The organism is Pseudomonas sp. Irchel s3a12 (genome assembly GCF_900187485.1).
GTDB lineage: Bacteria > Pseudomonadota > Gammaproteobacteria > Pseudomonadales > Pseudomonadaceae > Aquipseudomonas > Aquipseudomonas neuropathica.
In genome coordinates this window covers 57,672-115,342 of sequence record NZ_FYDN01000008.1, presented here as the reverse complement: position 1 = coordinate 115,342, position 57,671 = coordinate 57,672, and the positions used below count along the sequence as shown (strand labels likewise).

Below are 57,671 nucleotides of genomic sequence, written 5' to 3'. Positions count from 1 at the left end.
GCAGAGACGCCGGAGATGCAGGGCAAGACTATCGTCGTGATTCTGCCCGACTCCGGCGAGCGTTATCTGTCGAGCATGCTGTTCAGCGATCTGTTCACTGAGCAGGAGACTCAGCAGTAATCCAGTTGATTCAGATCAGCCGGGGTTCAGGATCGTTATGCTAATAAATGCTTTGTTGCGCAATTCTTAACACTGAATCTTGTGTAAGGCGGGTTTTGCCCGGCGCCGGTAGTGTTTATCATGGCCGGCTGCCATGCCGGGTAAAGGGCATTGCGCAGCGTTGTCTTTATTCAAGGAGTCGTTGATGACCTTTTCGTTAGCCGCCAAGGTATTGGTGCTGCTGCTGTTCGTGGGCAGCATCCTCTATGTGCATTTGCGCGGCAAGGCGCGTTTGCCGGTTCTGCGCCAGTTCGTCAACCACTCGGCGCTGTTTGCTCCGTACAACGCCCTGATGTACCTGTTCTCCGGTGTGCCGTCCAAGCCGTACCTGGATCGCAGCAAATTTCCGGAGCTGGACGTGCTGCGCGACAATTGGGAAACCATTCGCGACGAGGCCATGCACCTGTTCGACGAGGGTTATATTCGCGCGGCAGAAAAGAACAACGACGCCGGTTTCGGCTCGTTCTTCAAGAAGGGCTGGAAGCGTTTCTACCTCAAGTGGTACGACAAACCGCTGCCATCGGCCGAAACCCTGTGCCCGAAAACCGTGGCGCTGGTCAGTGCGATTCCCAACGTCAAAGGCGCGATGTTTGCGCTGTTGCCGGGTGGCAGCCACTTGAACCCGCACCGCGATCCGTTCGCCGGCTCGCTGCGTTATCACCTCGGCTTGTCGACGCCGAACTCCGACGATTGCCGGATCTTTGTTGATGGTCAGGTTTATGCCTGGCGTGACGGTGAAGACGTAATGTTCGACGAGACCTACGTGCATTGGGTCAAGAATGAAACCGACCAGACCCGCGTCATCCTGTTCTGCGACGTCGAGCGTCCGCTGAGCAACCGCCTCATGACCCGCATCAACCGCTCCATCAGCGCCTGGCTCGGCCGTGCCACTGCACCGCAGAACCTTGATGATGAACGCGTCGGCGGGATCAACCAGGCCTACGCCTGGAGCAAGAACTTCAGCGACAAGTTCAGTGGCGTGGTCAAACAGTGGAAACGCCGTCATCCGAAAGCCTACCGCGTGATGCGTCCGGTGCTGGCGGTGGTGGTATTGACGTTGTTGGGGTATTGGCTGTTTGGTTGAGGCTGGATATTGTAGAAAAACCGCTCCTTGTGAGCGGTTTTTTTATGAAGAGAAGGTGAATGAGGCGCCAGCGAGGACGCCTCCTGGCTCTTCCGCGGCTGGATTCACCAATGCTTCTCTGATTCGGTGCAACTCCCGTTCAGATAACTTTGCGGAAGAGCGTTTTCTATCAGCTTTTATCGATCTGGCGCCTGGCGCCTTTTTTTCAACGGCAGCCTTCATGGTGCCTCCGGCATTGATCATTAAATGAGCAGTTGTCCGATACTCGTCTTACCAAATTAGCTTCACAAGCCTGCCCTCCGAATCGAATTCGAAACCCAGTTGCCGGTACAGGGATATCACTCCAGGGAGAGGTTCCTGAATTTCAATTTGGGTACTGCCGATGATTCGCGCGAAGTGAGTCACGGTGGTCAAAGCAAATGTTGCTACTCGGCTTTTGAGAGGGTAATCGTCATCGGGCTTTCCTTCCAGGCGCACAATTTTCACTCGCAACCGGCTCTGATTAGGGTTTGCAAAGCAAAGTCCGCATAACTCCTGATCAAACCAGATTGCTAAATCGAAGCTAAGTGGTTCTTTGGCCTTCCACCTGACAACATCTTGCCAAGAGAAATGAGGATCAAACCATTCTTCATAGGCACTCAGCGCTTGAGCATCGATTGCTTCGAAACGAACTCTGGAGTGATCAACATCCACTATCCCTTGCAGCAACAAGTCTCTGTGCAGTTTTGCGAAAGTAACCCCAGCCTGTTTCCTAGCCTGTGATTTGTAAAACTGGTAGCGCAAATACGTCCGTTCCCTTGGCATGTGATCCTGTGCATTCCTTGTCCTCGATGGTTGGGTGTCGCAATTGCAATCCAGCCTATTCACCTCGCGGCCAACTGTCCCTGCCGGCCCTTTGCCCAAATCATTGCAATCCATGTCCCACGCTGGTTATAGTCGGCGCACGTGAGTCGTATGCCTCACCCTCCAACCCTTCAAAAAAGATCTGCGCAAATGCCTGCATCCCTCATCAACGCGGTAGTCGATTCAGCGGTCAACGCTGGCGTCGTGCCGTGCGGGAATCAGCAGCCCAAGCAGATCAGTCATTACCCCCCACCTGTCAGTAGCACGCCGGTGTGCGCAGTCGTATCACCGCCGGGCGTTGGCGTTTCGGGCTGATCGGCAGTTTCTGCTGACCCCTGCGCCCGCCAGAAAAACCTACTGAATTTCAGCTTCGGCTGAGTTGGCTTCTTGCCTGACTACAGGTGGTAATCATGTTTGTCCTGTCGAAAAAATCCGCGCTCGCGGCCGCGTCCACGAGCCTGTTCGTTCTGCTGTGGAGCAGCGGCGCGATCTTCTCCAAATGGGGCCTGGCCCACGCTTCGCCGTTTGCCTTTCTGCTGATTCGCTTTGTGATTGCCTTGTGCGGGCTCGTGCTGCTGGCGCCGTTGCTCAAGTTGAAGTTGCCCAAGGGCGGCCGGCCGATGTTGTTTGCGATTGCCACGGGTGTGGTGTTGTTGGGGGCCTATCAGATTTTCTATCTACTGGCGCTCAACACCAAAGTCACCCCGGGGGTGATGGCGACCATCATGGGTGTGCAGCCGATTCTCACCGTGGTGTTGATGGAGCGGCAGCGCTCGGCGAGCCGGATGTTTGGTCTGGCCTTGGGGTTGGCGGGGCTGATCATGGTGGTTTACCAAGGCATCGGTCTGGCCGGGATGTCCTGGGCGGGGATGCTGTTTGGTCTGCTGGCGCTGACGAGCATGACGCTGGGCTCGATCATGCAGAAACGCATCACCGACAATCCTCTCGGTACGCTGCCGGTGCAGTACTTGGCCGGTCTGTTGTTATGCGGGATTTTCGTGCCGTTCCAGCCGTTCCACTTTGAGCACAGCACAGGTTTTATCGTGCCGGTGTTGTGGATGGGGCTGGTGGTGTCGGTGCTGGCGACGCTGTTGCTGTATCGGTTGATCGCGCGGGGCAATCTGGTCAATGTCACCAGTCTGTTCTACCTGGTGCCGGCGGTGACGGCAGTGATGGACTATCTGATTTTCGGCAATCGCCTGGCGGCGTTGAGTGTGCTGGGGATGCTGTTGATCATTGTCGGTCTGGCGTTTGTGTTCCGTAAAACCAGCTAACAGATCGTCAGGTGGCGGCTTTTAGGCCGCCGATCGCAAGCAGGCTCACTCCTACAGAGGAACGCATTCCAATTGTAGGAGTGAGCCTGCTCGCGATGGCCTTTTCGGCACCGCACAAATTTATCGGGCCGGCGCCTCAGCCGGTTTCACCACCGCCGGCTTCAACACCAGCCACAACGCCAACGCAATCAACACCCCGCCGTAGATATGCGCCATCGACAACGGCTCATCCAGCAGCAACGCCCCCCACAGCACGCCGAATGGCGGAATCATGAAGGTCACGGTCATCGACTTCACCGGCCCGATCGAACTGAGCAGGCGGAAGTAGATGATGTAGGCAAACGCCGTGCAGCCAAGACCCAGGCCCAACAGCGACAGCCAGACATTCCAGCCGCCCCAACTGGCCGGCGGTGCGGTGATCACGCTATATCCAAACAACGGCAACAGAAACAACGTCGCACCGAGCATGCTGCCCAGCGCCGACAGGCGACTGTCCAGACCACCAGCCTGATCCAGCCAGCGCCGTGCGAGGAAACCGGCAAAACCATAACAAGTGGTCGCCAGCAAACAGGCGAGGGCGCCCATCAACAATTGCAGATCGAACGCCACGGGACCGGCGCGGGTCAGCACGCCAACGCCGAACAAGCCGAGGAACACCCCGCCTAGTTTGGCTGCGGTGAGTTTTTCACTGAAGAACAACCCGCCAATCAGCACGCCCATGAGCGGCGTGGTGGCGTTGAAGATCGCCGAATAACCGGCCGGTAACACCTGGGCCGCGACCGAATACAGCGTCGCCGGAATCCCCGAGTTGATCACGCCCAGCAGCATCACGGTTTTCAGTTTGCCTTTGAAGTCCCAGCGCACGCGCATCAGCCCAAGGATCACCAGCAGGCCGACGGCCGCAATCGACACGCGAAAGAATCCGGTCGGGATCGTGCCGACCACCGGTGCAATAATGCGCATGAACAGAAAACTCGCGCCCCAGATGGCCGCCAGCGACAACATACGGAAAATATCGACAGGGCTCACGGCGGGTCTCCTTCCTTGATCGGGACGAGAGTGTTGCCGAGCGCCCTGCCGAAGGCAACCGCTAATCGGGCATGCAACTGTTCGTTCAGATCACAAAGCGTGTGACCAGGCCGTTCAAGTCGACGGCCAGACGCGACAGCTCCTGGCTTGCGGCCGAGGTCTGGGTGGCGCCAGCGGCGGTCTGGGTCGAGAGGTCGCGGATGGTCACCAGATTCTGATCGACTTCGCGAGCGACCAAGGCCTGTTGCTCGGCTGCACTGGCGATCACCAGATTGCGCTGGTTGATCTGCGAGATCGACGCGGTGATTTTCTCCAGCGCCTGACCTGCGCTGTTGGCCCGGCGCAGCGTCTGACCCGCCTGCTCGGCGCTGCTTTGCAATGCGCCCACGGTAGCGCCTGTGCCTTGCTGGATGCTGCTGATCATCAGCTCGATTTCCTCAGTGGAGTTCTGCGTGCGTTGTGCCAGCGAACGCACTTCATCGGCGACCACCGCAAAGCCGCGCCCGGCTTCACCGGCGCGGGCCGCTTCGATCGCCGCATTGAGCGCCAGCAGGTTGGTCTGTCCGGCAATCCCGCGAATCACTTCCAGCACTTTGCTGATGTCCTGTGCCTGCGTGGCCAGGCCTTCGGCTTGTTCGGAAGCACCGAGTACCGCATCGACCAGTTCCTGAATCGAACTGATGGTTTCGCTGACCTGCACATGGCCGTGCTTGCTGTCCTCGTTCGACGCGGCGGACGCCTCGGCGCTGGACACCGCGTTGGCCGCGACTTCGTCCACCGCGGTGCTCATCTCCGTGACTGCGGTGGCGGCTTGTTCGATCTGATCGTTCTGCTGTTGCAGGCCGCGAGTGCTTTGCTCCATCACCGAACTCATTTCCTCGGCCGCGGAAGCCAGTTGCTGTGCCGATTCGCTGATGCCGCGAATAGTCGAGCGCAGATTGCCCTGCATCTCGGCCAAGGCGTCGAGCAGATCTGCAGCCTCATCTTTACCAGTGCTGACGATCTGTCCGCTGAGATTACCGGCAGCAATGCGCCTTGCGACATTCAGCGCCTGATTGATCGGGGTGGTAATACTACGCGTCAACTGCCAGGCCAATAGCAGCGTGGCAATCAGGGCAACCACGATGATGGTCGCGACGATCCACAATGCCCGTAGATATATCGTTGCGGCGGCAGCGGCGGCGGTATTGGCGCCTTGCTGATTGAACGAGATCATCTGCTCCAGGGCCTTGTCGAGCAGCGTTCCCTGTGGCGCCAGTTCATTGTTAAGCTGCGTGTAGGCCTGTTCACTTTGCCCGGCGTCGATCTGGCCGATGATCTGTTCGAGGATGTTCATGTACTTGGCCGTGTTGGCATTCAAGCCGTCGAGCATCACTCGTTCTTCTTCGCTGGAGAGCAGGGTTTTGTGATCGGCGAGGCGTTTGAGCAATTCTTCGCGCTGCGCTTTGATGATGCCTTTGCTTCTGTCGCGCACGGCAGGTTGGGTGCTGGTGATCAGGCGCAACGATTCGAGGCGAATGCTGGCGATGTTCGCCGCCGCGACATGGATGTTCTCGATGCTTGGCATCCATGATTCTTCAATCACTGCTGCACTCTCGCGCAGGGTTTTCATCTGGCCCAGCCCGAACAGGCCGACCACCACCAGCAGACCGGCCAAAACGGCAAAGCTCAAACTGGCGCGCAAACCTATGCGCAGATTCCGGATAGACATCAGTGTGCTCCTTGATCTTTGAGGGGGGGAGGTCGTCCTCGTCAGCGAGGATCTTGTTATGAAGGGGGTAATGGCGGGCTGTATATCAAAGCGCCACTATTTTGGTAAGACCAATCTGGAAGCGTCGCTGTCGGTAAACGCCTGCGCAGCAAAGCAACGAGCTAGACGCGTCTGGTCAGTATTGGAGCCGAAACCCAGCGAATTCGCGGGCTGGCGCGGGGCGACATGAAGAACCGCTCAGGCGATTAACTGACCGAACGGTCGATTAAAAAAACTTTGCTGAAAACTGTGCCGTTGTACAACCCCGACGCAGAATTGGCCGAAATTGCACTTCACGCGCACACGCTTGCGTGGCTAAGCTCAGCACAGATTTCCCATGCACGCAGAGGTCTTATCTATGCCGCAGCAATGGCCCGCCACCGATATCGCCCGCATGATCCTCGATGGCTTTGACGATTACCGCGAGCATTTCCGGCGAATCACCGACGGCGCCCGGGAGCGTTTCGAGCAGGCGCGCTGGCAGGAGACGCAAACGGCGTCGGCGGCACGGATCAATCTCTACGAAGAAAAGGTCGGCGAAACCATCGCTCGCCTGCGCGAATACTTCGATGATGAAACGCTGATGAACGTCAGCTGCTGGCCGCTGGTGAAAAGTGCCTACATCAGCGTCATCGACCTGCGCTTCGATGATGAGTTGTCCGAGACCTGGTACAACTCGATTTTCTGCGGGCTGTTCAGCCACGACCTGATCAGCGACGGCTGCATGTTCATTCACACCACCCGCCCGAGCCTGCGCCGAGCCCGCGCCGCGCAAACCCGCACCTACAAACCGCAGGGGCAGTTGTCGGGGATGCTCGCGAGTATTTTTGCCGATTACCGTTTCAGCGAGGATTACGCCGATCTGCCGGGTGACCTACGCCGCCTCGAAGCGCAACTGCGCGAGAACCTGCCGGACTGGGTGTGCAAGGACCCGGAACTCAGCGTCGAGCTGTTTTCCTCGGTGCTGTACCGTAACAAGGGCGCGTATCTGGTCGGACGCATCTACACCCGCGACGAACAGTGGCCGCTGGTGATTCCGCTGCTGCACCGGGAAGGGCGCGGGATTCAGATCGACGCGTTGATCACCGACGAAGCTGATGTATCGATCATCTTCTCGTTCACCCGTTCGTATTTCATGGTCGATGTACCGGTGCCGGCGGAGTTCATCGGCTTCCTGCGACGCATTCTGCCGGGCAAGCACATTGCCGAGTTGTACACCTCAATCGGCTTCTACAAGCACGGCAAGTCCGAGTTTTACCGCGCGCTGATCAATCACCTGGCCAACACCGATGATCAGTTCATCATGGCGCCGGGCGTGCGCGGCATGGTCATGAGCGTGTTTACGCTGCCGGGCTTCAACACCGTGTTCAAGATCATCAAGGACCGTTTTTCGCCGTCGAAAAACGTCGACCGCGCCACGGTGATCGAGAAGTACCGACTGGTGAAAAGCGTCGACCGGGTAGGGCGCATGGCCGATACCCAGGAGTTCGCCGATTTCCGTTTTCCGTTGAGCAAGTTTGATCCGGCGTGCCTGGAGGAGCTGCTGGAGGTGGCGCCGTCGACGGTGTCGGTCGAGGGCGACACGGTGTTGATCCGTCACTGCTGGACCGAGCGGCGGATGACCCCGCTCAACCTCTATCTGGAAAACGCCAACGATGCGCAGGTGCGTGAGGCGCTGGAGGATTACGGCCTGGCGATCAAGCAACTGGCGGCGGCGAACATCTTTCCCGGTGACATGTTGCTGAAGAACTTCGGCGTCACTCGCCACGGGCGCGTGGTGTTCTACGACTACGACGAAATCTGCTTCCTGACCGAAGCCAACTTCCGCCACATCCCGCAACCGCGCACACCGGAGGATGAAATGGCGTCGGAGCCGTGGTATTCGATCGGGCCGCTGGATGTCTTTCCTGAGGAGTTTCCGCCGTTTCTGTTCGCCGATTCGGGGCAGCGCAAGTTGTTCGATCAGTTGCATGGCGAGCTGTATAACGCGGATTACTGGAAGAGCCTGCAAGAGGCGATTCGGGCGGGGAAGGTCATTGATGTTTTCCCGTATCGGCGCAAAGGCCTCGACAACGAGTAGCTCTTTTAAAAAAACACCCTCACCCCAGCCCTCCCCCGGAGCGAGAGGGGGCCTGCCGAGGTGCCTCAAGTCGAACGCCTACGTGAAAGGCCTTGGCGATTATGGAATCGGTAAATTTCTTTCAGGTCGATGGACCTCTGGAATATCCCCCAATCGGTCCCCTCTCCCTTTGGGAGAGGGCTAGGGTGAGGGCCGCAATCCCCCAGACACGCCACAAATCCGCCAAATCTGCGACAATCCGCCCCCTGCATAAATAGACGACCGAATTGCCTACCCGATGACCGACGAATCGCCCTCCATCGACAAACTGCTGAAGAACCTCGATCACGCCATGCTCGCCGACCGTCACCGGCTGCGGCGGCAGTTGCTTGAGCTGCGCAAGAAACCCGACGAGGCCAAACTGGCCCAGTGGGTGACGCGCATGCAGGCGTCCTGTGATCAGGTGCTGGCCCGCCGCGCTAGCCTGCCGGTGATTCGTTACGACGACAGTTTGCCGATTGCGGCCAAGCGCGACGAGATCAAGAAGGCGCTGGAAAAGCATCAAGTGCTGATCATCGCCGGCGAAACCGGCTCGGGTAAAACCACCCAGTTGCCAAAAATCTGTCTGGAAATCGGTCGCGGTCAGCACGGTCTGATCGGCCACACCCAACCGCGTCGAATCGCTGCGCGCAGCGTCGCCAGCCGGGTCGCCGAAGAACTCGCTACGCCGCTCGGTGCGCTGGTCGGCTATCAGGTGCGTTTCGAGGATCAAAGCGATTCCAACACCCTGATCAAGCTGATGACCGACGGTATTCTGCTGGCGGAAACCCAGAACGATCGCTACCTCGAACGCTACGACACGATCATCGTCGACGAAGCCCACGAACGCAGCCTCAACATCGACTTCCTGCTCGGCTACCTGAAAACCCTGCTGCCGCGTCGCCCGGACCTGAAAGTCATCATTACTTCGGCGACCATCGATCTGGAGCGCTTCTCCAAGCATTTCGATGATGCGCCGATTGTTGAAGTCTCCGGTCGTACCTTCCCGGTAGACACCTGGTATCGTCCGTTGACGCTGGAGCAGGACGAAGAGGGCAACCGCGTCGAAGACGACCTGACGGTGGATCAGGCGATTCTCGCGACCCTTGATGAAATCGCCGCTTACGAGCGCAGCGAGCGTCGCAGCCCCGGTGACGTGCTGGTGTTCCTGCCCGGCGAGCGCGAGATTCGCGACGCTGCCGACATGCTGCGCAAGGCGCAGATCAAACACACTGAAATCCTGCCGTTGTACGCGCGCTTGTCGCCGGCCGAACAACAGCGGATTTTCCAGTCGCACCCGGGCCGTCGCGTGGTGCTGGCAACCAACGTTGCCGAGACTTCGCTGACCGTGCCGGGCATCCGTTACGTGATCGACAGCGGCACCGCGCGCATCAGCCGCTACAGCTATCGCGCCAAGGTCCAGCGTCTGCCGATCGAAGCGATTTCCCAGGCCAGCGCCAACCAGCGTAAAGGTCGTTGCGGGCGGGTTGAGCCGGGCATTTGTATTCGGCTGTACAGCGAAGAAGATTTTAACGGGCGCCCGGAATTCACCGATCCAGAGATTCTGCGCACCAACCTCGCTGCCGTGATTCTGCAGATGCTGCATCTGCGTCTCGGCGAGATCACCGCGTTCCCGTTTATCGAGCCGCCGGATGGCAAGGCGATCAGCGACGGTTTCAACCTGCTGCAAGAACTCTCGGCGGTTGACCGCAACAGTCAGCTGACGCCGCTCGGTCGACAGTTGGCGCGTTTGCCGGTCGACCCGCGCATGGGCCGCATGCTGCTTGAAGCGGCCAAGCTCGGCAGTTTGCAGGAAGTGCTGATCGTCGCCAGTGCAATGTCGATTCAGGACCCGCGCGAGCGTCCGCCGGAGCGTCAGCAAGCTGCCGATCAGGCCCACGCGCAATGGAAAGACACCGACTCGGACTTCGCCGGTTTAGTGAATCTGTGGCGCGGTTTTGAAGAGCAGCGCCAGGCGCTGACTGCCAGTCCGTTGCGCAACTGGTGCCGGAAGAATTTCCTCAATTACCTGCGTCTGCGCGAGTGGCGCGACTCGCATCGGCAGTTGAGCCTGATCTGCCGCGACATGCAGCTGAGCCTCAACAAAGAGCCGGCGGATTACCCGAAACTGCACAAAGCGGTGCTGGTCGGCTTGCTCAGCCAGATCGGTCAGAAAACCGAGGATGGGGATTACCTCGGCGCGCGTCAGCGACGTTTCTGGATTCACCCGTCGTCGGGCATCGGCAAGAAGCGACCGCAATGGCTGATGACCGCTGAGCTGGTGGAAACCACCAAGCTTTATGCACGCATGGTCGCCAAGATCGACGCCGACTGGATCGAGCCGTTGGCCGGGCACCTGATCAAGAAAAACCACTTCGAACCGCATTGGGAAAAGAAGCGCGGCCAGGTCGTGGCCTACGAGCAGATCACTCTGTTCGGGCTGATCGTGGTCGGCCGCCGGCCGGTGCATTACGGCCCGGTGGATCCGGTGGTTTCTCGCGAATTGTTTATCCGTGAAGGTCTGGTGCGTGGCGAAATTCAATCGAAAGCCAAGTGCCTGACCGCCAACCAACAGTTGCTTGAACAGCTCGACGAACTGGAAGCAAAAGCCCGTCGTCGCGACATTCTCGCCGATGAAGAAACCCTGTACGCGTTCTACGACGCGCGGTTGCCGGCGGAGATTCACCATACCGCGACCTTCGACAGTTGGTACCGCATCAACAGCCAGAAGAATCCGCAGTTGTTGATCATGCGCGAAGAAGACGTGCTGGCCCGCGAAGCCAGTGAAGTCACCGCGCGGGATTACCCGGACACGCTGCACATCGGCGATCTGGAACTGGCGCTGACTTATCACTTCGAGCCCAATCATCCGCGCGACGGCGTGACTCTGCGCGTGCCGGCCCCGCTGTTGCCGATGCTGCCACCGGAACGCCTGGAATGGCTGGTGCCGGGGCTGATCGAGGCCAAGTGCATCGCCCTTGTGCGCAACCTGCCGAAGGCCCTGCGCAAGAACTTCGTGCCGGTGCCGGACTTCATCAAAGCTGCGCTGCAACGCATGACCTTTGCCGAGGGTTCGTTGCCGCAAGCGCTCGGTCGCGAACTGCTGCGCATGACTGGCGCGCGGGTCAGCGACGAGGCGTGGGCCGAAGCCGAGCAAGGCGTCGAGGGGCATCTGCGGATGAACCTGGAAATTGTCGACGGCCAAGGCAAATTCCTCGGCGAAGGTCGCGATCTGGCCGAGCTGACCGCACGGTTTGCCGAAGCCAGTCAGGCCGCGCTGGCGGTGCCGCAGAGTGCGAAAAGTCAGCAACCGGTGGAGGCCAAGGTCTTCGCCCCGGTGGCAGAAAAGACTCAACAGAAGATCGCCGGGCTGTCGATGACGGTATATCCGGCGCTGGTTGAAGAGGGCGGCACGGTCAAGGAGGGGCGCTTCTCGACCCCGGCCGAAGCCGAATTCCAGCATCGTCGCGCCTTGCAGCGGTTGTTGATGCAGCAACTTGCGGAACCGGCCAAGTTCCTGCGTGGCAAGTTGCCGGGGCAGACTGAGCTGGGCCTGCTCTATCGCGAGTTGGGCCGGGTTGATGCGCTGGTCGAAGACATTCTGCTGGCGAGCCTCGACAGCTGCATTCTCGAAGGCGAAGACCCGTTGCCCCGCGACGGCGCTGGTTTGGCGGCACTGGCCGAGCGTAAACGCGGCAACTGGACCGAGCACGCCGAGCGCGTGGCCCGGTTGACCCTGGAGATTCTCAAGCTCTGGCACGGCCTGCAAAAGCGCTTCAAGGGCAAGATCGATCTGGCCCAGGCCGTGGCGCTCAATGACATCAAGCAGCAAATCAACAATCTGGTGTATCCGGGGTTTGTCCGCGAAACGCCGATGCAGTGGCTTAAGGATTTGCCGCGTTACCTGAAAGCGGTCGAGCAGCGTTTCGAAAAGCTCGGCGCGCAGGTGCAGAAGGATCGGGTCTGGAGCGGCGAACTTGCCGGCCTCTGGGGGCAATACCAGACCCGCGCGGCGAAACATGCCCAGGAAGGCAAACGCGATCCGCAGCTTGAGCTGTATCGCTGGTGGCTGGAGGAATACCGGGTGTCGCTGTTCGCCCAGCAGTTGGGGACGAAAGTTCCGATCTCCGACAAACGCCTGAACAAGCAGTGGAGCCAGGTCGAACCGTAACGCTGATCGTTCCCTCGCTCTGCGTGGGAATGCCTCTGGGGACGCTCCGCGTCCAGTGACGCGGAGCGTCACCGGCTGCATTCCCACGCAGGAGCGTGGGAACGATCATCCGTGTTGATCTTGAGAAAGGCGCCAAAACCCCGCGTTTATGGCAAACTTCGCGACCATAAACGCCGGTTTCGCGACCCAGAGCCTTCGGCCGGTTCGCGCGACGGAATAAAGCGATGCCAGGTTTGCGTCCCCCGGATGGGAATAGACCCTTTGTGTGTTGGTACGACGGTTCCAGCACTTTCTGCCTGAACAGATTAGAGAAACGACCATGCATAACGTCGTCATCAGCGGCACCGGCCTGTACACCCCGGCCAACAGCATCTCCAATGAAGAGCTGGTGCAGTCTTTCAATACCTACGTCGCCCAGTTCAACGCCGACAACGCCGAGGCCATTGCCAGCGGCGAGGTCCAGGCCCTGACCGAATCCAGCGCCGCGTTCATCGAAAAAGCTTCAGGCATCAAGAGCCGCTTTGTCATGGACAAGGACGGCATCCTCGATCCGCAACGCATGGCCCCGCGTCTGCCGGAGCGTTCCAACGACGAATGGTCGGTGCTTTGCCAGATGGCCATCGGCGCTGCCGAACAGGCCCTGCAACGTGCCGGCAAAACTGCTGCCGACATCGACGGCGTCATCGTTGCCTGTTCCAACCTGCAGCGCGCCTACCCGGCCATCGCCATCGAAGTCCAGGAAGCTCTGGGCATTCAGGGTTTCGGTTTCGACATGAACGTGGCCTGTTCCTCGGCGACTTTCGGCATCCAGGCTGCTGCCAACAGCGTGCAGCTGGGCCAGGCCCGGGCGATCCTGATGGTCAACCCGGAAGTCTGCACCGGTCACCTGAACTTCCGTGACCGCGACAGCCACTTCATCTTTGGCGATGCCGCGACTGCAGTGATCATCGAGCGCGCTGAGACCGCGACGTCCAAACACCAGTTCGACGTGGTCAGCACCAAGCTGCTGACCAAGTTCTCCAACAACATCCGCAACAATTTCGGTTTCCTCAACCGCGCGGCGGAAGAGGGCATTGGTGCCCGCGACAAACTGTTCGTGCAGGAAGGCCGCAAGGTGTTCAAGGATGTCTGCCCGATGGTTGCCGAGCTGATCGGCGAACATCTGCAAGAGAACCAGCTTAACGTCGGCGACGTGAAGCGCTTCTGGCTGCACCAGGCCAACTTGAGCATGAACCACCTGATCGTGCGCAAGTTGCTGGGTCGCGAAGCCACTGAAGAAGAAGCCCCGGTGATTCTCGACACCTACGCCAACACCAGCTCGGCGGGTTCGGTGATTGCTTTCCACAAGTATCAGGATGATCTGGCTGCCGGTTCGCTGGCGGTGTTGAGTTCGTTCGGTGCAGGCTATTCGATCGGTAGCGTGATTCTGCGCAAGCGTTGAAAATCGGTTTAATTTCCTCCTAATCGCGCCGACCTTTCCTACATCCGAATCGGCTCAAACGCTGTAATTTTTCGGAAATGGCGGCAGGTGAAGACCTGCCGCTATCATTTTCGGAATCGGCACAAGGAGATTTTTGGATGGCGGCTGACGACACCCAACTGCTTGCGCGCCTGCTGGCGGGTGAGCAAAAGGCTTTCAAGGAACTGGTGACGACGTATCAGAGCGCTATGCGCGCCGTGGCGTATGCGATTGTCGGCCAGCGTCATGTCGAAGAAGTGGTGCAGGATGCCTGGCTATCGGTGGTGCGCCACATCGCCAGTTTCGAAGGTCGCTCCAGTCTCAAGACCTGGCTGCTGACCATCACGGCCAACTCGGCCAAAAGCCGTTATAAACAAAATCGCCGGGAAGTGTTGATGGATGATCTGCCGTCACCCCATGGCACGATCGACGATGACCGCTTTTCTCCCGGTGACGGCCATTGGCTGGTTGCCCCGTTCGCCTGGCATCAGGACACCCCGGAAGCCTTGCTGACCGAAGGTGAATTGCGTGACTGTCTGGAGCACACCCTGCTGAACCTGTCGGAACTGCAAAGCAGCGTTTTGTTGTTGCGCGAACGCCAGGGGCTGGAGCTGGAGGAGATCTGTAATCTTCTGGAGATCTCGCTCTCCAATGTCCGTGTGCTGCTGCATCGTGCGCGGCTGAAAGTCTTCGCGACCGTGGAGCATTTTGAGGAGACCGGAGAATGCTGACCTGTAAGGAACAAGTGGCGCGCTCCAGCGATTATCTCGATGGCCAATTGAGCTTTCGCGAAAAGCTGATGGTGCGTCATCATCTGATGTTCTGCCCGAACTGTCGGCGTTTCATTCGCCAGATGCGTTTGATGCAAGCGACCTTGAAGGCGATGCCGGAACCACCGCTGGAAGGCGTCGAAGAACTGGCCGAACGCCTGGCCGAGCAACGACGAAAAGATAACCCCCTGTAGGAGCTGTCGAGTGAAACGAGGCTGCGATCTTTTGATCTTGTTTTCAAGATCAAAAGATCGTCCGATCGCGGCCCGAGCCTTCGGCAGCTCCTACATGGGGTTTTTGCATCCTGCAGAAATAACCCAGTGCGGGTGAAACGAACGGATGATGGGGATCGTCCCGCCCGCACAGGGCTATAGGGTGAAGCGTTTTAGAACTTGGCTTCCGCGTCCAGCTGCAAGGTGTTGGCGTCAGCGTCACGCTGGGTACGGCTGGCGAAGTCAGCCTTGGTCAGGAAGTACGTGGCACCGATGGCGAAGTTCTTGTCGATGTCGTAACCGACCTTGAACTTGTGACCGCGCGAACCAGTGGTGCCGTTGGCGAAGTCGGAGTCGGTAAAGGCGCCGACCACAGCGTTGCGCTGCACGTCGCGGTAGTTGTAATCGAGGTTCAGGCCGAAGACTTTCGACTTGGCACCCAACAGCCACGCAGTGTCCTGATCGGTCACGGCATCGTTGTTCTTCACGTACTGACCGTAGAACGACAGTGGCATTGGCAGACCGCCGATGTCGACCTGGCTGAACCCTTCATACAGACGGAATTCGTTGTTGGCCGAGTTGCCATTGACTGCCAGGGCGCACGGTGTGGACGTGCCGGTGCAGCGGCTGTCTTCGTCGTTCTGGTAGGCGTAGACACTACCGCCCAGAGTCACTTTCAAGTTGTCGGTGATGTTGAAGCGGCTACCCAACTGGCCGGCGGTCAGACGCAGGTCGTGACGGAATTGCACGCCATCGCCGTCAACGTTGTCCTTAAGGTTGTAGTTACCCAGGCTGCCGAACAGTTCGGCGCTGCTGCCCAACGGGTATTTGTAGGTAACGGCCAGACCTTCCGGGTTGATGTCGCTATCCCAGATCACGTCGCCCATGCTGACCCACGGCTGGAGCATCTTGCCGCCGATGATGTGCAGGTTCTTGATCTGGTCAGGGTGGTAGTCGATGTAGCCCAGATCCAGCCAGATCTGCTTCTTGTCGAAGTAGTTGTCCTGGTCCTGGTTGGTCGAACGGGCATCATCGCCGCCGCCGGTGGCGATACGGATACCGGTGTCGACTTGCGGGTTGATCTCGGTGTAGGCACCCAGACGGGCACGAATGCGCTGACGGTCCTTGTCGCGGCCACCGTTGTTCGGCTCGCCGTCGATCTTGATGGTTTCCTGACGGATACGCACATCGCCCTTGAACTGGGTCTTGGCCGCCCAGGCGAGTTTCTGGTCGAAGACGCTTTGTTCGTTGGTTTTCTTCGCAACAGCGGCGACTTGTTCGTTGGTCTCTTGCTGCGCCTGCTGCGCGATTTGCTGAGCCTTCTGATCCTTGGCCAGCTCAGTTTGCAGTTCGATGTACTGCGCCTGGGAAATGGAACCGTTAGCCTTGAGCATATCGAGCAGTTTGGCGTCGACTGCAGCACTGGCCGGAACACTCATGGCCAGCAACAAGCCACCGCACAGGGCCGCCGCAGTTTTCGTGGAAGCAAGACGCATAGCAATCTCCGAAGATGAGAGGGGATGGCACAACCATCCGGGGCACAACCGACGATTCGAACGTCGGAAAACAGTGTCCGGGTAGAACCCGGCGCTCTAAAAACAGGCGCCAGTATCGCGATGGTTTATGACAGAGCAGTGGCACAGTGATGGCAGGTTGATGACGATATCGATTTGGCCTGAACTATTGATCTAGAGCGCTGTCGGCCGATTGCGGGTGTGCAATGGCGCGCAATCGGCGATACTCGCCGGGCGCTGAAGTCCTGTTGTGGAGAGCTGTCGATGCCGTTGCAATGCCTGCAAAACCTGTCGCAAATCGCTCCGGCAACCTGGGATGCGCTGGTGCCTGAAAGCCAGCCATTTCTGCGCCACGCTTTTCTCAGTGCACTGGAAGACAGTGGCAGCGTTGGCCCTCATACCGGCTGGCAACCTGAGCATTTGCTGCATATTGAAGATGATCGACTGATCGCCGCACTACCCAGTTATCGCAAGTGGCATTCCTACGGCGAGTACGTGTTCGATCACGGCTGGGCCGACGCCTGCGCCCGCGCCGGCATCGATTACTACCCCAAGCTTTTGACCGCCGTGCCATTCAGTCCGGTGAGCGGCCCGCGCTTGTTGGCGGCCAATGTCGAAGACGGTTTCGAGCTGCTCAAGAGCCTGCCCGGTTACCTGGAAATCGAAGGGCTTTCCAGCGCGCACATCAATTTCACTGACCCGTTTACCGACGCGGCGATGGCCGAACAACCGGGTTGGCTGCAACGCATTGGCTGTCAGTATCACTGGCAGAATCGCGGGTATCGCGACTTTCAGGATTTCCTCGACGTACTCAGTTCGCGCAAGCGCAAACAGATGCGCAAGGAGCGCGAGCAAGTGGCGGGGCAGGGTTTTGAATTTGAATGGCGGGAGGGGCGCGAGCTGGACGAGGCGCAGTGGGATTTTGTCTATGCCTGTTACGCCAACACCTATGCGGTGCGGCGCCAGACGCCGTATCTGACGCGGGAGTTTTTCAGTCTGCTGGCCGAGCGTATGCCCGAGGCGATCCGCGTGGTACTGGCCAAACAAGGCTCACGGCCGGTGGCGATGGCCTTCAGTCTGGTGGGGGGCGACAGTTTCTACGGACGCTATTGGGGCTGTCTGGCGGAGTTTGATCGGCTGCACTTTGAGACGTGTTTTTACCAGGGCATGGATTATGCGATCGCGCAGGGTTATCAGCGTTTCGATGCTGGCGCTCAGGGCGAGCACAAGTTGATTCGTGGCTTCGAGCCGGTGATCACCCATTCGTGGCATTACCTGCGGCACCCAGGTCTGAACGCGGCGGTGAAGGATTTCCTGCATCAGGAACGCGCCGGCGTCCTCACCTACGCCGAAGAAGCCAGAACAGCCTTGCCCTACCGCCAGACATAGATCCCCTGTAGGAGCTGCCGAAGGCTCGGGCCGCTCCTACAAGGGGATCTCAGGCACCCCTCAGGTTTCCTCTTTGCCCAACCAGCGATAGATCCCGCCACCGACCACCGCGCCAATCAACGGCGCGACCCAGAACATCCACAACTGCGCAATCGCCCAGCCGCCGACCATCAATGCCGGCCCGGTGCTACGAGCCGGGTTCACCGAGGTGTTGGTGACGGGAATCGAGATCAGGTGAATCAGCGTCAGGCCCAGGCCGATGGCGATCGGTGCCAGCCCCGGTGGTGCGCGTCTATCGGTCGCGCCCAGAATGATGATCACGAACATCGCCGTCATCACCAGCTCGGTCACAAACCCTGCCGCCATGGAATACTTCCCCGGCGAATGCTCGCCATAACCATTGGATGCGAGGCCGGCGGCGATATCGAAACCCTCCTTGCCGCTGGCAATGTGCGCAATCAGCGACGCCGCGAGAATCGCGCCGAGCACCTGCGCGATGATGTAGGCGGGCAACTCTTTGCCCGGAAACCGACCGCCGACGAACAGACCGACCGACACGGCCGGGTTTAGGTGACATCCGCTGATGTGACCGATGGCGAATGCCATGGTCAGCACCGTCAGACCAAACGCCAGGGCCACCCCCAGCACCCCGATTCCCAACGGTGAAGACGCGGCGATCACCGCGCTGCCGCAACCACCCAATACTAACCAGAACGTACCCAATAACTCAGTGACTGAACGTTTGAACAGAGACATGAGAGGCGTCCTTGATAGCCCTGCTATCGAGACTGCATCGAGTTGTGCATCCCTGCAGATTTACGACAGGTTTCGTGCCGAAACCTTGGCTGAGTACAGCAGGCTTTCTGCGGATTTCCAGCGGCCACAAAAAACCGCCAGCGCCCGTGGTTGGCGGGCTGTGGCGGTGATCGTTCCCACGCTCTGCGTGGGAACGCCTCAAGGGACGCTCTGCGTCCAGTGACGCGGAGCGTCACGGGCTGCATTCCCACGCAGAGCGTGGGAACAATCATGGGAAGGTCAATCGATGCCGACAAACCCTCCGGTCTGGTGCGCCCAAAGTCGTGCATACAAACCGCGATGGGCCAACAGCTCGGCATGGGTGCCGCTCTCGGCAATCTTGCCGTTCTCCAGCACCACCAGGCGATCCATACGGGCAATGGTCGAGAGTCGGTGCGCAATCGCGATCACGGTTTTGCCCTGCATCAACGTTTCCAGGCTTTCCTGAATCGCCGCCTCGACTTCCGAATCCAGCGCCGAGGTCGCTTCGTCCATGATCAAAATCGGCGCGTCCTTGAGCAGCACCCGCGCAATCGCAATGCGTTGACGCTGACCACCGGACAATTTCACCCCACGCTCACCGACATGCGCATCGAAACCCGTGCGACCTTCAGCGTCCGACAACAGCGGAATGAACTCATCGGCGCGCGCCTTGTGCACCGCGTCCCACAGTTCTGCGTCGGTCGCATCCGGTTTGCCGTACAGCAAGTTGTCGCGGATCGAACGGTGCAGCAGCGAGGTGTCCTGGGTGATCATGCCGATCCGTGCACGCAGGCTTTCCTGACCGACTTCGGCGATGTTCTGGCCATCAATCAAAATCCGCCCACCCTCGACGTCGTACAGGCGCAGCAATAGATTGACCAGCGTCGATTTGCCAGCGCCGGACGGCCCGATCAAACCGATTTTCTCACCCGGTTTGATGTTCAGATTGAGATCGCCGATGATCCCGCGCTTCTTGCCGTAGTGAAAATCCACGTGCTCGAAACGCACTTCGCCACGGGCCACTTCCAGCGGTTTGGCCTGCTCGTGATCGGTGACGCTGACCGGTTGCGAAATGGTCTGTAAGCCGTCCTGGACCATGCCGATGTTTTCGAAAATGCCGGTGACCACCCACATGATCCAGCCGGACATGTTGACGATGCGAATCACCAGACCGGTTGCCAGGGCAATCGCCCCGACAGTGATCAGCGATTGCGTCCACAGCCACAAGGCCAGGCCTGTGGTGCCGACGATCAACAGGCCGTTCATGGTGGTAATGGCGATGTCCATGCTGGTCACAACGCGGCCCGCCAGTTGGGCTTTTTCGGTTTGTTCTTCGATTGCTTCGCGGGCGTATTGCTGCTCGTAATTGGTATGGGCGAACAGCTTCAGGGTGGCGATATTGGTGTAACCATCGACGATCCGCCCCATCAGTTTGGAGCGTGCATCGGAGGACACCACCGAGCGTTCCTTGACCCGCGGCACGAAGTAACAGAGCGCGCCAATGTAAGCGGCGATCCACGTCAGCAACGGAATCATCAGGCGCCAGTCCGCCTCGGCGAACAGCACCAGCGAGCTGATCGCGTAGATCAGCACATGCCACAACGCATCCACTGCTTGCACCGCAGAGTCACGTAGCGAGTTGCCCGTCTGCATGATGCGTTGGGCGATACGACCAGCGAAGTCATTCTGGAAAAAGTTAAGGCTCTGCTTGAGCACGTAGCTGTGGTTCTGCCAGCGGATCATGCTGGTCATGCTCGGGCTCAGGGTCTGGTGCACCAGCAGGTCGTGCAAGCCGACAAAGACCGGGCGCAAGATCAGCGCGACCACGGCCATCCAGGCCAATTCCAGGCCATGCTCCTGAAAGAAATTCGGATTCGGTGCACCTTGGGCGAGGTCAATGATGCGACTGAGGTAGCTGAACAACGCCACTTCGATCAAGGCGCCGAACAGTCCGACGGTGAGCAGGGCGGCAAAACTCGGCCAGACCTGCTTCAGGTAATAGGTGTAGAAGGGCAGCACGCGATCCGGCGGGGATGCCGTGGGGGCGTCGCGGAACACGTCGATCAGTTGTTCGAAACGGCGATAGAGCATCAGATAACCGCCCGGAGCACGGGCTCTCCTTTTATCGGTGTGAGCGGCGCGGGATCAGGCCAGCGCCGCTCGATACGCCCTGTACAGCTTAGTCGATGACTTTGGCCGACTTGATGAATACAGGGTCGGCAGGTACGTCTTTCATGCCGCTTTTGGTGGTGGTCGGCGAGTTGACGATGATGTCTACAACGTCCATGCCTTTGACCACTTTGCCGAATACTGCGTAGCCGTCGCCCTGGTCGAGGAAGTCGTTGTCCTTGACGTTGATGAAGAACTGGCTGGTCGCCGAATCAGGTACGGAAGTGCGAGCCATGGACAAGGTGCCACGAACGTTAGCCAGACCGTTTTTGTGTTCGTTCTTGATTGGAGCCTTGGTTTCTTTCTGCTGCATCTGTTGAGTGAAACCGCCGCCCTGGACCATAAAGCCCGGGATCACACGGTGGAAAATCGTGTTGTTGTAGAAGCCGCTGTTCACGTAATCGAGAAAGTTCTTGGTGCTGATCGGTGCCTTGACCGGATCCAGTTCGATTTCGATCTGGCCGTTGGTGGTGTCCAGCAGCACGTGCGGTGCCTTGGCCGGCGTGGCAGCCATCAGGTTGGCGGCAAACAGCACAGTACCAGCGGCGAGGGCGAGTTTTTTCAACATGGGTCAGTGATCCTGAGATTGAATATCGGCTGCGGCGAGGAACTCCAGCAGCGTTTGATTGAAACGTTCGGGTTGATCGAGCGGGGTGGCGTGGCGCGAATCGGCGATCACCACCAGCCGCGCATTCGGCAGCAGTTTTACATAGGTTTCTTTCAGTGCCACCGGTGTGTAGTCACGGTCGGCGCTGATGACGAGCGTTGGACAGGACACTCGGGAAAGTCGTTCCTGAACACCCCAGCCAACAATCGCATCGAAGCTGGCGAGATAAGCACGTTTGTCGTTTTTTGCCCAGCGTTCGGCCATTTTCTGTCGCAGATCCGCCTGTTCCGGTTTCGGAAAAAGTTTACCGCCGAGGGCTTTGCCGATGGTCGCGAGGCTGAGTACGCGCATCAGGCTCCAGCGTTTGAACCACTGCCAGTAGTCGTCGCGGCTGCGGATTTTGACTTCGGGTGCGCTGTTGACGATGGTCAGGCTCTTGAGCTGGTCAGGATGATCGACGCCGAACTGGAAGCCGATCATGCCGCCCATCGACAGCCCGACGTAGTGCACCGGGCCGAGGTTCAAGTGCTCGATCAGCGCCAGCATATCGGCACTGAAACCGGCGATGCTGTAGCGCTCGCGCGGTTTGTCCGAACGCCCGTGGCCGCGGATGTCCGGGACGATCACGCGGTAGTGCGCGGCCAGGGCCGGGATCTGCATTTCCCAGTCCAGTGTGCTCGAACCGAGCCCGTGAACCAGTAGCAACGGCGCGCCGTGGCCATATTCCTCGTAGTGCAGGTTGCAACCTTCATGTTCGAACCAGGCCATCGGTGAACTCCGTGTCAGGCTTGTTCAGGGGCGGCGAACGGTGCGTCCAGCGGCAAAGTGTCGAAGGTACGCAGCAGTTCGATGAGGATTTGCGTGGCCGGGCCCAGGGGTTTGTCCTTGTTCGAATACAGATAGAAGCTGGAGTTGCGGTTGCCGCCCCTGTCCAACGGTAGCAGCTTGAGCGAGCCATCCTTCAGCTCTCGTTCAATCATGTGGCGAGGCAGCCAGGCAAAACCGAGTCCGCTGCTGACGAACGTCGCCGCCGTGGCGAGGCTGCCAACGGTCCAGCGCTGTTCGGCGCCGAGCCAGCCGACATCCCGTGGTTGCTGGCGGCCGGAGTCGCGGATCACCACCTGCATCTGGGTTTCCAGATCCTGAAAGCTCAGCTCACGGTTGAGCCGGTGCAGCGGGTGATCGGGGTGGGCGACGGCGACAAACTCGACGTCGCTCAGCTCCGCGCCGAGGTAGCCGGGAATGCTCAGACCGGTGATGGCCAGATCGGCCACGCCTTCGAGCAGCACTTCTTCGACACCCGACAATACTTCTTCACGCAGACGTACGCGGCAGCCGCGACTCTGCGGCATGAACGCGGTCAGCGCGCGAACAATGCGTGCGCTCGGGTAAGCCGCATCGACTACCAGCCGCACCTCGGCTTCCCAACCTTGCTCCATGTGATGGGCGAGGTCTTCCAGTTGACTGGCCTGTTTCACCAGTTGCCGCGAGCGGCGCAGCAACACGCCGCCGGCTTCGGTGAGCACGGCTTTGCGCCCGTCGATGCGCAGCAACGGCACGCCGAGTTGGTCCTGCATGCGGGCGACGGTGTAACTCACCGACGATTGCGAACGGTGCAAGGCCTCGGCGGCCTGGGCAAATCCGCCGTGGTCGACCACGGCCTGCAATGTTCGCCATTGATCCAGGGTCACGCGGGGCGCTTTCATCAATAGCTCCTCTTGTCCTAAGCTGGCCGTCCCTCATGGAGACTGCCGAATGAAAAAATTCTGTTGTGTGCTGCTGGCGCTGCTTCCGCTGACTGCTTTTGCTTACCCGATCGATGTGCAGAAAGATCTCAACGGCATGAAGATCGATTACGAAACCTTCGACACCGATAACGACATCGGCTCGATTCGGGTGGCCAACTACGGTGATGTCGATGCAGTGTGCAAGGCCGTGTTCAGCAACGGCCCGGAAGCACCACGCACGCGCACGATCGAAGTGCCGGCCGGCAAACATAAAAACGCCACGGCCAAGTTCACCCGCGAGATCATCAAGCTGCGCATCAAACTGACCTGCACCCCGAAATAACGGTCGATCCCTTGTAGGAGTGAGCCTGCTCGCGATAGCGGTGTGTCAGATACATCTGTGTTAACTGACACACCGCTATCGCGAGCAGGCTCACTCCTACAAGGTGTGTGTCAGCATCTAAACGAATTATTCGATGCTTTGCAGCAATTATTTGCGCTTTTTCATCGATTCGACTCTGTTTAACCTTCATTCCATCGACCTACAACATTCTCGGATGGAGGCTACACACCATGTCCCGCGTTCTGATCATCGAAAGCAGCGCCCGCCAGCAAGACTCGGTTTCCCGTCAACTGACCCAGACTTTCATCAGTCAGTGGAAAGCAGCGCATCCCAACGATCAGATCACTGTGCGTGACCTCGCCGTGAACCCGGTGCCACACCTGGACAGCAACCTGCTAGGTGGCTGGATGAAGCCTGCCGAGCAGCGCAACGCCAACGAGCAAGCGTCGCTGGATCGTTCCAACGAATTGACTGATGAGTTGCTCGCCGCCGACGTACTGGTGATGGCCGCGCCGATGTACAACTTCGCCATCCCGAGCACCCTTAAGGCCTGGCTCGACCACGTGCTGCGTGCCGGCGTGACCTTCAAGTACACCGAAACCGGCCCGCAAGGCCTGCTCAGCGGCAAGCGTGCTTACGTGCTCACCGCTCGCGGCGGCATCTACGCCGGCGGTCCGGCCGACCATCAGGAACCGTACCTGCGCCAGGTCATGGGTTTCATCGGCATCAACGACGTGACCTTCATTCATGCAGAGGGCATGAACCTCGGTGGCGACTTCCAGGAGAAGGGCCTGAATCAGGCCAACGCCAAACTGTCTCAGGTTGCTTGATAGGTTAATCGCCAGATAATCCCCGATTGTTTAAGTGACCTGGCGCAACCCCTTCAAGGCTCTACGCGCATCGAACCTCCCTTTGCACTTGTTGCTCCTGAGTGCTGTAGCCCGATTGAACGCATTAGCGAGATCGGGCTTTTTTTTGCCTGTATTTTTTTTCGACGCAAAACTCCTGGTGGGAGCGAGCCTGCTCGCTCCCACAGGGGAATGTTGTGTTTCGGGCTATTCGCAGTGAGACCAGAAAACCGCTATCGTCGCCGCCATTCAAATTAGGGGCGAGCATGGGCTATCTACTTTTTGTCACGCTGATCCAGGCGTTTTCCTTCAGTCTGATCGGCGAATATCTGGCCGGTCATGTCGACAGTTACTTCGCGGTGCTGGTGCGCGTAGTGCTGGCGGGGCTGGTGTTCATTCCGTTGACCCGCTGGCGTTCGGTGGAACCTTCGTTCATGCGCGGCATGCTGATGATCGGCGCCTTGCAGTTTGGCGTAACTTACGTCTGCCTCTATCTGAGCTTCCGCGTGCTGACGGTGCCGGAGGTGTTGCTGTTCACCATCCTCACGCCGCTGCACGTGACGTTGATCGAGGATGCGCTGAACCGACGCTTCAACCCGTGGGCGCTGATCGCCGCGTTAGTGGCGGTGGGCGGGGCGGCGGTGATTCGTTTCGACAGCGTCAGTCCGGACTTCTTCATGGGCTTCCTGCTGCTGCAACTGGCCAACTTCACCTACGCGGCAGGGCAGGTGATGTACAAGCATCTGGTGGCGAAACACCCGAGCGATCTACCGCACTATCGGCGTTTCGGCTTCTTCTATCTCGGCGCGCTGGCGGTGGTGCTGCCGGCATTCCTGATGTTCGGCAAAGCCAACTTCCTCCCAGAAGCGCCGCTGCAATGGGGCGTGTTGCTGTTCCTCGGCCTGGTCTCGACCGCGCTGGGCATGTACTGGTGGAACAAGGGTGCGTGCATGGTCAACGGCGGCACGCTGGCGGTTATGAACAATCTGCATGTGCCGGTGGGGTTGCTGCTGAATCTGCTGATCTGGAATCAGCATGAGGAACTTGGAAGATTGTTCCTCGGTGGCAGCGTCATCCTTGCCGCCGTATGGATCAGCCGACTGGGCATCCGCCGCACTGCATGAACCCATGTAGGAGCTGCCGCAGGCTGCGATCTTTTGATCTTTAAGGTCAAAAGATCGCAGCCTGCGGCAGCTCCTACACGGGAATCGTGTGTTACATCAGGTGTTTTTGCGGCTCGGGAATGCTCGCCGCGCCAAGTACCGCCGGCAGCAGGCCAGAACGCAAATCCCCACCACTCGGCTGCTGATACAGGCTCAACCCGAACTCCGGCAGCACCGCCAACAGATAATCAAAAATATCCCCCTGAATCCGCTCGTAATCGGCCCACACCGTGGTGCGGGTGAAGCAGTAAATCTCCAGCGGAATACCCTGCGCCGTGGTCTGCATCTGCCGCACCATGCAGGTCATGTTCGGCTGAATCTCCGGATGACTCTTCAGGTACGCCAGTGCATACGCGCGGAACGTGCCGATATTGGTCATGCGCCGACGGTTAGCCGACATCGCCGCGACATTGCCCTGCGCTTCGTTCCACGCCTTGAGTTCAGCTTTTTTGCGGCTCATGTAATCGGTGAGCAGGTGCACCTGGGAGAGCTTTTCTTCTTCGTCGTCACGGATGAAACGCACGCCGCTGGCATCGATGAACAGGCTGCGCTTGATCCGCCGCCCGCCCGATTGCTGCATGCCGCGCCAGTTCTTGAATGACTCGGACATCAGGCGCCAGGTCGGGATCGAGACGATGGTTTTATCAAAATTCTGCACCTTGACCGTGTGCAGGGTGATGTCGACCACATCGCCATCGGCGCCGACTTGCGGCATCTCGATCCAGTCGCCGACCCGCAACATGTCGTTGCTGGTCAACTGCACACTGGCGACAAACGACAGCAGGGTGTCCTTGTAGACCAACAGAATCACCGCCGACATTGCGCCCAGACCGGACAGCAGCAACAGCGGCGAACGGTCGATCAGTGTGGCGACGATGATGATCGCGCCGAACACGTACAAAACCATTTTTGCCAGCTGCACGTAGCCTTTGATCGAGCGCGTACGCGCATGTTCGGTGCGTGCATAGATGTCGAGCAGGGCATTGAGTAGAGCGCTGACCGAGAGCAGCAGGAACAGAATGGTGAACGACAACGCCACGTTCCCAAGAAAGGTCATCGCGGTTTTGCTCAGTTCCGGCACCAGATGCAGGCCGAACTGGATGACCAGCGACGGCGTCATTTGCGCCAGGCGCTGAAACACCTTGTTGTGGCGAAAATCATTGATCCAGTGCAGCGCCGGCTGGCGGCCGAGCATGCGGCTGGCGTGCAGGATCAGGTAACGCGCCACTCGTCCGAGTACTAGCGCGATGACCAACAGCAGCATCAGCGCTAGGCCGGCCTGCAAAAGTGGATGCTGTTCGAGGGTGCCCCAGAGGTCCTGGGCGTTGAGCCAGAGCTGTTTGAAATCCATATGAGCAACGATTCTTCTGTAAGACGCGATGGGCGATTAGAGCATTTAAGACGCCGTGTATTACCGTTCAAGACAAATCGAGCAACAAAAAAGCCACTGATTACGTCCGTTTGTATAAAGAAACTCGGCCTGAGCGCTCGAAACCGGTAACCTATGCAGCTGTTTTTTTGCATATCTTCGAGGTAGCACCCGTGTTTTCCCAATTCGCCCTGCACGAACGCCTGCTTAAAGCTGTGGCCGAGCTGAAATTTGTCGAGCCAACGCCTGTGCAAGCCGCGGCCATCCCGCTGGCGCTCCAAGGGCGTGATCTGCGGGTGACGGCGCAAACCGGTAGCGGCAAAACCGCCGCTTTCGTTCTGCCAATCCTCAATCGCCTGATCGGCCCGGCCAAGGTCCGCGTCAGCATCAAGACGCTGATCCTGCTGCCGACCCGTGAACTGGCTCAGCAGACCTTGAAGGAAGTTGAACGCTTTTCGCAGTTCACTTTCATCAAGTCCGGCCTGATCACTGGCGGTGAGGACTTCAAGGTCCAGGCCGCGATGCTGCGCAAAGTGCCAGACATCCTCATCGGTACCCCGGGCCGGATGATCGAGCAACTCAACGCCGGCAACCTCGACCTCAAAGAAGTCGAAGTGCTGGTGCTCGACGAAGCCGACCGCATGCTCGACATGGGCTTCGCCGAAGACGTACAGCGTCTGGTCGACGAATGTCCTAACCGTCAGCAGACCATGCTGTTCTCCGCCACCACCGGCGGTTCCGGCCTGCGCGAGATGATCGGCAAGGTGCTGAACAACCCTGAGCACTTGCAGCTCAATGCGGTCAGCCAACTGAACTCGACCACTCGCCAGCAAATCATCACCGCTGACCACAATCAGCACAAAGAGCAGATTGTGAACTGGTTGCTGGCCAACGAGACCTATCAGAAGGCCATCGTCTTCACCAACACCCGCGCCATGGCCGACCGTATCTACGGCCGTCTCGTGGCTCAGGAATACAAAGCGTTCGTGCTGCACGGCGAGAAAGACCAGAAGGATCGCAAACTGGCGATCGACCGTCTGAAGCAGGGCGGCGTGAAGATTCTGGTCGCTACCGACGTCGCGGCCCGTGGTCTGGACGTTGATGGCCTGGATCTGGTGATCAACTTCGATATGCCACGCAGCGGGGACGAATACGTGCACCGCATCGGCCGTACTGGCCGCGCCGGTAACGACGGTCTGGCGATCTCGCTGATCTGCCACGGCGACTGGAACCTGATGTCGAGCATCGAGCGCTACCTGAAGCAAAGCTTCGAGCGCCGCACCATCAAGGAAGTCAAAGGCACCTACGGCGGACCGAAAAAGGTCAAGGCCTCGGGCAAAGCCGTTGGTGTGAAGAAGAAAAAGACCGACGCCAAGGGCGACAAGAAGAAAACCGCCGCCAAGACGCCGACCAAGCGCAAGAGCGTCAACCGTCCGAAGCCGGACTCGTTGGTGAGCAGCGATGGCATGGCACCGCTCAAGCGTCGCAAGCCAGCAGAGCCTGCGGCTGAGTAAGGCGTTTCTAGCGAGCATAAAAAACCCGGACAGTGTCCGGGTTTTTTTTCGTCCATCAGTTGCCGAGCTGGCCACTGGTGTCGGCATCAAAGCGCCGTTTGGCCTGATCAGCTACCGGTTTCAATGCTGCGAGCAAGGCTGCCTCGCTGTACAACCGCGTGACCGCCAGCTCCTTCGGCGTCGGCTCGATCGGGATCAGCACGTCATCACCGTCGGCGTGCAGCCAGATCGCCACAACATGCAGCGCCGAGACAAACAGCACGCGCAGCTCAACGTTTTTACCCTGCAATTGCGGCGCTTGTTCCGCCAGTTTCAGCGCACCCACCGTAGCGGCGGCGTGATCGCCGTGGTTCAACGAGGCGAATTCGACATGCCCGCGCACCTCGGCCAATTGCGCATCGGCAATCGTCACGCCGTCGGCAAACACCAGGTAATGCCAGTCGCCGAGGCGGGCATCCTTCAGGCCTTTGCCGCTGCTCAGGTCTTCCAGGTTCAACGAGTAGCCACGATAGGCTTCGCTGAGGCTGATTTTTGCAGGTGCTGCGTTGGCGAACTGGCGATTGGCGCCAAAGCCTTGGGTTTGCAGTGCCGCTTGCAGCGCCGGGCGCAAGGTCTGTACGCCGTTGGAAGGCGCCTTTGGATAAGTCAGTTGCATGATGTCGCCCTCCTAGTTTTTCACGGTGAAGTAAGTGTGAGTCCAATTGCCGCCGCCGTTGTAGGCGCGGGGGAACGCGTTCAGTGCGCGGGTCGAATAGCCGTAGATCGAGTCCGCAACCAATACGTAATCGCCGTTGGTGCCGTAGATCGTCAGGAAGTGCGCACCGCCGCCGTACCAGGCGCAGCGCAGGCCGACCGGGCGGCCCATGCTGATCTGGTTCTGGATGGCCGACATCTGTAGCGAGCCCTGATTCATGCCGTTGTAGCTACGGGTGGTTTGCAGAGCGGAATCCAGATAGCCGTAGACGTTGCACGGCCCCGGCTGATTGCAGCAGTTGCGGTCGAGCTGAGTGCTGGCCACGCCGCACTGCGTCCAGTTGCCGGTGCCGTAATAGTTACCGACCGAGGCGGAAACGGCCGCCCAGCACCAGTTGGTCTGGGTCTGTTTCTGCATGTTGAAGTTAAGGCTGCCGGCGGCGAGGGCGCTGATTTGTTCAGCGGCCTCGACTTCGACCAGTTGTGGGTCGAGCAGGTGACTGGCCAGGCACCTTGGCAGTGATTCGCCGGTGAATTGTGTTGCTGCTGTGGTTAACATTTTTCAATCCTCCATGAGTGAAAACAAGCGTCCAGCTTGTGTGGGTGTAGCGGTGTTGCCGAGCGATCGGTGTTCAGCGGTTGCCATCTCCGATGGCCGGTTCCGATCTCGTTGCTCGATGTAACCGTAGATGTGGATATGCGTTAATGCAAATAAATAAATGCATAAATGCATTTTCAGGGTCAAAAGATCGCAGCCTTCGGCCGTTCCTACAGGGATCGATGTAGGAGCTGCCGCAGGCTGCGATCTTTTAATCTGGCTTTTAGCTTTCCGCTTTTTTCTCCGCCGTGCCCAACTCTTTCAACCGTTGATCAATCAACTGACATTTATCCGGCAGATCGGCACTGGCCGTGCCCAGATCCATCTTCTGCAACTCGGCGTTGATCTCCTTGGCCTTGGCCGGATTCTGTTCGGTGAGCTTGGCGACTTCCTTGGCCAGTTGTTCGCGTTTGGCGGTGGCTTCTTCCGGCGTGCAGGCCCAGACGGGCAGGGCGCAGGCCAAGGTGGCGGCGAGGGTGAGCTTGATCAGGGTTTTCATGGGCAGGCCTCAGTTCCGGTTAAGGCGGGTTAACCGATTGAGCGGCGAAACTGGCGAAAAGTTCAGACTCTATGGGCGCGAGCAAGCTCGCTCCCACAAAAGGCTTTCAGTTACCGTGGCAGCAACTGGATTTTGTCGCTAGCTCATAGCGATCGTGATGCCGCACCCACTCCATGATCTCGTCTTCATTCCTGCCCTTGGGCGTGAGGTCGAGGTAGTTATAGGCGCCGACCAGCATGTCGAGACCGCGAGCGTAGGTCGAGTAGGTGTGGAAAATCTCCCCGGCCTCATCGCGATAAAACACACTCAACCCCGGCATTTCCTCCTCAGCACTGTCAGTCTTTTCGTAGTTGTACGTAGCCTTTCCCGCCGCGACATCCTCAGCCCGGGCACAAACGCCGAAGTCATAATTGAAGTCGCAACCCTCTGACGACACCCAGTCAAACTTCCAGCCCATCCGTTGTTTAAACGCCTGGAATTCGTTGAAGGGCGCATGGGACACAGCGACCACGGCGATGTCGTGATGGGCCAGATGCTGGTTAGCGCCATCAATGTGGTCACTGAGGAACGAGCAACCCTGACAACCTTCCTCCCAGTCCTTGGCAAACATGAAGTGGTAAACCACTAATTGGCTGTTTTTGCCAAACAGGTCAGCCAATTTCAACTCGCCGTTCGGACCCTGGAAGTGGTAGTCCTTGTCGACCTTCACCCATGGTAAGGCTCGACGCTCGGCGCTGAGGCGATCGCGTTCCTTGGTGAAAGCTTTCTCATGGGCCAGATGCTGCTTACGGGCGGCGAGCCATTCTTCGCGCGACACCACCGGATGATTCTCAACGTTCATGATGATTTCTCCTGCGGGGTTGAAGCCTGTTTCAGACTAGTCGTTTAACCCTGCGCAGGATCGACAGACCGCCGGTCGGTCGCTGCGGGAAATGCGGCTGAACGGCTGACAGCCACTCCGGTCACAACCTATGAACGCGCCATAAATCACGCGCACCGGAGGTTGGATCAGGATGACGACTTATAACTGGGATTTGATTGAACGCTTGCTGCACGAAGTGCAGAACAGTGCCGGCCATAGCTTTGCCCCTCGGGCTTACGCCGAAGATTATGCGGCGGCGAAAGCCAGCGCCGGCGAGCCGATCGAGAATCTGGATCATCTGAAAACGCTGGCTTGCGACTATGAACGGTTGTTGCTCTTGCGCGGCTATATCGCACCGCGCCCGGATGAGGAGGGCAGCACCGGAAACAATTTTGTTCTGACCCCGCGCGGTTCCAGCTTGCTGAGCCTGATCGACAGCAGCATTCCTGGCAATGATCACCCGCGTCAGGTGCTGGATGAGCAGGAGGATGCGCTGGCCGAGTTAACGTTTGATGAAGTGGCTTCCAAAGCCCAGATCGCCTGAGTTTACGCAGATCCCCTGTAGGAGTGAGCCTGCTCGCGATAGCGGTCTTCCAGTGACATCAATGTTGACTGGAAACCGCTATCGCGAGCAGGCTCACTCCTACAATTGGATTTAGGAGTCTTCAGGTTTTTTGCGCGGCCTTGAGGCATTTGAGGTCATTGAAATCCTTGCGAACCCCTTCAATCTTCTTCAACAACCGCTGCCGCTGTTGCGGCGTACTTTGGGCCATCAAATCCACCGCCAGAGAGCGTCCCTGCGCTTCAGTTTCGGCGAAGGCTTTGCGGTAATCGGCTGTCCATAAACTCTCGCGATTGACCAGAAGCGTCTCGATTCTCTGTGGGAATTCGGGGCTTTTGCGTTGTGCGACGGCTGCACTGAATTGCTTTTGCCAATGGGCCCGGTTGGCAATCCATTGGGTGTACTGATCGCCCAGGGCGGTCGACCACGTCATTACCCGCTGCTCTTGCGTGGCACTCAAGGGGCCGAGCCAGTCATTCAAGCGTTTAACCATTCGCGCGCCACGCTCGGCAATTTGTTGATCAAGTGGTGGTTTAAGGTATTCCTGCTGACGCTTGCGCAGATCCTTGGCAAACGCGTCATTCATCTCGGCCACTTGCTTGTCATCCAGCCCTTGCAGCAACTCGATTGCCGACGGGGTGATCTCTCGAGCGGTTTCGGCAATCGCCTGCTTTGCTTCCGCAGTGCGCGCCTGCAATGCGGCATCGTTGACCTGATTGGTCTCGACCATCGTTTGTAAACGATCCAGCCAGTCCAGGTAACCCGGCAATTGTGTGGTGCAATGCCAGTTCAAGTGATCCTTGAGCCGCTCGTTGAACCAGTCCTTTTGCTCGCCGTTCATGTCCAGATAGTCGCTGAGCGTCCATGGAATGATCACATCGAGGTTGCGATAGGCCAGGCCGACACGGCTGCAAGCGCCGAGGGCGAGGGTGAAAATCAGTAGTGCGGCGATGTGTTTGAACCAGCGAGACATGGGCGAATCCTTGCGTGAGCCTGGCTTCGAGGAACTGATTCCTATGTGAACGCAGAATGAACCCGGCAGTTCAGCCAATCAATAGAACGCGCGCGCAGCCTTGAGGGTGACGAGGCCGTCGCACTCGCTGTTGTGCCCGGAGTAGGCCGAACAATCGCTGCCGCTGAGACTGGAGTCGCTGTAGATCAGATCGAGGTCGACGCCCATGAATGGTCGGGACAATTTCACCGACCAATCGGTAAAACTGCCGACATAACCACCGTCCACGGCCACTGGCGTGTTCAGTTGGTGGGTGGTGTATTTCATGCTGACGCCGATGCCGAATGGCTGGTTGCCGCCAAGATCGGCAAACAACGTGTTGTTCTGTTTATCCGGGTCATTGCTGAAGGCCACGCCGAAACGACTGCCGAGCAAGGTCAGGCCACCGAACAGCTCCTGGCTGTCGAGAGTGTCTACCTTGGGATAGCTGTAGTGGATCATGCCGACTTCATAGCCGAGGGTCTGATCGAAAGGTTGTTTAAATCCGACGTAGGAGTCGATTTCGAGGTTCTTGCCCGGGGAGATGCCCATGCTCGGTGCGTACTGGCCGACATAGAGGCCGCTGTCGTGGCTCAGGTCTAGGCCGCCATGGAAGGAACCGACTGCCGCCGGTTTGACCAGGCCTTGAGCCATGCTGCGTGTGGGCGTGGTACCGAGTTTGAGATCGAAGTCGCCGAGTTCACGCTGGAAAATCTGCGCGTGCGCGGTCGAGCCGACTATCAGGCTTACGAGCAATAAACAGGAAGATTTGCGCATGCGTCACTCCATGAACAGCGAGCGCAGGAAGGCGGGCCTGCTGAAACGCTTGATCTAGACGCGTGCAAGGATACCGGCGAATGATCGGCATTGAAGGCCGTTCGTCGATTCACAAGGAATTTTGTTTAAAAAGGAGGGAGGTTACGCGGTGCCAGTCCAGGCGCTTCAAAGCTCAAAGCGCCTCTGGACGGGTGTAAAACCGGTGTTACTTCTTGCCCAGGCTGATCTGCTTGGACGGGCCGAATGTCTGGCCACTGACGCCTTTGGCAATTTGCTGAATCTCGCCACCAGACTTGAGAAACGCTGCGATCTGATCGTTGATCGATTCGCTGGTTTCAACGGCTGGAGCTGGCTTTGCTTTGCTGGAGGATGCTTTTACACGCATGGCGGCCATTAACCTGTAGAAAAGTAACTCGGCCAGGCATCGTACAGGAATAACTTGACAATTGCTTGGTAAATATCCCCCGGAATAACCAACCGCATTGCTGCATTATTCTCGATCCAATATTCGAAATATCCGGCTAACCTGCTGTTTTAAATAACAACATTTATGTGCGCGTGCATTGAAATATTCAGTCATGAGCGTTCGTGCCTGTCTGACGAGCGGCACCTCGGCCCGGCTGCGCCCGAGGAAAATCAAGGTGTTGAACCGGTTTCACAAGCGTGCCGATCTGTCACCCGACGGCCACGATAAAAACGGGTAGAATGCCGCCCACGCAATGAGGGTTCTGGAAATGGCTTTAGTCGGGCGTTACAACAGTTTGCAAGTGGTTAAACACACTAACTTCGGTTTATATCTGGATGGCGGTGCCGATGGCGAGATTCTTTTGCCTAATCGTTATATCCCAAAAGATATTCCGACCGAAGATGAAGATTGGCTCAACGTTTTTGTTTATCTGGACAGCGAAGACAAACTTCTCGCCACCACGGAAAAACCGAAAGTGCAGGTCGGCGAATTTGCCAGTCTGAAAGTCGTTGAAGTCAACAGCATCGGTGTGTTCCTCGATTGGGGGCTGCCGAAGGATCTGTTGCTGCCGTATTCCGAAGAGAAGCGCCAGATGACCGCCGGCGAATACTGCGTGGTGCATGTCTACCTCGACAAGCACACCCGCCGTATCACCGCCACTGCGCGACTGGATCGCTACCTCGACAAGACTCCGGCCAATTACAGTCAGGGTCAGGAAGTTGATCTGCTGGTTGCCGAAGCCACCGACATGGGCTTCAAGGCGATCATCAACAACAAGCACTGGGGTTTGATTCACAAGAACGAAATCTTCAAGTTCATGCGCGCCGGCATGAGCGAGAAGGGCTACATCAAGGAAGTGCGTGCCGACGGCAAGATCGCCCTGAGCTTGCAACCGGTTGGCCAGGAAGCGGCGAGCAGCCTGAACTCGAAGATCCTCGCCAAGTTGCGTGACAACAGCGGCACGTTGCCGGTCAGCGACAAGAGCGATCCAGCATTGATCAGCAGCCTGTTCGGCGTCAGCAAGGGCAACTTCAAGAAGGCCATCGGTGCGCTGTACAAGGAAGGCAAAATCGTCATTCACGCCGATCGTATTGAACTAACCTGAGACACCGCTGGCCCCATGTAGGAGCTGCCGAAGACTGCGATCTTTTGACTTTGAAGATCAACGGATCGCAGCCTTCGGCAGCTCCTACATGAGGGCGGGTGTGATGAAGAAGTCTCTGGTTGCCTATGTTGCGACGCTGATTGCGTTTCTGTTGCTCGACGGTATCTGGCTCGGCCTGTTGATGGCGCCGACCTATCGCGAACTGCTCGGCCCGCTGATGCTCGAAAAACCGCTGCTGATTCCTGCAGCGGTTTTTTATTGCCTGTATGTTTTTGGCTGCGTGGTGTTTGTGGTGTTGCCGGCGGCGACCTGGCAGTGGGCGGCGAAGCGGGGCGCGTTGTTGGGACTGGTGGCTTATGGCACCTATGACCTGACCAATTGGGCGACGTTGCGTGGCTGGTCGGTGCAGGTGACGCTGATGGATTGGGCGTGGGGGACGTTTGCTACTGCTGTGGCTTGTAGCGTCGGGTTTTTGTTGGCGAGGCGGTTTGGCAAGGTCTGATCCGAAATGCAGGTAAGCCATGCCGGCCTCTTCGCGAGCAGGCTCGCTCCCACAGGGGAACGCATTCCAAAGTGGGAGCGAGCTCGTTCGCGAATGGCGGCGTAGCCGATAGCCATTCACCACTGGCGCCAATGAAGCACAAAATGTCTTTTCCAGACGGCTTTTTGCGCCCGAGTCATTGATAATCCTCGACACTGTTTTCTGACCATTGGATGGCCTGCCATGTTGTGTGTATTCGAGGTGTTGCGGTGAGTGTCGAGCGGCGCAATGCCGACAGATTTGCCCTGCAAGTGATGATCGGCCTCTGCCTGATCTGGGGCGTGCAACAGGTGATGATCAAGTGGGCCGCAGCGGACATCGCGCCGGTGATGCAAGCGGCGGGGCGCTCGGGAATTTCCGCGTTGCTGGTCGGTTTGCTGATCTGCTGGAAAGGTGGCTGGGATCAGGTCGGTACGACCTGGCGTGGTGGCCTGCTGGCCGGTGCGCTGTTTGGTCTGGAGTTTTTTTTCATCGCCGAAGGCTTGCAACTGACCACTGCTGCGCACATGTCGGTGTTCCTCTACACCGCACCGATTTTCACCGCGTTGGGTGTGCACTTTCTGCTGGCCAGTGAGCGACTGCGGCCGCTGCAATGGCTTGGCATCCTGCTCGCCTTCATCGGCATCGCGATTGCCTTTGCCGGCGGTGTGTCGTGGGACAACCTCGACCGGCGCATGCTGCTCGGCGATGCCTTTGGCGTGTTGGCTGGCGCCTGTTGGGGCGCGACTACGGTGGTGGTGCGCGCATCACGGCTGTCGGAAGCACCGGTGACGCTGACCCTGTTCTATCAATTGATCGTCGGCTTCATCGGGCTGCTCTTGATTGCGCTGTTCAGCGGCCAGATCACCCACGTCAGCCTGACCACCGTGGCGGTGGCCAGCGTGTTGTTCCAGGGCCTGGTGGTATCGTTCTTCAGCTACCTGATCTGGTTCTGGTTGCTGCGCCGTTATCTGGCAGCCAACCTCGCGGTGTTTTCGTTCATGACGCCGCTGTTCGGCGTGACCTTTGGCGTGTTGCTGCTCGGCGAACAGTTGACTGTGAACTTCGTCGTTGGCGCTGTACTGGTGCTGCTCGGCATCACTTTTGTCAGCGCCGAGCAGTGGCTGCGTCGGCGTTTGCGCAAAGCGCTGGGCCAGCGCTAGTCGACTGCATCGCCAGACCGCCGGCAATCAACAATCCGCTGCCGGCGATGACCAATGCTGGCTGCAAACCGCCGCTGAAATGGCTGCTCAACGCCGCCAGCAACGGGCCGCTGAGTTGGCCGACGGCGAAGCACGCGGTGAGCATGCCGGCATTGCGTTGGGTGGCATGCGGCGCCAGTTCCCGCGAGCGTTGCATGACCAGTTGCATGCAGGCGAGGAACGGTGTGCCACAGAGGATCACGCCCAGTGCGAGGCCCAGGCCACTGCCGAGCAGACAGGCAAAGACACCGGCCGCTTGCAGCCACAACGTCGCCATCAACCAGTGGCGCGTCGTTTCGGGATCGTGACGCCGTAGACTCACCAGCAACACGCCAAGCGCCGCAGCCAGACCGAAGCACGGCCAGAACAAGTCCGCCTGCCATTGTCCGTGAAACTGCTCATTGGCCATCTGCGACAGGAATGTCGCCGGAATGATGTAGCCGACGCCGTACAGCGCATAAATCACGGCCAGCCGCCCGATGCCGCGATTCGATGGATTGCTTGCCGCCACAGCAACTGCAGCCGTTGCGACGGGCTTAGGCAGCAGTCGCCATACGCTCAGCATCATCACCAACGCAGCCGCTGCGTAAATCAGCCACAACGTCGCGGAAGTCTGGTTGAGAAGATGTGAGACCAGTGCCAACATTCCTGTCAGAAAAATCCCTAAGCCCGGTCCGGCGAATACCAGTGCGCCCAAACGTGGACGACCCGCTGCCGCTGCCAACGGTTGGCTTAAAGCCGTAATCATCACCAGCACCCAGGCACTCGCCACCCCGGTGCCAAAGCGCAGCACCAGGTGCGACCAAAAACCATCGGCCCAGAACGATGCCAGGGTCAGCAGCACACAGAGCCACAAGCCACCGTGCAGGCGCCGCTGAACCTGCTGCGGGCGATGGGCGAACATCGCGTCCACCGCGCCGAGCAAGTAACCGAGGTAGTTGGCCGCTGCAATCAGACCAGCGGCTGTCAGGTCGATCTGACCTTCGCTGAGCAGGTGCGGCATTTGCGGGGTGAGAGCGAAACGTCCGATGCCCATGGCCATCATCAGGGCCACGAAGCAGGCAGATAAGCGAATAAGCGGCGACATGGTCGGAATTCCGTGAGGGCTTCAATGACCGTCAGGCTAGGACTGATTGACTTTCTTTAAAATTGAATAATAGTGAGTAACTTGTTCTGTTATGGAGAAAGGTTGTGGAATTCAGCCAACTACGGATCTTCCAGGCCGTGGCCGAGGAAGGTTCCATCACCCGCGCTGCGGAACGCCTGCACCGCGTGCCATCGAATCTATCGACCCGGCTCAAGCAACTGGAGGAGCAGCTCGGTGTCGAGTTATTCGTCCGTGAGCGTCAGCGTTTGCAACTGTCGCCTGCAGGAAAAGTCCTGCTGGACTACACCGGCAAACTCTTCGCCCTGCGCGATCAGGCCAGTGCGGCGGTGATGGGCGGCAAACCCGCCGGTGACTTCGCTCTGGGCACCATGTACAGCACGGCGGCGATTCATCTGCCGGCGCTGCTGGCGCAGTATCACAAGCGCTATCCAGCGGTGAATCTGCAAGTGCAGTCAGCACCGAGTGGCGAGTTGCTGGAGGGGTTGCTCACCGGGCGCCTTGATGCCGCGTTGGTCGATGGCCCGCTGGAACTCGCCGGGCTCGACGGCGTGCCGTTGTGCGAGGAGCGGTTGGTGTTGATCACTGAAATCGATCATCCGCCGGTGCGCAGCGCGCGGGATGTTGAAGGGCGTTCGGTGTTCACCTTTCGTCGCGGCTGTTCCTACCGCATGCGCCTGGAGGCGTGGTTTTCGCACTATCACGCGACTATGGGCCGGGCGATGGAGATCGAGTCGTATCAAGGCATGCTCGCCTGTGTGATTGCCGGCAGTGGCGTGGCGCTGATGTCGGAGTCGATGCTGGCCAGTCTGCCGGGGCGTGACAGCGTCGCGGTGCATCCATTGGCCGAGCCATTTGTGGGTGCGACAACGTGGCTCATGTGGCGCAAGGGCATGGTCGGCGCCAACCTCAATGCATGGATTGAGGTGCAGCAGGCTGTCTATCCTGCGGCTCAGATTGAAACCCGAGAAACAGCCTGAACCAATGGCGGCATATTCTGTTCAATTCAGTAACAGATCATTGCGGATTTGGCCGAGCATTACGTAGGACTTCGGACTATTATCAGTGCGAAGCGGCCTCAGAATTCCGGCCGCTCAGCACCACCCTGAAGGGGGCATGACGATGAAAGAGAAAATTCAAAACTGGCTGCACGACTTGGGTGTTGCCCTTGGCTTGATCGAACCGCCTCTGCAACCTGTCCCGATCCGCACCGATGACGAGCAGCGCCGCCGTCAACAACGGCGCCGGTAAGCCCCCCGATCCGAGATCAAAGGATTCAGATCAAGAGATCGCAGCCTGCGGCAGCTCCTGCACGGATTAATGCAGGAGCTGCCGCAGGCTGCGATCTTTTGCTTTTAATGACGGCCGATCTCCAGTAAAAACCGGCTCAAGTCATTCGCGGTCTTCGCGGTCTTGAGCATGCGGTCTTCCTCGGCGGTAAACGCCGTCAGGCCGAATTCATCTTCCAGATGAAAGATCAAATCTTCTATATCGGCTTTCTCCAGGCCCAGTTGCACCAGACTGGTGTTGTCGTTGAATTCGCGGGTTTCCAACAGACGCCGGATATATCGGTGCACGGCGGCACGCACGGCAGCTCTTCTCATGGCAGATATTTCTGATTGTTGTTGTGCTTGAGTGAAGCAGGCCTCAGGCGTGGCCGCGCAACCACTCGTCAATCATCGAGCGCAAATGCTCCCCGGAAAAACTACCGAAGTGCCCGCCATGCACCGTGCGAATCGGCAACGCCTGCAAACGTCGCAGGCTGGCGGCGTAGTCCTCGAGATTCGAATGGTAGGCGTCTTCGATCAACGGTCCGTCGTAGATGATGTCGCCGCTGAATAACGTTTCCGTCGCCGCCTCATACAGGCTGATGCCGCCCGGCGAATGCCCCGGCGTGTGCAGCACCTGCAGCGTGCGATTGCCCAGATCCAGCACATCACCGTCCTCGACAAACCCGGTCGCCGGCGCGGCTTTGACCCGGTACTCGGCGTAGCACAACGGGCAATCCGGGTGCGCTTCGAACATGTCGTCGCCAACGAAAGCACGGCTCAAGTCGTTTTCGCCATCCGGCGCGGCCAGAATGTCCGCTTCGGCCGGATGCACCAGCCGTTCAGAAAATTCGTGATGCCCGGCGATATGGTCGAAGTGGCAATGACTGGCCACTGCCACCAGTGGCCGCTCGGTAATCCACGGCAACTGTTCGCGCAGGCTGACCAGTCCTGAGCCGCTGTCCAGCAGCAGGTCTTTGTCACGGCCCTGCACATGCCAGAGGTTGCAGCGGTAGAACGGGCGGATATACGGCTCGTGAATCAACCGAATGCCATCGCTCAGGTGCTGCACTTCAAACCACTGATCACGAGAAACGATCTTCATCGGTACTTTTCTCCAAGCGTAAAAAAACGAGTGTGGCAACCGACGCCACACTCGTCGAAGAAAGCATCAAGTCGTTATGTTTCAGCTTAGATCGCGCGGGCCACCGAGACAGGACGGCGCGAGGCGAGGCTGACCACCACGAAACTCACCAGACCCACCGCCAGGCTGTAGTAGATCGGCGTATTGGCATCCAGACCGTCCTTGAACATGAACAGCAGTGCGGTGGCGAAACCCAGGCCCATGCTGGCGATGGCGCCGGCGGTGGTCGCGCGTTTCCAGAAAATCGCACCGATCAGCGGGACCAGCATGCCGCCCACCAACAGGTTATACGCCAGCGTCAGGGCGCTGATCACGTCATTTACCACCAGCGCGATACCCAGCACCACGACACCGGTCAGCAGAGTGAACAGGCGGTTGACGCCCAGGCTCGACTGTTTGCCGCCACGCAGCTTCGGCAGCAAGTCTTCAGTCAGCGTGGTGGCGGCGGCGAGCAGGCCGGCGCTGGCGGTGGACATCATCGCCGCGAGTGCAGCCGCGATCACGAGACCACGGATGCCGTCCGGCAGCGACAGTTTGACGATGGCGGCGAAGGCGTTGTTGACGTTGTCCAGATCCGGGATCAGCACGTGTGCAGCCATGCCGATCAGCGCGCAGGCCAAGCCGTAGATGATGCAGTAGATGCCGGCGATGCTGCCGGCGTATTGCGCGACTTTGGCGGTCTTGACGGTGAACACCCGTTGCCAGATGTCCTGACCGATCAGGATGCCGAAGAAGTAGATCATGAAGTAGGTGATGATCGTGTCCCAGCCGATGGTGGTGAAGCTGAAGGCAGTCGCCGGCAGTTTCAGCACCAGTTCGTCCCAACCGCCGACGCGGTATAGGCAGATCGGCAACAGGATGAACATCAGGCCCACGGTCTTGATGATGAACTGGACGATGTCGGTGAGGGTCAGCGACCACATACCGCCGATCGCCGAGTAGATCACCACCACGCCACCACCGACGAGTACCGAAACCCAGAATGGCAGGTCAAACAGCACTTGCAGCACGGTGCCGATCGCCAGGATCGAGGTCACGCCGATCATCAGTGCGTAGGCCAGCATGATCGCCGCGCTCGCCGAGCGCGCCATCGGGTTGTAGCGTTTTTCCAAGACCTGGGTAACGGTGTAGATCTTCAGTTTCAGCAGCGGTTTGGCGAGGAACAGGTTCAGCGCAACGATGCCGCAACCCAGAGCCGCGCACAGCCAGAAACCGGAGATGCCATGCACGTAGCCCAGACGCACGGTGCCGACGGTGGACGCACCACCGAGCACGGTCGCGGCCATGGTGCCCATGTACAGGCTCGGGCCGAGGTTACGACCGGCGACGAGAAAGTCCTCGTTGGTCTTGGCCTTGCGCATGCCGAAGTAGCCGAGCAAGAGCATGCCGGCGGCGTAGATGAGGACGACGAATAAATCCAAAGCCATGATGGCGTGTCTCCGATTGTCTTTTTTATGTTGAGGCCAAAATCATTTCCCTTGTAGGAGTGAGCCTGCTCGCGATAGCGGTCTGTCAGTCACATCTTTATTGGATGTGCTGAAGTCATCGCGAGCAGGCTCACTCCTACAGGGATCTTCGTCAGGCGGCCTGACGCAGTTGAGGTTTTACTGCGGCTTCACGCCGGGCATCCTTGGGGCCGAACACTTCGCGCGGTTCCGGGAACAGGCTCAGCAGCGTCAGGTACACCACCGAAGCCAGGCCCAGGGTCACCGGCAAACTGATGTCGATGCCGCCGGCCATTTCACCCAACGGGCCAACGAACTGCCCCGGCAGATTGACGAAGCACAAACCGACCACCGCGCTCGGGATCCATGCACCAAGACCGCGCCAGTTCCAGCCGTGGCTGAACCAGTAGCGTCCGCCCTGTTCGCCACGGGTGAACACTTGCAGGTCATCCGGGCAGTAGAAGCCGCGGCGCACCAACAGACCGATGATCATGATCACCATCCATGGCGTGGTGCAGGTGATGATCAGCACGGCGAAAGTCGACACGCTCTGCACCAGATTCGCCGCAAACCGGCCGATGAAGATGAAGGCAATCGACAGCACGCCGATCAGCAGTGTCGCTTTCACTCGCGACAGCACCCGCGGGAACACGCTGGACATGTCCAGCCCGGTGCCATACAGCGAAGTGGTGCCGGTGGACATGCCGCCGATCACCGCAATCAGGCACACCGGCAGGAAGAACCAGCTCGGCGACACCGCCAGCAAACCACCGACATAGTTGTTGGCCGCGATGTAGTCCGGCGCCTTGATCGCGACGATGGTCGCGGTGGCCAGGCCGAACAGGAACGGGATGAACGTGGCGATCTGCGACAGCACGACCGCTGCCATGATCCGTTGTTTGGAGGTGTCACGCGGGATGTAGCGCGACCAGTCGCCGAGGAACGCGCCGAAGGAAATCGGGTTGCTCATCGCCACCAGCGCAGCACCGATGAACGCGGCCCAGAAGCCCGGCTGACCTAGGCTCACCGTACCGGCGTAGTTCGCATCGAAAGGACCGGCGAAGGCGAAGATGCCCAGCAGGAACAACAGGCTGGCGCTCCACACCGCGATCTTGTTCACCCACAGCAAAAAGCGGAAGCCGTAGATGCACACGGTCAGCACCAGAATTGCGAACAGACCGTAGGCCAGGCCCAGAGTCAGGTCGGTTTCCGGCAGACCGATCAGGCGTTTTGCACCGCCGATCAGCGCATCGCCCGAACTCCACACCGAGAGCGAGAAAAACGCGATAGCGGTCAACAGCGACAGGAACGAACCGACGATCCGCCCGTGCACGCCGAAGTGCGCACCGGACGACACGGCATTGTTGGTGCCGTTGAGCGGACCGAACAGACCCATCGGTGCGAGAATCAGCGAGCCAAGCAGCACGCCCGACACAATCGCCCAGACGCCGGCCTGAAAGGACAGACCGAACAGCACCGGGAAACTGCCGAGCACGGCGGTGGCAAAGGTATTCGAACCGCCGAAGATCATCCGGAACAAGTCCGTCGGGCCTGCGCTGCGTTCGTGGTCCGGGATCTGCTCGACCCCGTGGGTTTCAATCTGCGTAAGGCTTTGGTCGTTGTTGTTGTTATTCATGATCTGCTCCGATCATAAAGGCGCGCCTCATCGTGCGTGAGGCGTCACCTGTTTTGGCTAAGGGGATGGCAGCCCTTCCGGCATTGCGGACAAATGTTCGTGGCAGGCCAGCCAATGGCCTTGTTGTTCTAGGCTCGACGCTTGTTTCTTGAAAACAATCGTCTCGCGCTCCTGGCTGAAGTGTTGCTCCCCTTGCATGCGCAGCTCGGTGGCCACGTCATGGATGAAAATCGCCACATCACCTTGCAGGCTGACGAAGGCGTTGCTCGAGGTGCACGCAAGCACCTCGAAGCCATCCTCGGCGCGCCAGCTGTCCCACAAGGCCTGATAGGCATCGCGCGACAGCAGCGGCTGTTCGAGGGTGTAGAAAACGAAACTCGCATCGGCGCTGAAGGCGCCGAAGTAAGCTTCGCGATCGTTACGGGCGAAGGCGGCCACCAGATCGGCGGCCGCTTGCAGAACCTGATCACGTTCGTTCATGACCCGACCCTCAGCGATGGACCACGCCAGGCAGTACGCAGAGCATTTCGTACAGCAGGTTGGCGGCCAGCAGCGAGGTGTTGCCGGTGGTGTCATAAGCGGGCGAGACTTCTACCAGATCGCAACCGATCAGGTCGAGGCCTTGGCAGCCGCGAACGATTTCAATCGCCTGAATGGTCGTCAGACCACCGATTTCCGGGGTGCCGGTGCCCGGTGCCCAGGCCGGATCGATGCCGTCGATGTCGAAGCTCAGATACACCGGACCACCGCCGACTTTCTCACGCACTTCGGCCATCAGCGGCGCCAGCGACTTGTGCCAGCACTCTTCGGCCTGAACCACGCGGAAGCCCTGATCGCGGCTCCAGTTGAAGTCGTCCGCGGTGTAACCCTGCGCGCGCAGACCAATTTGCACCACGCGGTCGCAGTCCAGAAGGCCTTCTTCGACGGCGCGACGGAAGGTCGTACCGTGGGCGATCTTCTCGCCGAACATGTGATCGTTGACGTCAGCGTGGGCATCGATGTGCACCAGACCGACCTTGCCGTGCTTTTTATGAATCGCCCGCAGGATCGGCAGGGTGATGGTGTGGTCGCCACCCAGGGTCATCGGGATCACGTTGTGCTCGAGGATGTTGTCGTAGGCTTCTTCGATGATGCGCACGGCGTCGAGCAGGTTGAAGGTGTTGATCGCCACGTCACCAATATCGGCGACCGACAGTGAGTCGAACGGCGCAGCGCCGGTGGCCATGTTGTAGGGGCGGATCATCACTGATTCGGTGCGGATGTCGCGTGGCCCGAAGCGGGTACCGGGGCGCAGCGAAGTACCGATGTCGAGGGGCACGCCAACAAAGGCAGCGTCCAGGCCGGCAGCGGTCGGTACATGGGGGAGTCGGAGCATGGTGGCGATGCCGCCGAAGCGCGGCATTTCGTTGCCGCCCAGTGGTTGGTGAAGAATCTTGTCCACGGGTAAGGCCTCATCGTCTTTGTTTTATTTATGTCGGCGCGCCGTGGAGCACAGGTTCGGGCGCCGCTGTGGGGCCGATGATGCGAAATGTAGTGAGGGGAAAGAATCGCTACGGGCAAAAACTTAGTTCAGATTTTTCTAAACTAATGCCAGACTTCCACACCTGCTCGTTCCCATGCTCCGCGTGGGAATGCATCTACGGACGCTCCGCGTCCAGCCGTACTCGCAGGTGACGCAGAGCGTCACGGGCTGCATTCCCACGCAGAGCGTGGGAACGATCCTTGGAGTAGACATGGCCAACGCTTTACCCGACCTGAAACTATTACGCATTTTCGTCAGCGTCGTCCGTCATCAGGGTTTCGCTAACGCACAACAGGAACTCAACCTGTCGACCTCGGCGATCAGCACCTACATGAGCCAGCTCGAAGCCGCACTCGGCCTGGTGCTGTGCCATCGCGGCCGCGGTGGGTTCAGCCTGACCAGCAAGGGTGAGCTGTTCCATCAGGAAACCCTGCGCCTGCTCGCCGAACTCGAAGGTTTCGAGCAATACGCCGCGGCGCTCAAGGGCGAACTGCGCGGCACACTTAACCTCGGCGTGATCGACTCCACCGTCAGCGACAAGGCCTTGCCGTTCGCCGAAGCCATCGGCGCCTACAGTCAGGAACACCCGGCGGTGCATTTGCATCTGTCGGTGATGAGCCCTTACGAACTGCAACTCGGCGTGCAGGACAACCGTCTCGATCTGGCCATCGGTGCGTTTTCCACGCGCATGAGCGGCCTGATCTACATGCCGCTGTACCGCGAGCAGCACTGGTTGTATTGCAGCAGTCGCCATCCGTTATTCAACGAGCGGCGGATTCCCGAGCAAGTCATCACCCAGCAACGCATGGTCGGGCGCGGTTACTGGAGTCAGGCGGAACTCGCACGGCACGGTTTCAAACACAGCGCCGCGACGGTGGAAAGCATGGAGGCACAGCTGATTCTGGTGCTGTCCGGTGCCTACATCGGTTATTTGCCGGAGCACTACGCTCAGGCCTGGGCCGACAAGGGTGACCTGCGCGTGTTGCTGCCGGCGACCTTCGGTTATCAGGCACCGTTTTCGATGATCATGCGCCGGGGCCGTAGCCGTGAACCGCTGATCCAGACCTTCCGCGATTTGCTCAAAGCACAGCTCAATCAGGCTTAGCTTGTAGGGAAAAGAAGTATGTCCAGACCTCAATGCCCGCGCTGCCTGCGCCCCCAAACCCATTGCCTGTGCCCGCTGATCCCGAGCCTCGACAGTCGCACGCGGGTGTTGCTGTTGCAGCATCCGAGCGAGGTTCATCACGCGTTGAATACCGCGCGTCTGGCAGCGCTGGGGTTGAGCAATGCCGAGCTGATCGTCGGTGAGGTGTTCGAGGATTTGCCGGCGCTGTTGAACCGCCCGGGGTATCAGGCGCGGTTGTTGTTTCCGGCCGATGACGCGCAGCCGATGCAGGCTTACGGTGAGTCCGAGGAACCGTTGTTGCTGGTGGTGCCGGATGGCACCTGGCGCAAGGCGCGCAAGATGTTGCACCTCAATCCGTTGCTGGCGGCGCTGCCACGGGTGACGCTGGCCGAGGGCGGGGTGTCGCGGTATCGTTTGCGCAAGGCTCCGGGGCCGGGGGCGTTGTCGACCATCGAGGCGATTGTGCAGGCGTTGCAAACGCTGGAGGCGCCGGCTTCATTCGAGCCTTTGCTCAAGCCGTTCGAGGCGTTGATCGAGGGGCAGATTGCGGCGATGGGCGAGGAGACCTTCCAGCGTAACCATGGCGACAAATGATCGTTCCCACGCGGAGCGTGGGAACGATCATTGGCTAGCGTTCGCGCATCGCCTCGGTCCGCGCTTTCAACACTGGCTTGAGCAGGTAATCCAGGACACTTTTTTCCCCGGTAATAATGTCCACCGTCGCCACCATCCCCGGAATAATCAGCAACGGTTTCACATCCCCGCCCAAATGGTTTTTATCGGTGCGCACCTGAATCAGATAAAAGCTGTTGCCCTTGTCATCGGTAATCGTGTCGGCACCGATCAGCTCCAGTTTGGCACTCAGTCCGCCGTAGATCGTGTAGTCGTAGGCACTGAACTTGACCATGGCTTTCTGGCCCGGATGCAGGAACGCGACATCCTGCGGCCGCACTTTGGCCTCGATCAACAGGTTGTCTTCCAACGGTACGATTTCAACCATGTCGCTGCCCGGCTGAACCACGCCGCCGATGGTGTTGACCTTCAATTGCTTGATCACCCCGTGCACCGGAGAGGTCACCGTCGTGCGGGTGACGCGGTCGTCGATGGCGATGCTGGTGGCGGTGATTTTCGACAGGTCGGTGCGTTTCTCATTCAGCTCTTTCGCCGCTTCCGAACGGAAGGTTTGTTCCGACTCGTCGATCTTGCTGCGGATCTCGGCAATCGCCGATTCGGCGCGGGGGATCGCCAGCGTCGTCGCGTTCAATGAGCCGCGGATTTCTACCGCGCTGCGCTTGAGTCGGAGGATTTCCACCGGTGATACCGCACCGGTTTTCACCAGCGGCTCGGACATGTTCATTTCTTGCTGCAGCAACGCCAGACTTGAGCTGAACTGACCCTGCTTGGAGCGAAACTCGGCGAGTTCCTGAGTCTTCTGCCGCAGTTGTTCGCTGAGCGTGCGCTGCTCGCTGGCCAGCCGGCGCTGACGTTGTTCATACAGCGAGCGCTCGTCTTCGGCGACTTGCGGGGCTTTGGCGATCACTTCATCGGAGAGCTTGAACGGCCGACCTTCGGCCTCCGCCGACAGCCGTTCGACCTGCGCCGTCAGCGCATAACGATCCGCCTCGCTTTCGCCCTTGTTCGAGCGAAAGCGCGTGTCATCCAGACGCAGCAGGGTATCGCCTTTGTTCACCATCTGCCCTTCACGTACAAAGATTTCGGTGACGATGCCGCCCTCAAGGTTCTGGATCACCTGAATCTTGCTCGAAGGAATCGCCTTGCCTTCGCCCATGGTCACTTCTTCGAGCACGGCGAATTTGGCCCAGACCACCGCGCTGATCAGCAGCGCCGCCGCCAGCCACACGGTGATCCGCGACCAGCGCGGCGAATCCTGTAACGAGGCACCGGCGGTTTCCGGCATGAATTCGGCTTCGGCGCTTTTGCCGAAACTGTCGAAGTAGCCGCGCTCTTTGCTATCGGTGGAAGCAGACATGGGGCAACTCCTAAACCGCCGCCGAGCCGACACGGCCCTTGCGCAGTGCATCGATGACCGCTTCTTTCGGGCCGTCGGCGACGACCCGGCCGTTGTCCAGCACCAGCAAGCGGTCCACCAGACTCAGCATTGAAGTGCGGTGGGTGACCAGCAGCAGTGTCTTGCCTTGCACCCAGCCGTGCAGCTTCTGCCGCAGTAAGTCCTCGCTGCTGTTGTCCATGGCGCTGGTGGGTTCGTCGAGCAGCATGATCGGCGGGTCGAGCAGCAGCGACCGTGCGAGCAAAACGGCCTGACGTTGGCCGCCGGAGAGCAATTGCCCGCGCTCGCCCACCGGCCGGTCGAAACCTTGCGGATGCTGGCGGGCAAGTTCGGTAACGCCGGTCAGTTCGGCGACTTCGAGCATCCGCGCATCGCTGATGTAGCGTGCGCCGAGGGTCAGGTTGTCACGCAGGCTGCCGGCCAGCAGCGGCAGATCGTGAGCGACGTAGCCGATCTGCTGGCGCAGGTCAGCGACATCGAGTTGGCGCAGGTCGAGACCGTCAAGCAACAGTTGGCCTTCTTCGGGTTCATAGAAACCCATGACCAATCGCGCCAAGGTGCTTTTGCCCGAACCGCTGCGGCCGATGATGCCGACCCGTTCACCGGGTTTCAGGCTGAAGCTGACATTGCTCAGTGCCGGCGCATTCTGGCCGTTGTAGTGAAAGGTCACGCCGCTGACGTCGAGCGCGCCTTGCAGTTGCGTGCGCTCCAGCGGCCGCTGCTTGCCGTCGCGTTCCTGCGGCAAGGCCATCAGCGCATCGGTGCTTTTCATGGTCAGTTGCGCTTGCTGATAGCGGGTGATCAGCCCGGCAATCTGCCCCAGCGGCGCTAGTACACGGCTGCCGAGCATGTAACTGGCAACCAGCGCACCGACGCTGAGGTTTCCAGCGATGATGCTGTAGACCCCGGCGACAATCGTCGCCATCCCCGAGAACTGTTGAATGAACAACGTGCCGTTGGTGGCCAGTGCCGACAGATTGCGTGCATGGCTGTCGAGGCGGGTGAGGGCGCCGTGGGTGCTTTCCCATTTGTGCTGGCGCTCGCTTTCGGCGCTGCAGGCCTTGAGGGTTTCCAGGCCGCCGAGGGTTTCGATCAGTACCGCCTGACGTTCGGCGCCGAGGCTCAGGCTCTTTTGCACGGTGTCACGCAGACGTACCTGAATGATCATTGCGAAGATAATGGTGATCGGAAACGCCAGCAGCGGAATCACCACCAGCCAGCCGCCGAGCAGGCCGATCACCACCAGCATCAGCACGACGAAGGGCAGGTCGATCAGGCTGGTCAGGGTCACCGCTGTGAGGAATTCGCGCAGGCCCTGGAAGTCATGAATGCTCTGGGCGAAACCGCCGATGGTCGCCGGCCGTGCCTTCATCGACATGCCGGTGATGCGCTCGAACAAAGTCGCGGAAAGGATCACATCGGTTTTCTTGCCGGCGGTATCCAGCAGGTGCGCGCGCACCACGCGTAACACCAGTTCGAAACCGGTGCCGATCAACAGCCCGATCGACAGCACCCACAGTGTCGACGTGGCCTGATTCGGCACCACACGGTCGTAGGTTTGCATAACGAACAGCGGCACCATCAGGCCTAAAAGGTTGATCAGGAAACTGGCGAGAATCGCATCGCTATACAACCATTTCGACAGCTTCAGGGTGTCGCGAAACCACGCATGTACCCGTGGCACCAGCGGCGAGCGCAGGTCTTCGAGTTCGTGGCGCGGACGGGCGAACAAAGCCTGGCCGCTGTAGTGCTCGCTGAGTTCTTCGCGGCTGATCCATTGCTCGCCGCCATCGGCTTCGCTGGGCAGGATCAGCGCTTTGCCGTCGTCGCCGAAGCGCCGCAATACGGCGGTGCGGCCGTCGTTGAGCAGCAGCAGGATCGGCAGATTGAGCGGCGAGATGTCTTTCAGCTCGCGGCGCAGAATCCGTGCCTGCAACCCGGCCCGGGCGGCGGCGCGGGGCAGCAGGTCCAGACTCAGGCGTTGCTTGTTCAGGGGCAGCCCGGCACTCAGGCTGGCGCGACTGACCGTCGCGCCATGCAGTTTGCAGAGGATCAACAGACCGTCGAGTAACGGATCATCGAAGCTCAGCCGCGGATCGATCCCGGTGTGGCCGGGTTCCATGCTGGTCATATTGATCGCTCCCCTGTTACCGCTTCATTGATCGTTCCCACGCTCTGCGTGGGAATGCCTCTAGGGACGCTCTGCGTCCAGTGACGCGGAGCGTCACGGGCTGCATTCCCACGCGGAGCGTGGGAACGATCAGGGCAAAGCTGACTCCTGCGTTGGTTATTTCAGTTCGGGCAGGCGCGCTTCGTTTTTCACTTCGGTCGCGGCGATCGCATCGGCCGGCAGCACCACCCGTTGTTTGCTCAGCAACTGGCCCATGTTTGCCAGCACGCGGTACATCGAATATTCCTCGGTGTAGCGGATTTCGGTGTAGCGACGGTTGGCGTTGTAGAGCTCGTTCTCACTGTCGAGCAAGTCGAGCAGGGTGCGTTGGCCCAGGCCGAACTGATCCTGATACGCCGCGCGTACACGTTTGGTGGTTTCCGCGTATTCGCGGGCGGTCGGGGTCTGTTTCTTCGCGTTTTCCATGGCGTTCCACGCCAGGCGAATGTTCTCGTTGAGTTGACGCAGGGCGTTGTTGCGGATGTCCATCGCCTGATTGATCTGGTGCGCATCGGAGGCCAGGCGCGCCTTGTCGCTGCCGCCACGGAACAGGTTGTAGTTCATCACCACACCCACGCGCCATTCGTTGTCGTGGCCTTCATCGCCTTGCACATTGTTGTTCGCGCCGACGGCCGCTTCCGCGTCGAAGCGTGGATAGAACGGCGACTTGGCGACTTCGTACTGGCTCTCGGCCGATTGCACGTCAGCCTGGGCGGACTTCAGATACGGGTTGTTGTCGACCATGCTCTGCTGGGCTTCACGCAATTCGGTCGGCAGTTCGCCACGGGTTGAGGCCGGGGTTTCCAGCTCATCGGGCATGCGCCCGACCACGCTGTAGAAGTTGGCTTCGGCGTCAGACAGATCGACTTCGGCGGTGTCGAGGTTGTTCTGTGCCAAGGCCTTACGAGCGACCGATTGATCGGAGTCAGCGGTGCTGCCGACGCCACGCTCGGTGCGCAGGCCGATCTGATCGTTGACGCGCAAATGCGCCTGCAGGTTGTTCTTGGCCAGTGTCACCAGTTCACGACGCTTGAGCACTTCGAGGTAGACCTCAATGGTGCGCAGAGCCAGATCCTGGGCAGTGCCTTGCGCGTAGTACGCGCGCGAATTGGACACGCCTTTGGTGCGCTCGACTTCGTTGGCGGTGTTGAAACCGTCGAACAGCATCTGCCGCAGACGCAGCTCGGACTGGGTGTAATTGAGGATTTCGGTGTGGTGATTACCGAAAGCCCGAGTGTTGGTGTTGTCGCTGTAGCCACGGCCATACGCGGCGTTCAAATCGACGGACGGATAGAAGCCACCCTTGGCCACTTTGACTTGTTCATCAGCCGACAGGCGGGCGTCCACGCGCGAGGCCAGTTCCGGGTGCGTGGCGATGGTGCTTTGAATAGCCTCGGTAAGGTTCATGGCCTGGGCTTGAGAAGTGCAAGCCATGGCCAGCAAAACCGCGCTGCAGAGGGGGGTTAGAACGCGCATGGGTGCATCTCCCTGAGTCCTGATGGTGTGTTACTGTCGCCAAATATTTGACGATATTTTTAGGTGTAAGCGTTTCACTCTTGTAACAACAGAGCTAAGAACATCCTGAAGCGTAGCTAAGAAAAAATTTTCATAAGGCTTATGCCGAAAAAAACTTATGCGCTTTGTAAAAACCGGCACATTGTTCAGCATGAAAGCCTTTGTTTTATGCGCTTTAGGGAGCGCAAAAAGGCTTGAGGAAAGTTCCACTCACTTTGCGACATACGGCGAAGTAATGCTGAAGGGGAGGGACGCGTAGCGGTTGATGAGCGACATTTTTTTGTCACTCAAGTGATTCACCACCGTTACGTAGCGTTAGTGGGCGTATGGCTTTGATCAGGATGCGGAAGTGCTTGATAGCACTGATGTTTCCGAAAGAGGCCGCCTGCGAAACGAACTGTCGAGGGTGCGAGCGTCCCCTCCGACAACCCGATTGAGCCATGGGCTGCTTCGCTTACCAGTGCCGACGGTGGTCGGCAGCGGAGGATTTCACATGGCAACGCTCATCGGGATAGTCACCAAAGTCATTGGCCAGGTTTTCGCCCAGTCAGCCGACGGCACTAAGCGCGCACTGGTTGAGGGGGATCGCCTGGTAGCAGGTGATCAACTGATTACTGGCGCGGAAGGCGCGGTGGCGGTGAAGCTGGAAAACGGCAAGGAACTGACCCTCGGACGCGGCAGCAGCATGACCATGACCGGTGAACTGCTGGCGGGTCAGGCGGCGCATGTAAATGCCGCTGAGGCAGTGACCCCGAGCGACGCGCAATTGACCGACGTTGAGCGGATCCAGAAAGCCATCGCCGCCGGTGACGACCCGAGCCAAACCGCTGAAGCCACCGCGGCCGGTCCGAATGCCCCGGGCGGCGCACCGGGAGAGGCGGGCGGCGGCCACAGTTTTGTCCTGCTGACGGAAGTTGGCGGACGTGTTGACCCGATCATCGGTTTCCCCACCGCTGGGTTCGGCGGTATTCCCGAATTCCCTGAAGAACGCCATAACGCGGTGATCGACAACGGCGATGACACCCCGGCAGTCGTAGTGCCGCCTCCGGTGAACAATCCGGTGACCCTCACTGGCCTGAACGTGGCTGGCGGCGAGCTGAACGTCAATGAGGCCAATCTGCCCGGCGGTTCTGCGGCCAACCCTGGCGCACTGACGCAAAACGGCAGCTTCACCGTCTCGGCGCCGGACGGTCTGACCAGCCTGAGCATCGGCGGCATCAACGTAATCATCGGCGGTGTGCCGATCGGCTTCCCGCAATCAATCACCACGCAACTGGGCAACACCCTGACCGTCACTGGTTACAACTCGGCGACCGGCGTGGTCAGTTACAGCTACACCCTCAACGGCAATGAAAACCACGCGGCCGGCGATGGCGCGAATAATCTCAGCGAACAGTTCACCGTGATTGCCGGCGACAGCAATGGCGACACCGCGACCGGCACGCTCGACGTTAATATCACCGACGACGTGCCCAAAGCCTTTGATGACAGCAATGGCACGGCGACTGAAACGCAGCTGACACTGACCGGCAACGTGTTGACTAACGATGTGCAGGGGGCTGATCGCGTGCCCACCGGGCCAGTCACCCCAGGCACATTCACTGGCACTTACGGCACCTTGGTGCTGAACGCCGACGGCACGTACACCTACACGCTGAACACCAGCGATGCCGACTTCAAGAACCTGCACGGCGGCGGCAATGGCACGGAAACCTTCGCCTACACCATCACCGATTCCGACGGTGATACCAGCACCGCCAACCTCGTCCTGCAGATCCACAACAATGATGATCCGGTGGTTATCAATGGCTTGAATGTCGAAGGCGGCGAGCTGACGGTTTACGAGAAAAACCTCAGTGACGGCAGTGCACCGGACGCCACCGCACTGACCCAGAACGGTACCTTCACCATCACTGCACTCGATGGCGTGACGAGCCTGATTGTCGGCGGCATTGCCGTCGTCACCAACGGTGTAGCGGCAGGTTTCCCGCAATCAATCACCACACCCTTGGGCAGCACGCTGACGATTACCGGGTTCAATGCCGCAACGGGCGCGGTCAGTTACAGCTACACCCTGGTCGACAACGAGGCGCATCCAACCGCCAACGGCGCAAACAATCTGCCTGAGCAGTTCGCCGTCACGGTGATCGACGATAACGGCACCACCGCCAATGGCACGCTGGACGTGAACATCGTCGACGATGTTCCCCAAGCGGTTGACGACACCAATGGCACCGCTTCGGAAACCCTGCTGACCCTGACCGGCAACGTCCTGACCAACGATGTGCAAGGCGCCGACCGCGTGTCCACCGGACCGGTCACCCCGGGCACTTTCACCGGGACTTACGGCACCTTGGTACTGAATGCCAACGGCACGTACACCTATACGCTGAACACCAGCGACGCGGACTTCAAAAATCTGCACGGCGGCGGCAACGGCACAGAGACCTTCGCCTACACCATCACCGATGCAGACGGCGATACCAGCACCGCCAACCTCGTTCTGCAGATCCACAACAATGACGATCCGGTGATCATCAACGGCCTCGACGTGAATGGCGGTGAACTCACCGTCTACGAGAAAAACCTCACTGACGGCAGCGCACCGGATTCCACCGCGTTGACCCAAAGCGGCACGTTCACCATCACCGCACTCGACGGCGTGACGACCCTGACTGTCGGTGGCATCGCCGTGGTCACCAATGGTGTAGCCGCAGGCTTTCCGCAATCCGTGACCACGCCATTGGGCAGCACACTGACCATCACCGGTTTCAACGCCACCACCGGCGTAGTCAGCTACAGCTACACCCTGGTCGACAACGAAGCGCATCCAATCGCCAATGGCGCAAATAACCTGCCTGAGCAGTTCGCCGTTACCGTGGTGGATGACAACGGCACCACCGCCAATGCCACCCTCGACGTAAACATCGTCGATGATCTGCCCAAAGCCGTGGATGACAGCAACGCAGGCACCGCGTCGGAAACTCTGCTGACCCTGACCGGCAACGTGCTGACCAACGATGTGCAAGGTGCTGACCGCGTACCCACCGGACCAGTGACCCCGGGGACATTCACCGGCACTTACGGCACCTTGGTTTTGAACGCCGACGGCACGTACACCTACACTCTCAATACCAGCGATGCCGATTTCAAAAATCTGCACGGCGGCGGCAATGGCACAGACACCTTCGCCTACACCATCACCGACGCAGACGGCGACACCAGCACCGCCAACCTCGTTTTGCAAATCCACAATAACGACGATCCGGTGATCATCAACGGCCTCGACGTCAACGGCGGCGAACTCAGCGTTTACGAGAAAAATCTCAGCGACGGCAGTGCACCGGATTCCACTGCGCTGACCCAGAGCGGCACGTTCACCATCACCGCACTCGATGGCGTGACGACCCTGACTGTCGGTGGCATCGCCGTCGTCACCAACGGTGTAGCCGCAGGTTTCCCACAATCGGTGACCACTCCGTTGGGCAGCACACTGACCATCACCGGTTTCAACGCGGCTACCGGCGTGGTCAGCTACAGCTACACCTTGGTCGACAACGAAGCCCACCCAACCGCCAACGGCGCGAACAATCTGCCTGAGCAGTTCGCCGTTACCGTGGTCGATGACAACGGCACCACTGCCAACGCCACACTCGACGTGAACATCGTCGATGACTTGCCGAAAGCCGTGGATGACAGCAACGCCGGCACCGCGTCGGAAACCTTGCTGACTCTGACCGGCAACGTCCTGACCAACGATGTGCAAGGCGCCGATCGTGTACCGACCGGGCCGGTAACCCCGGGCACTTTCACCGGGACCTACGGCACCTTGGTGCTCAACGCCAACGGCACGTACACCTACACGCTGAACATCAACGATGCCGATTTCAAAAACCTGCACGGCGGTGGCAACGGCACGGAAACCTTCGCTTACATCATTACCGATGCCGACGGCGATACCAGCACCGCGAACCTGGTGCTGAACATCCACAACAATGACGATCAGGTCTACCTCAACGGCCTCGACGTCAACGGCGGCGAACTCACCGTCTACGAGAAAAATCTCAGTGACGGCACCAGCCCCGACACTCCCGCGTTGACCCAGAGCGGCACCTTCACCGTCACCGCCCTCGACGGTCTGCAAACCCTGACTGTGGGCGGCATCAACGTGGTCACCGGTGGCGTAGCCGCAGGCTTCCCGCAATCGATCGTCACGCCGCTCGGCAGCACGTTGACCATCACCGGTTACAACCCGGCCACCGGCGTGGTGAGTTACAGCTATACCTTGGTCGACAACGAAACCCATCCGAATGCCAACGGTGCCAACAGCATCACCGAGAACTTCAATGTCGTTGCCAGCGACACCGATGGCAGCACGGCCACCGGCCAGATCAACGTCAATATCGTCGATGATTTGCCCAGCGCCCATCCTGACGCCGCGTCGGTGGCGGAGGGCGGCACGGTCAGCGGCAATGTTCTGAACAATGACATCGGCGGCGCCGACGGCCCGGCGGTGACTGGTGCAGTGGTCGGCGTGCGTGCAGGCGCCGACACCTCGACTTCGGCCATCGGCGGCCTCAACAGCAACATCAACGGCACCTACGGCTACCTGACCCTGGACGCCAACGGCAACGCGGTCTACCACAGCAATCCGAATGCGGTGAACGGGCCGGGCGCAATGGATGTGTTCACCTACACCGTGCGCGATTCCGACGGTGATGAAAGCACCACCACCATCACCATCGATGTCGCCAACAGCAAACTGTGCGCGACCAGCGACACCGACGTCTCCGTCTACGAGAAAGCACTGGACCTGACCAAGGACGGCGCGGATCTGGCTCCCGGGACAGTCACTGGCAGCGACCCGACCAGCACCGGCGAAACCGCGTCCGGCACACTGGTCGGCTCAGTCACCGGGGCGGTCGGCGCGATCAGCTATGCGCTGGTCGGCAGCGCCACCGGCAATTACGGGCAGATCGTCCTCAACCCCAACGGCACGTACACCTACACCCTGACATCGCCGGCGAGCACCACGCCGCATGCCGACGACGGCGCCAACACCCTGAGCGAAACCTTCACCTATCAGGCCACTGATTCACTGGGCAACATCGTCACCAGCACCATTGTTGTCAGCATCGTCGATGACGTGCCGAAAGCGGTGAACGACAGCAACGCCAACAGCGCCTCGGAAACCCAGCTGACCCTGACCGGCAATGTGCTGACCAACGATGTGCAAGGCGCCGATGTGGTCGCGACCGGACCGAATGCCGGGCCGATCACCGCCGGCACGTTCACCGGCACTTACGGCACGCTGTTGCTCAACGCCAACGGCACGTACACCTACACGCTGAACCCCAACGATGCCGACTTCAAAAACCTGCACGGCGGCGGTAACGGCAGCGAGACGTTCACCTACACCCTGACCGATGCCGACGGCGACACCAGTACCGCCAACCTGGTGCTGAACATCCACAACAACGACGATCCGGTGCTGCTCAACGGCCTTGACGTAAATGGCGGCGAACTCACCGTTTACGAGAAAAACCTCAGCGACGGCACCAGCCCCGACACCCCGGCACTGACCCAGAGCGGCACCTTTACCGTCACCGCGCTCGATGGCTTGCAAACCCTCACCGTTGGGGGCATTGCCGTGGTCACCAATGGTGTCGCCGCAGGCTTCCCGCAATCCGTCGTCTCGCCGCTGGGCAGCACCTTCACCGTCACCGGTTACAACCCAGCGACCGGTGTTGTGAGTTACAGCTACACCTTGGTCGACAACGAAACCCACCCGAATGCCAACGGTGCCAACAGCCTCACCGAGAACTTCAACGTGGTGGCGACGGACACCGATGGCAGCACTGCCAATGGTCAGATCAACGTCAATATCATCGATGATCTGCCGACCGCCAAACCCGACACCGGCTCGGTGGCCGAGGGCGGAACGGTCAATGTCAGTGTGCTCGGCAATGACATCAGCGGTGCCGATGGCGCCGCCACTGTGGTCGGCGTGCGCGCCGGCAGCAACACCGGCACTTCGGCCATCGGCGGCCTCAACAGCAACATCAATGGCAACTTCGGTTACCTGACCCTCGATGCGGCGGGCAACGCCGTCTATCACAGCAACCCGAACTCGGTGAGTCCACCGGGCGCCACCGACACCTTCACCT

At 59.3% G+C, this 57,671-nt stretch carries 50 protein-coding genes (2 of these 50 cut by a window edge); 23 read left to right on the top strand and 27 right to left on the bottom strand.

Features of this window, described 5'->3' with window-relative positions:
* Together cysK and CKW14_RS15150 are read left to right on the top strand one after the other, a co-directional pair.
* Window positions 1-120, top strand: the 3' portion of a protein-coding gene (cysK, locus tag CKW14_RS15155) for a cysteine synthase A (protein ID WP_095125566.1). It extends 855 nt beyond the left edge of the window; the window shows 120 of its 975 coding nt (coding positions 856-975); the start codon falls outside the window, past its left edge; its stop codon occupies window positions 118-120.
* Window positions 121-304: 184 nt separating this feature from the next.
* Window positions 305-1,243 carry an aspartyl/asparaginyl beta-hydroxylase domain-containing protein gene (locus CKW14_RS15150; protein WP_093438167.1) on the top strand — a complete coding sequence of 313 codons (939 nt, stop codon included), beginning with the start codon at window positions 305-307 and terminating at the stop codon, window positions 1,241-1,243.
* A 270-nt stretch (window positions 1,244-1,513) separates the two neighbouring features.
* Here CKW14_RS15150 and CKW14_RS15145 read toward each other — a convergent pair whose 3' ends face one another.
* Entirely contained in the window at window positions 1,514-2,047 is a 534-nt protein-coding gene (locus tag CKW14_RS15145) for a hypothetical protein (RefSeq protein ID WP_095125565.1), read from the bottom strand.
* A 189-nt stretch (window positions 2,048-2,236) separates the two neighbouring features.
* Between CKW14_RS15145 and CKW14_RS29960 the strand changes: the two genes are divergently transcribed.
* Both CKW14_RS29960 and CKW14_RS15140 read left to right on the top strand, forming a co-directional pair.
* Window positions 2,237-2,401, top strand: a complete 165-nt coding sequence (locus CKW14_RS29960; protein ID WP_162835961.1) for a hypothetical protein — start codon at window positions 2,237-2,239, stop codon at window positions 2,399-2,401.
* Between the two features lie 95 nt (window positions 2,402-2,496).
* Window positions 2,497-3,360: a DMT family transporter gene (locus CKW14_RS15140; RefSeq protein ID WP_095125564.1), complete on the top strand. Its 864-nt coding sequence runs from the start codon at window positions 2,497-2,499 to the stop codon at window positions 3,358-3,360.
* A gap of 120 nt (window positions 3,361-3,480) precedes the next feature.
* Here the strand turns inward: CKW14_RS15140 and CKW14_RS15135 are convergent, their stop codons facing one another.
* A complete protein-coding gene (locus tag CKW14_RS15135) occupies window positions 3,481-4,389 on the bottom strand; it encodes a DMT family transporter (RefSeq protein ID WP_095049271.1) in 909 nt (302 codons plus the stop codon).
* Window positions 4,390-4,474: 85 nt separating this feature from the next.
* Window positions 4,475-6,100 carry a methyl-accepting chemotaxis protein gene (locus CKW14_RS15130; RefSeq protein WP_095125563.1) on the bottom strand — a complete coding sequence of 542 codons (1,626 nt, stop codon included), beginning with the start codon at window positions 6,098-6,100 and terminating at the stop codon, window positions 4,475-4,477.
* Between the two features lie 397 nt (window positions 6,101-6,497).
* Between CKW14_RS15130 and aceK the strand changes: the two genes are divergently transcribed.
* The 5 genes from aceK (at window position 6,498) to CKW14_RS15105 (ending at window position 14,831) form a co-directional block, all read left to right on the top strand.
* A complete protein-coding gene (gene aceK / locus CKW14_RS15125; protein ID WP_095125562.1) occupies window positions 6,498-8,219 on the top strand; it encodes a bifunctional isocitrate dehydrogenase kinase/phosphatase in 1,722 nt (573 codons plus the stop codon).
* Between the two features lie 277 nt (window positions 8,220-8,496).
* The gene (gene hrpA / locus CKW14_RS15120) at window positions 8,497-12,408 is read left to right on the top strand and encodes an ATP-dependent RNA helicase HrpA (protein WP_095125561.1); all 3,912 of its coding nucleotides are present in this window, start codon (window positions 8,497-8,499) and stop codon (window positions 12,406-12,408) included.
* Between the two features lie 319 nt (window positions 12,409-12,727).
* Window positions 12,728-13,849 (top strand): beta-ketoacyl-ACP synthase III, encoded by a 1,122-nt coding sequence (locus tag CKW14_RS15115; protein ID WP_095049275.1) that lies wholly within the window; start codon window positions 12,728-12,730, stop codon window positions 13,847-13,849.
* Window positions 13,850-13,986: 137 nt separating this feature from the next.
* Window positions 13,987-14,598 carry an RNA polymerase sigma factor gene (locus CKW14_RS15110; protein ID WP_093438125.1) on the top strand — a complete coding sequence of 204 codons (612 nt, stop codon included), beginning with the start codon at window positions 13,987-13,989 and terminating at the stop codon, window positions 14,596-14,598.
* Window positions 14,592-14,831 carry an anti-sigma factor gene (locus tag CKW14_RS15105; RefSeq protein ID WP_095049277.1) on the top strand — a complete coding sequence of 80 codons (240 nt, stop codon included), beginning with the start codon at window positions 14,592-14,594 and terminating at the stop codon, window positions 14,829-14,831. The genes CKW14_RS15110 and CKW14_RS15105 overlap by 7 nt, the downstream gene beginning before the upstream one ends.
* A gap of 191 nt (window positions 14,832-15,022) precedes the next feature.
* On the opposite strand, the gene CKW14_RS15100 is transcribed toward CKW14_RS15105, so the two are convergent.
* Entirely contained in the window at window positions 15,023-16,345 is a 1,323-nt protein-coding gene (locus tag CKW14_RS15100) for a putative porin (RefSeq protein ID WP_007914428.1), read from the bottom strand.
* A gap of 282 nt (window positions 16,346-16,627) precedes the next feature.
* On the opposite strand from CKW14_RS15100, the gene CKW14_RS15095 reads away from it, so the two are divergent.
* Window positions 16,628-17,752, top strand: a complete 1,125-nt coding sequence (locus tag CKW14_RS15095) for a GNAT family N-acetyltransferase (RefSeq protein ID WP_095125560.1) — start codon at window positions 16,628-16,630, stop codon at window positions 17,750-17,752.
* 60 nt (window positions 17,753-17,812) lie between these two features.
* On the opposite strand, the gene aqpZ is transcribed toward CKW14_RS15095, so the two are convergent.
* From aqpZ to CKW14_RS15070, 5 genes are all read right to left on the bottom strand, one after another.
* Window positions 17,813-18,508 carry an aquaporin Z gene (gene aqpZ / locus CKW14_RS15090; RefSeq protein WP_095125559.1) on the bottom strand — a complete coding sequence of 232 codons (696 nt, stop codon included), beginning with the start codon at window positions 18,506-18,508 and terminating at the stop codon, window positions 17,813-17,815.
* A gap of 279 nt (window positions 18,509-18,787) precedes the next feature.
* On the bottom strand, window positions 18,788-20,620 hold the full coding sequence (locus CKW14_RS15085; protein WP_093438109.1) for an ABC transporter ATP-binding protein: 1,833 nt from the start codon (window positions 20,618-20,620) through the stop codon (window positions 18,788-18,790).
* Between the two features lie 88 nt (window positions 20,621-20,708).
* Entirely contained in the window at window positions 20,709-21,266 is a 558-nt protein-coding gene (locus CKW14_RS15080; RefSeq protein ID WP_095049280.1) for a peptidylprolyl isomerase, read from the bottom strand.
* A 3-nt stretch (window positions 21,267-21,269) separates the two neighbouring features.
* Window positions 21,270-22,073: an alpha/beta fold hydrolase gene (locus CKW14_RS15075; protein ID WP_095049281.1), complete on the bottom strand. Its 804-nt coding sequence runs from the start codon at window positions 22,071-22,073 to the stop codon at window positions 21,270-21,272.
* 14 nt (window positions 22,074-22,087) lie between these two features.
* Window positions 22,088-23,011: a LysR family transcriptional regulator gene (locus CKW14_RS15070; RefSeq protein ID WP_007914443.1), complete on the bottom strand. Its 924-nt coding sequence runs from the start codon at window positions 23,009-23,011 to the stop codon at window positions 22,088-22,090.
* A 49-nt stretch (window positions 23,012-23,060) separates the two neighbouring features.
* On the opposite strand from CKW14_RS15070, the gene CKW14_RS15065 reads away from it, so the two are divergent.
* The 3 genes from CKW14_RS15065 (at window position 23,061) to CKW14_RS15055 (ending at window position 25,347) form a co-directional block, all read left to right on the top strand.
* Window positions 23,061-23,375, top strand: a complete 315-nt coding sequence (locus CKW14_RS15065) for a 3-phosphoglycerate kinase (RefSeq protein ID WP_095125558.1) — start codon at window positions 23,061-23,063, stop codon at window positions 23,373-23,375.
* 230 nt (window positions 23,376-23,605) lie between these two features.
* Entirely contained in the window at window positions 23,606-24,205 is a 600-nt protein-coding gene (locus tag CKW14_RS15060) for an FMN-dependent NADH-azoreductase (protein WP_095049283.1), read from the top strand.
* Between the two features lie 284 nt (window positions 24,206-24,489).
* Window positions 24,490-25,347 carry a carboxylate/amino acid/amine transporter gene (locus CKW14_RS15055; RefSeq protein ID WP_095049285.1) on the top strand — a complete coding sequence of 286 codons (858 nt, stop codon included), beginning with the start codon at window positions 24,490-24,492 and terminating at the stop codon, window positions 25,345-25,347.
* Between the two features lie 91 nt (window positions 25,348-25,438).
* Here the strand turns inward: CKW14_RS15055 and CKW14_RS15050 are convergent, their stop codons facing one another.
* Window positions 25,439-26,737 (bottom strand): mechanosensitive ion channel family protein, encoded by a 1,299-nt coding sequence (locus CKW14_RS15050; protein WP_095049286.1) that lies wholly within the window; start codon window positions 26,735-26,737, stop codon window positions 25,439-25,441.
* Window positions 26,738-26,928: 191 nt separating this feature from the next.
* Between CKW14_RS15050 and CKW14_RS15045 the strand changes: the two genes are divergently transcribed.
* Window positions 26,929-28,269 (top strand): DEAD/DEAH box helicase, encoded by a 1,341-nt coding sequence (locus tag CKW14_RS15045; protein ID WP_038358505.1) that lies wholly within the window; start codon window positions 26,929-26,931, stop codon window positions 28,267-28,269.
* A gap of 55 nt (window positions 28,270-28,324) precedes the next feature.
* Here CKW14_RS15045 and CKW14_RS15040 read toward each other — a convergent pair whose 3' ends face one another.
* The 4 genes from CKW14_RS15040 to CKW14_RS15025 all read right to left on the bottom strand — a co-directional run bounded on the left by CKW14_RS15040 (window position 28,325) and on the right by CKW14_RS15025 (window position 30,900).
* Window positions 28,325-28,924, bottom strand: coding sequence for a hypothetical protein (locus CKW14_RS15040; RefSeq protein ID WP_095125557.1), 600 nt, complete (start codon window positions 28,922-28,924; stop codon window positions 28,325-28,327).
* A 12-nt stretch (window positions 28,925-28,936) separates the two neighbouring features.
* Window positions 28,937-29,521: a papain-like cysteine protease family protein gene (locus tag CKW14_RS15035; protein WP_095049288.1), complete on the bottom strand. Its 585-nt coding sequence runs from the start codon at window positions 29,519-29,521 to the stop codon at window positions 28,937-28,939.
* A 262-nt stretch (window positions 29,522-29,783) separates the two neighbouring features.
* Window positions 29,784-30,059: a hypothetical protein gene (locus tag CKW14_RS15030; protein WP_064388340.1), complete on the bottom strand. Its 276-nt coding sequence runs from the start codon at window positions 30,057-30,059 to the stop codon at window positions 29,784-29,786.
* A gap of 106 nt (window positions 30,060-30,165) precedes the next feature.
* Window positions 30,166-30,900 (bottom strand): thioredoxin family protein, encoded by a 735-nt coding sequence (locus CKW14_RS15025; protein WP_095125556.1) that lies wholly within the window; start codon window positions 30,898-30,900, stop codon window positions 30,166-30,168.
* Between the two features lie 172 nt (window positions 30,901-31,072).
* On the opposite strand from CKW14_RS15025, the gene CKW14_RS15020 reads away from it, so the two are divergent.
* Entirely contained in the window at window positions 31,073-31,465 is a 393-nt protein-coding gene (locus tag CKW14_RS15020) for a transcriptional regulator (RefSeq protein ID WP_095125555.1), read from the top strand.
* Window positions 31,466-31,586: 121 nt separating this feature from the next.
* On the opposite strand, the gene CKW14_RS15015 is transcribed toward CKW14_RS15020, so the two are convergent.
* The 3 genes from CKW14_RS15015 to CKW14_RS15005 all read right to left on the bottom strand — a co-directional run bounded on the left by CKW14_RS15015 (window position 31,587) and on the right by CKW14_RS15005 (window position 33,645).
* Entirely contained in the window at window positions 31,587-32,456 is an 870-nt protein-coding gene (locus CKW14_RS15015) for a DUF6279 family lipoprotein (RefSeq protein WP_095049292.1), read from the bottom strand.
* A 78-nt stretch (window positions 32,457-32,534) separates the two neighbouring features.
* Entirely contained in the window at window positions 32,535-33,251 is a 717-nt protein-coding gene (locus CKW14_RS15010; RefSeq protein ID WP_093438058.1) for a TorF family putative porin, read from the bottom strand.
* A gap of 205 nt (window positions 33,252-33,456) precedes the next feature.
* Complete coding sequence (locus tag CKW14_RS15005; RefSeq protein WP_170844885.1) at window positions 33,457-33,645, bottom strand: hypothetical protein; 189 nt, start codon at window positions 33,643-33,645, stop codon at window positions 33,457-33,459.
* A 340-nt stretch (window positions 33,646-33,985) separates the two neighbouring features.
* Between CKW14_RS15005 and CKW14_RS15000 the strand changes: the two genes are divergently transcribed.
* From CKW14_RS15000 to CKW14_RS14990, 3 genes are all read left to right on the top strand, one after another.
* Complete coding sequence (locus tag CKW14_RS15000) at window positions 33,986-34,822, top strand: S1 RNA-binding domain-containing protein (RefSeq protein ID WP_095049293.1); 837 nt, start codon at window positions 33,986-33,988, stop codon at window positions 34,820-34,822.
* Between the two features lie 103 nt (window positions 34,823-34,925).
* On the top strand, window positions 34,926-35,324 hold the full coding sequence (locus CKW14_RS14995; RefSeq protein WP_095125554.1) for a DUF2177 family protein: 399 nt from the start codon (window positions 34,926-34,928) through the stop codon (window positions 35,322-35,324).
* Between the two features lie 248 nt (window positions 35,325-35,572).
* Entirely contained in the window at window positions 35,573-36,505 is a 933-nt protein-coding gene (locus tag CKW14_RS14990) for a DMT family transporter (protein ID WP_095049295.1), read from the top strand.
* Here the strand turns inward: CKW14_RS14990 and CKW14_RS14985 are convergent.
* The gene (locus CKW14_RS14985; protein ID WP_095125553.1) at window positions 36,450-37,631 is read right to left on the bottom strand and encodes an MFS transporter; all 1,182 of its coding nucleotides are present in this window, start codon (window positions 37,629-37,631) and stop codon (window positions 36,450-36,452) included. The two genes, CKW14_RS14990 and CKW14_RS14985, sit on opposite strands and share 56 nt — an antisense overlap.
* A gap of 104 nt (window positions 37,632-37,735) precedes the next feature.
* Between CKW14_RS14985 and CKW14_RS14980 the strand changes: the two genes are divergently transcribed.
* Entirely contained in the window at window positions 37,736-38,629 is an 894-nt protein-coding gene (locus CKW14_RS14980) for a LysR family transcriptional regulator (protein ID WP_095125552.1), read from the top strand.
* A 142-nt stretch (window positions 38,630-38,771) separates the two neighbouring features.
* Entirely contained in the window at window positions 38,772-38,900 is a 129-nt protein-coding gene (locus CKW14_RS30195) for a PA1414 family protein (protein ID WP_007914492.1), read from the top strand.
* 104 nt (window positions 38,901-39,004) lie between these two features.
* Here the strand turns inward: CKW14_RS30195 and CKW14_RS14975 are convergent, their stop codons facing one another.
* From CKW14_RS14975 to speB, 6 genes are all read right to left on the bottom strand, one after another.
* Window positions 39,005-39,253, bottom strand: coding sequence for a phosphopantetheine-containing protein (locus CKW14_RS14975; RefSeq protein ID WP_034153223.1), 249 nt, complete (start codon window positions 39,251-39,253; stop codon window positions 39,005-39,007).
* Window positions 39,254-39,296: 43 nt separating this feature from the next.
* Entirely contained in the window at window positions 39,297-40,022 is a 726-nt protein-coding gene (locus CKW14_RS14970) for an MBL fold metallo-hydrolase (protein ID WP_095125551.1), read from the bottom strand.
* Window positions 40,023-40,108: 86 nt separating this feature from the next.
* The gene (locus tag CKW14_RS14965) at window positions 40,109-41,488 is read right to left on the bottom strand and encodes a sodium:solute symporter (protein WP_095125550.1); all 1,380 of its coding nucleotides are present in this window, start codon (window positions 41,486-41,488) and stop codon (window positions 40,109-40,111) included.
* A 151-nt stretch (window positions 41,489-41,639) separates the two neighbouring features.
* Entirely contained in the window at window positions 41,640-43,142 is a 1,503-nt protein-coding gene (locus CKW14_RS14960) for a cytosine permease (RefSeq protein ID WP_095125549.1), read from the bottom strand.
* 57 nt (window positions 43,143-43,199) lie between these two features.
* Entirely contained in the window at window positions 43,200-43,622 is a 423-nt protein-coding gene (locus CKW14_RS14955; RefSeq protein WP_064119611.1) for a nuclear transport factor 2 family protein, read from the bottom strand.
* 10 nt (window positions 43,623-43,632) lie between these two features.
* Entirely contained in the window at window positions 43,633-44,583 is a 951-nt protein-coding gene (gene speB, locus CKW14_RS14950) for an agmatinase (protein ID WP_003222717.1), read from the bottom strand.
* 292 nt (window positions 44,584-44,875) lie between these two features.
* Here speB and CKW14_RS14945 point away from each other — a divergent pair, with 292 nt between their 5' ends.
* Together CKW14_RS14945 and CKW14_RS14940 are read left to right on the top strand one after the other, a co-directional pair.
* A complete protein-coding gene (locus CKW14_RS14945; RefSeq protein ID WP_007914510.1) occupies window positions 44,876-45,769 on the top strand; it encodes a LysR family transcriptional regulator in 894 nt (297 codons plus the stop codon).
* Window positions 45,770-45,787: 18 nt separating this feature from the next.
* Complete coding sequence (locus tag CKW14_RS14940; RefSeq protein WP_095049301.1) at window positions 45,788-46,384, top strand: tRNA-uridine aminocarboxypropyltransferase; 597 nt, start codon at window positions 45,788-45,790, stop codon at window positions 46,382-46,384.
* A gap of 34 nt (window positions 46,385-46,418) precedes the next feature.
* Here CKW14_RS14940 and CKW14_RS14935 read toward each other — a convergent pair whose 3' ends face one another.
* From CKW14_RS14935 to CKW14_RS14925, 3 genes are all read right to left on the bottom strand, one after another.
* Window positions 46,419-47,780: an HlyD family type I secretion periplasmic adaptor subunit gene (locus CKW14_RS14935; protein ID WP_095049302.1), complete on the bottom strand. Its 1,362-nt coding sequence runs from the start codon at window positions 47,778-47,780 to the stop codon at window positions 46,419-46,421.
* A 10-nt stretch (window positions 47,781-47,790) separates the two neighbouring features.
* Window positions 47,791-49,950 carry a type I secretion system permease/ATPase gene (locus tag CKW14_RS14930; RefSeq protein WP_095125548.1) on the bottom strand — a complete coding sequence of 720 codons (2,160 nt, stop codon included), beginning with the start codon at window positions 49,948-49,950 and terminating at the stop codon, window positions 47,791-47,793.
* Window positions 49,951-50,106: 156 nt separating this feature from the next.
* Window positions 50,107-51,465, bottom strand: a complete 1,359-nt coding sequence (locus CKW14_RS14925; protein ID WP_095125547.1) for a TolC family outer membrane protein — start codon at window positions 51,463-51,465, stop codon at window positions 50,107-50,109.
* Between the two features lie 532 nt (window positions 51,466-51,997).
* Between CKW14_RS14925 and CKW14_RS14920 the strand changes: the two genes are divergently transcribed.
* Window positions 51,998-57,671: the 5' portion of a retention module-containing protein gene (locus CKW14_RS14920; RefSeq protein ID WP_095125546.1), read on the top strand. The gene runs 2,930 nt beyond the window's last position; 5,674 of the gene's 8,604 nt are visible here — the first part of the coding sequence; it begins with the start codon at window positions 51,998-52,000; its stop codon lies off the right edge, out of view.

Bases quoted from the DNA above. Each gene is read 5' to 3' on its own strand.
- CKW14_RS15095 (WP_095125560.1), top strand. From the start codon at position 16,628: ATGCCGTTGCAATGCCTGCAAAACCTGTCGCAAATCGCTCCGGCAACC.
- hrpA (WP_095125561.1), top strand. From the start codon at position 8,497: ATGACCGACGAATCGCCCTCCATCGACAAACTGCTGAAGAACCTCGAT.
- CKW14_RS15000 (WP_095049293.1), top strand. From the start codon at position 33,986: ATGGCTTTAGTCGGGCGTTACAACAGTTTGCAAGTGGTTAAACACACT.
- CKW14_RS15130 (WP_095125563.1), bottom strand. From the start codon at position 6,100: ATGTCTATCCGGAATCTGCGCATAGGTTTGCGCGCCAGTTTGAGCTTT.
- CKW14_RS15140 (WP_095125564.1), top strand. From the start codon at position 2,497: ATGTTTGTCCTGTCGAAAAAATCCGCGCTCGCGGCCGCGTCCACGAGC.
- CKW14_RS15050 (WP_095049286.1), bottom strand. From the start codon at position 26,737: ATGGATTTCAAACAGCTCTGGCTCAACGCCCAGGACCTCTGGGGCACC.
- CKW14_RS15105 (WP_095049277.1), top strand. From the start codon at position 14,592: ATGCTGACCTGTAAGGAACAAGTGGCGCGCTCCAGCGATTATCTCGAT.
- CKW14_RS15145 (WP_095125565.1), bottom strand. From the start codon at position 2,047: ATGCCAAGGGAACGGACGTATTTGCGCTACCAGTTTTACAAATCACAG.
- CKW14_RS15015 (WP_095049292.1), bottom strand. From the start codon at position 32,456: ATGTCTCGCTGGTTCAAACACATCGCCGCACTACTGATTTTCACCCTC.
- CKW14_RS15080 (WP_095049280.1), bottom strand. From the start codon at position 21,266: ATGTTGAAAAAACTCGCCCTCGCCGCTGGTACTGTGCTGTTTGCCGCC.
- CKW14_RS14925 (WP_095125547.1), bottom strand. From the start codon at position 51,465: ATGCGCGTTCTAACCCCCCTCTGCAGCGCGGTTTTGCTGGCCATGGCT.
- CKW14_RS14975 (WP_034153223.1), bottom strand. From the start codon at position 39,253: ATGAGAAGAGCTGCCGTGCGTGCCGCCGTGCACCGATATATCCGGCGT.
- CKW14_RS15025 (WP_095125556.1), bottom strand. From the start codon at position 30,900: ATGAACGTTGAGAATCATCCGGTGGTGTCGCGCGAAGAATGGCTCGCC.
- CKW14_RS15010 (WP_093438058.1), bottom strand. From the start codon at position 33,251: ATGCGCAAATCTTCCTGTTTATTGCTCGTAAGCCTGATAGTCGGCTCG.
- CKW14_RS15035 (WP_095049288.1), bottom strand. From the start codon at position 29,521: ATGTTAACCACAGCAGCAACACAATTCACCGGCGAATCACTGCCAAGG.
- CKW14_RS15060 (WP_095049283.1), top strand. From the start codon at position 23,606: ATGTCCCGCGTTCTGATCATCGAAAGCAGCGCCCGCCAGCAAGACTCG.
- CKW14_RS15005 (WP_170844885.1), bottom strand. From the start codon at position 33,645: ATGGCCGCCATGCGTGTAAAAGCATCCTCCAGCAAAGCAAAGCCAGCT.
- CKW14_RS15075 (WP_095049281.1), bottom strand. From the start codon at position 22,073: ATGGCCTGGTTCGAACATGAAGGTTGCAACCTGCACTACGAGGAATAT.
- CKW14_RS14970 (WP_095125551.1), bottom strand. From the start codon at position 40,022: ATGAAGATCGTTTCTCGTGATCAGTGGTTTGAAGTGCAGCACCTGAGC.
- CKW14_RS14960 (WP_095125549.1), bottom strand. From the start codon at position 43,142: ATGAATAACAACAACAACGACCAAAGCCTTACGCAGATTGAAACCCAC.
- CKW14_RS15030 (WP_064388340.1), bottom strand. From the start codon at position 30,059: ATGAAAACCCTGATCAAGCTCACCCTCGCCGCCACCTTGGCCTGCGCC.
- CKW14_RS15055 (WP_095049285.1), top strand. From the start codon at position 24,490: ATGGGCTATCTACTTTTTGTCACGCTGATCCAGGCGTTTTCCTTCAGT.
- CKW14_RS30195 (WP_007914492.1), top strand. From the start codon at position 38,772: ATGAAAGAGAAAATTCAAAACTGGCTGCACGACTTGGGTGTTGCCCTT.
- CKW14_RS15040 (WP_095125557.1), bottom strand. From the start codon at position 28,924: ATGCAACTGACTTATCCAAAGGCGCCTTCCAACGGCGTACAGACCTTG.
- CKW14_RS14940 (WP_095049301.1), top strand. From the start codon at position 45,788: ATGTCCAGACCTCAATGCCCGCGCTGCCTGCGCCCCCAAACCCATTGC.
- CKW14_RS14995 (WP_095125554.1), top strand. From the start codon at position 34,926: ATGAAGAAGTCTCTGGTTGCCTATGTTGCGACGCTGATTGCGTTTCTG.
- CKW14_RS15110 (WP_093438125.1), top strand. From the start codon at position 13,987: ATGGCGGCTGACGACACCCAACTGCTTGCGCGCCTGCTGGCGGGTGAG.
- CKW14_RS14955 (WP_064119611.1), bottom strand. From the start codon at position 43,622: ATGAACGAACGTGATCAGGTTCTGCAAGCGGCCGCCGATCTGGTGGCC.
- CKW14_RS14965 (WP_095125550.1), bottom strand. From the start codon at position 41,488: ATGGCTTTGGATTTATTCGTCGTCCTCATCTACGCCGCCGGCATGCTC.
- CKW14_RS15070 (WP_007914443.1), bottom strand. From the start codon at position 23,011: ATGAAAGCGCCCCGCGTGACCCTGGATCAATGGCGAACATTGCAGGCC.
- CKW14_RS15150 (WP_093438167.1), top strand. From the start codon at position 305: ATGACCTTTTCGTTAGCCGCCAAGGTATTGGTGCTGCTGCTGTTCGTG.
- CKW14_RS15100 (WP_007914428.1), bottom strand. From the start codon at position 16,345: ATGCGTCTTGCTTCCACGAAAACTGCGGCGGCCCTGTGCGGTGGCTTG.
- CKW14_RS14985 (WP_095125553.1), bottom strand. From the start codon at position 37,631: ATGTCGCCGCTTATTCGCTTATCTGCCTGCTTCGTGGCCCTGATGATG.
- CKW14_RS15085 (WP_093438109.1), bottom strand. From the start codon at position 20,620: ATGCTCTATCGCCGTTTCGAACAACTGATCGACGTGTTCCGCGACGCC.
- CKW14_RS29960 (WP_162835961.1), top strand. From the start codon at position 2,237: ATGCCTGCATCCCTCATCAACGCGGTAGTCGATTCAGCGGTCAACGCT.
- CKW14_RS14935 (WP_095049302.1), bottom strand. From the start codon at position 47,780: ATGTCTGCTTCCACCGATAGCAAAGAGCGCGGCTACTTCGACAGTTTC.
- CKW14_RS14930 (WP_095125548.1), bottom strand. From the start codon at position 49,950: ATGACCAGCATGGAACCCGGCCACACCGGGATCGATCCGCGGCTGAGC.
- CKW14_RS15020 (WP_095125555.1), top strand. From the start codon at position 31,073: ATGACGACTTATAACTGGGATTTGATTGAACGCTTGCTGCACGAAGTG.
- CKW14_RS15115 (WP_095049275.1), top strand. From the start codon at position 12,728: ATGCATAACGTCGTCATCAGCGGCACCGGCCTGTACACCCCGGCCAAC.
- aceK (WP_095125562.1), top strand. From the start codon at position 6,498: ATGCCGCAGCAATGGCCCGCCACCGATATCGCCCGCATGATCCTCGAT.
- CKW14_RS14945 (WP_007914510.1), top strand. From the start codon at position 44,876: ATGGCCAACGCTTTACCCGACCTGAAACTATTACGCATTTTCGTCAGC.
- CKW14_RS15065 (WP_095125558.1), top strand. From the start codon at position 23,061: ATGAAAAAATTCTGTTGTGTGCTGCTGGCGCTGCTTCCGCTGACTGCT.
- aqpZ (WP_095125559.1), bottom strand. From the start codon at position 18,508: ATGTCTCTGTTCAAACGTTCAGTCACTGAGTTATTGGGTACGTTCTGG.